The sequence below is a fragment of the Colwellia sp. BRX10-4 genome (assembly GCF_014077465.1).
Classification (GTDB): Bacteria; Pseudomonadota; Gammaproteobacteria; order Enterobacterales; family Alteromonadaceae; genus Colwellia_A.
Window position 1 is genome coordinate 1 of sequence record NZ_JACGVZ010000015.1, and the last position, 57,671, is coordinate 57,671.

The 57,671-nt window shown below is 38.1% G+C and carries 47 protein-coding genes and 1 tRNA gene (1 of these 48 running past the window's edge); 21 read left to right on the plus strand and 27 right to left on the minus strand.

Annotated elements, in window-relative coordinates; translation table 11 throughout:
• Positions 1-296: 296 nt before the first annotated feature.
• Positions 297-381, minus strand: a tRNA-Leu gene (locus H4J67_RS12505).
• A 591-nt stretch (positions 382-972) separates the two neighbouring features.
• Here H4J67_RS12505 and H4J67_RS12510 point away from each other — a divergent pair.
• Positions 973-1,734: an ice-binding family protein gene (locus H4J67_RS12510; protein ID WP_182203914.1), complete on the plus strand. Its 762-nt coding sequence runs from the start codon at positions 973-975 to the stop codon at positions 1,732-1,734.
• A 185-nt stretch (positions 1,735-1,919) separates the two neighbouring features.
• Positions 1,920-2,420 (plus strand): RDD family protein, encoded by a 501-nt coding sequence (locus H4J67_RS12515; protein WP_070375839.1) that lies wholly within the window; start codon positions 1,920-1,922, stop codon positions 2,418-2,420.
• Between the two features lie 94 nt (positions 2,421-2,514).
• Here H4J67_RS12515 and lptG read toward each other — a convergent pair whose 3' ends face one another.
• A complete protein-coding gene (lptG, locus tag H4J67_RS12520; protein WP_197517592.1) occupies positions 2,515-3,582 on the minus strand; it encodes an LPS export ABC transporter permease LptG in 1,068 nt (355 codons plus the stop codon).
• Positions 3,582-4,727, minus strand: a complete 1,146-nt coding sequence (gene lptF / locus H4J67_RS12525; RefSeq protein ID WP_182203916.1) for an LPS export ABC transporter permease LptF — start codon at positions 4,725-4,727, stop codon at positions 3,582-3,584. The genes lptG and lptF overlap by 1 nt, the downstream gene beginning before the upstream one ends.
• A gap of 241 nt (positions 4,728-4,968) precedes the next feature.
• Here lptF and pepA point away from each other — a divergent pair, with 241 nt between their 5' ends.
• From pepA to H4J67_RS12545, 4 genes are all read left to right on the plus strand, one after another.
• Positions 4,969-6,477 carry a leucyl aminopeptidase gene (gene pepA, locus H4J67_RS12530; RefSeq protein ID WP_182172563.1) on the plus strand — a complete coding sequence of 503 codons (1,509 nt, stop codon included), beginning with the start codon at positions 4,969-4,971 and terminating at the stop codon, positions 6,475-6,477.
• A 37-nt stretch (positions 6,478-6,514) separates the two neighbouring features.
• Complete coding sequence (locus tag H4J67_RS12535; RefSeq protein ID WP_182203918.1) at positions 6,515-6,985, plus strand: DNA polymerase III subunit chi; 471 nt, start codon at positions 6,515-6,517, stop codon at positions 6,983-6,985.
• A 21-nt stretch (positions 6,986-7,006) separates the two neighbouring features.
• On the plus strand, positions 7,007-9,889 hold the full coding sequence (locus tag H4J67_RS12540; RefSeq protein ID WP_182203925.1) for a valine--tRNA ligase: 2,883 nt from the start codon (positions 7,007-7,009) through the stop codon (positions 9,887-9,889).
• Positions 9,890-10,262: 373 nt separating this feature from the next.
• On the plus strand, positions 10,263-10,472 hold the full coding sequence (locus H4J67_RS12545) for a cold-shock protein (protein WP_070375833.1): 210 nt from the start codon (positions 10,263-10,265) through the stop codon (positions 10,470-10,472).
• A 424-nt stretch (positions 10,473-10,896) separates the two neighbouring features.
• On the opposite strand, the gene hemH is transcribed toward H4J67_RS12545, so the two are convergent.
• The 5 genes from hemH to H4J67_RS12570 all read right to left on the minus strand — a co-directional run bounded on the left by hemH (position 10,897) and on the right by H4J67_RS12570 (position 16,378).
• On the minus strand, positions 10,897-11,925 hold the full coding sequence (hemH, locus tag H4J67_RS12550; protein WP_182203927.1) for a ferrochelatase: 1,029 nt from the start codon (positions 11,923-11,925) through the stop codon (positions 10,897-10,899).
• A 123-nt stretch (positions 11,926-12,048) separates the two neighbouring features.
• A complete protein-coding gene (gene ccmI / locus H4J67_RS12555) occupies positions 12,049-13,314 on the minus strand; it encodes a c-type cytochrome biogenesis protein CcmI (protein ID WP_182172586.1) in 1,266 nt (421 codons plus the stop codon).
• A gap of 9 nt (positions 13,315-13,323) precedes the next feature.
• On the minus strand, positions 13,324-13,797 hold the full coding sequence (locus H4J67_RS12560; RefSeq protein ID WP_404842795.1) for a cytochrome c-type biogenesis protein CcmH: 474 nt from the start codon (positions 13,795-13,797) through the stop codon (positions 13,324-13,326).
• Entirely contained in the window at positions 13,797-14,363 is a 567-nt protein-coding gene (locus tag H4J67_RS12565; protein ID WP_182203929.1) for a DsbE family thiol:disulfide interchange protein, read from the minus strand. The genes H4J67_RS12560 and H4J67_RS12565 overlap by 1 nt, the downstream gene beginning before the upstream one ends.
• Complete coding sequence (locus H4J67_RS12570) at positions 14,363-16,378, minus strand: heme lyase CcmF/NrfE family subunit (RefSeq protein ID WP_182172756.1); 2,016 nt, start codon at positions 16,376-16,378, stop codon at positions 14,363-14,365. The genes H4J67_RS12565 and H4J67_RS12570 overlap by 1 nt, the downstream gene beginning before the upstream one ends.
• 366 nt (positions 16,379-16,744) lie before the next feature.
• Here H4J67_RS12570 and ccmA point away from each other — a divergent pair, with 366 nt between their 5' ends.
• From ccmA to ccmE, 5 genes are read left to right on the plus strand one after another with little or no spacing between them, the layout of a single operon-like run.
• Positions 16,745-17,419 carry a cytochrome c biogenesis heme-transporting ATPase CcmA gene (gene ccmA / locus H4J67_RS12575; RefSeq protein ID WP_259366814.1) on the plus strand — a complete coding sequence of 225 codons (675 nt, stop codon included), beginning with the start codon at positions 16,745-16,747 and terminating at the stop codon, positions 17,417-17,419.
• Positions 17,420-17,429: 10 nt separating this feature from the next.
• Complete coding sequence (gene ccmB, locus H4J67_RS12580; RefSeq protein ID WP_182203931.1) at positions 17,430-18,122, plus strand: heme exporter protein CcmB; 693 nt, start codon at positions 17,430-17,432, stop codon at positions 18,120-18,122.
• The gene (locus H4J67_RS12585) at positions 18,122-18,868 is read left to right on the plus strand and encodes a heme ABC transporter permease (protein WP_182172595.1); all 747 of its coding nucleotides are present in this window, start codon (positions 18,122-18,124) and stop codon (positions 18,866-18,868) included. The genes ccmB and H4J67_RS12585 overlap by 1 nt, the downstream gene beginning before the upstream one ends.
• Positions 18,868-19,143, plus strand: a complete 276-nt coding sequence (ccmD, locus tag H4J67_RS12590) for a heme exporter protein CcmD (protein WP_182172597.1) — start codon at positions 18,868-18,870, stop codon at positions 19,141-19,143. Before H4J67_RS12585 ends, ccmD begins: the two co-directional genes overlap by 1 nt.
• Complete coding sequence (ccmE, locus tag H4J67_RS12595) at positions 19,140-19,655, plus strand: cytochrome c maturation protein CcmE (RefSeq protein WP_070375826.1); 516 nt, start codon at positions 19,140-19,142, stop codon at positions 19,653-19,655. The genes ccmD and ccmE overlap by 4 nt, the downstream gene beginning before the upstream one ends.
• A 108-nt stretch (positions 19,656-19,763) precedes the next feature.
• Here the strand turns inward: ccmE and H4J67_RS12600 are convergent, their stop codons facing one another.
• The 5 genes from H4J67_RS12600 to H4J67_RS12620 all read right to left on the minus strand — a co-directional run bounded on the left by H4J67_RS12600 (position 19,764) and on the right by H4J67_RS12620 (position 26,644).
• On the minus strand, positions 19,764-19,985 hold the full coding sequence (locus H4J67_RS12600) for a TIGR02922 family protein (RefSeq protein ID WP_070375825.1): 222 nt from the start codon (positions 19,983-19,985) through the stop codon (positions 19,764-19,766).
• A 362-nt stretch (positions 19,986-20,347) separates the two neighbouring features.
• A complete protein-coding gene (gene nagP, locus H4J67_RS12605) occupies positions 20,348-21,640 on the minus strand; it encodes an N-acetylglucosamine MFS transporter NagP (protein WP_182203965.1) in 1,293 nt (430 codons plus the stop codon).
• Positions 21,641-21,704: 64 nt separating this feature from the next.
• Positions 21,705-22,838: an N-acetylglucosamine-6-phosphate deacetylase gene (gene nagA / locus H4J67_RS12610; protein WP_182203933.1), complete on the minus strand. Its 1,134-nt coding sequence runs from the start codon at positions 22,836-22,838 to the stop codon at positions 21,705-21,707.
• 44 nt (positions 22,839-22,882) lie between these two features.
• Positions 22,883-23,776, minus strand: coding sequence for an N-acetylglucosamine kinase (gene nagK / locus H4J67_RS12615; RefSeq protein ID WP_182203935.1), 894 nt, complete (start codon positions 23,774-23,776; stop codon positions 22,883-22,885).
• A 219-nt stretch (positions 23,777-23,995) separates the two neighbouring features.
• Positions 23,996-26,644, minus strand: a complete 2,649-nt coding sequence (locus tag H4J67_RS12620) for a family 20 glycosylhydrolase (protein ID WP_182203936.1) — start codon at positions 26,642-26,644, stop codon at positions 23,996-23,998.
• A 217-nt stretch (positions 26,645-26,861) separates the two neighbouring features.
• Between H4J67_RS12620 and H4J67_RS12625 the strand changes: the two genes are divergently transcribed.
• Complete coding sequence (locus tag H4J67_RS12625; protein WP_182172609.1) at positions 26,862-27,965, plus strand: sulfotransferase family 2 domain-containing protein; 1,104 nt, start codon at positions 26,862-26,864, stop codon at positions 27,963-27,965.
• Between the two features lie 44 nt (positions 27,966-28,009).
• Here the strand turns inward: H4J67_RS12625 and H4J67_RS12630 are convergent, their stop codons facing one another.
• From H4J67_RS12630 to pgi, 6 genes are all read right to left on the minus strand, one after another.
• On the minus strand, positions 28,010-29,557 hold the full coding sequence (locus H4J67_RS12630) for a tryptophan halogenase family protein (RefSeq protein WP_182172612.1): 1,548 nt from the start codon (positions 29,555-29,557) through the stop codon (positions 28,010-28,012).
• Between the two features lie 67 nt (positions 29,558-29,624).
• Positions 29,625-30,644 carry a cupin-like domain-containing protein gene (locus H4J67_RS12635; protein ID WP_182203938.1) on the minus strand — a complete coding sequence of 340 codons (1,020 nt, stop codon included), beginning with the start codon at positions 30,642-30,644 and terminating at the stop codon, positions 29,625-29,627.
• 10 nt (positions 30,645-30,654) lie between these two features.
• Entirely contained in the window at positions 30,655-31,374 is a 720-nt protein-coding gene (locus tag H4J67_RS12640; protein WP_182203940.1) for a SapC family protein, read from the minus strand.
• Between the two features lie 47 nt (positions 31,375-31,421).
• Positions 31,422-32,972, minus strand: coding sequence for a tryptophan halogenase family protein (locus H4J67_RS12645; RefSeq protein ID WP_182172622.1), 1,551 nt, complete (start codon positions 32,970-32,972; stop codon positions 31,422-31,424).
• Between the two features lie 112 nt (positions 32,973-33,084).
• Positions 33,085-35,748, minus strand: coding sequence for a TonB-dependent receptor (locus H4J67_RS12650; RefSeq protein WP_182172625.1), 2,664 nt, complete (start codon positions 35,746-35,748; stop codon positions 33,085-33,087).
• 432 nt (positions 35,749-36,180) lie between these two features.
• Positions 36,181-37,821 (minus strand): glucose-6-phosphate isomerase, encoded by a 1,641-nt coding sequence (gene pgi / locus H4J67_RS12655; RefSeq protein WP_182172628.1) that lies wholly within the window; start codon positions 37,819-37,821, stop codon positions 36,181-36,183.
• A 219-nt stretch (positions 37,822-38,040) separates the two neighbouring features.
• Here pgi and H4J67_RS12660 point away from each other — a divergent pair, with 219 nt between their 5' ends.
• Positions 38,041-39,057: a LacI family DNA-binding transcriptional regulator gene (locus H4J67_RS12660; RefSeq protein WP_182172631.1), complete on the plus strand. Its 1,017-nt coding sequence runs from the start codon at positions 38,041-38,043 to the stop codon at positions 39,055-39,057.
• A 74-nt stretch (positions 39,058-39,131) separates the two neighbouring features.
• Here the strand turns inward: H4J67_RS12660 and H4J67_RS12665 are convergent, their stop codons facing one another.
• Complete coding sequence (locus H4J67_RS12665; RefSeq protein WP_182172634.1) at positions 39,132-40,235, minus strand: oxidoreductase; 1,104 nt, start codon at positions 40,233-40,235, stop codon at positions 39,132-39,134.
• A gap of 203 nt (positions 40,236-40,438) precedes the next feature.
• Here H4J67_RS12665 and H4J67_RS12670 point away from each other — a divergent pair, with 203 nt between their 5' ends.
• The 5 genes from H4J67_RS12670 (at position 40,439) to H4J67_RS12690 (ending at position 45,362) form a co-directional block, all read left to right on the plus strand.
• Positions 40,439-41,290 carry an HDOD domain-containing protein gene (locus tag H4J67_RS12670; protein WP_182172637.1) on the plus strand — a complete coding sequence of 284 codons (852 nt, stop codon included), beginning with the start codon at positions 40,439-40,441 and terminating at the stop codon, positions 41,288-41,290.
• Positions 41,291-41,581: 291 nt separating this feature from the next.
• The gene (locus tag H4J67_RS12675) at positions 41,582-42,178 is read left to right on the plus strand and encodes a GIN domain-containing protein (RefSeq protein ID WP_182172640.1); all 597 of its coding nucleotides are present in this window, start codon (positions 41,582-41,584) and stop codon (positions 42,176-42,178) included.
• Positions 42,179-42,231: 53 nt separating this feature from the next.
• The gene (locus tag H4J67_RS12680) at positions 42,232-43,497 is read left to right on the plus strand and encodes an amidohydrolase family protein (RefSeq protein WP_182203942.1); all 1,266 of its coding nucleotides are present in this window, start codon (positions 42,232-42,234) and stop codon (positions 43,495-43,497) included.
• Between the two features lie 108 nt (positions 43,498-43,605).
• A complete protein-coding gene (locus tag H4J67_RS12685) occupies positions 43,606-44,754 on the plus strand; it encodes a sensor histidine kinase (RefSeq protein WP_182179581.1) in 1,149 nt (382 codons plus the stop codon).
• A 5-nt stretch (positions 44,755-44,759) separates the two neighbouring features.
• Entirely contained in the window at positions 44,760-45,362 is a 603-nt protein-coding gene (locus H4J67_RS12690; protein ID WP_182172649.1) for a response regulator transcription factor, read from the plus strand.
• 57 nt (positions 45,363-45,419) lie between these two features.
• Here H4J67_RS12690 and H4J67_RS12695 read toward each other — a convergent pair whose 3' ends face one another.
• The 7 genes from H4J67_RS12695 to H4J67_RS12725 form a co-directional block, all read right to left on the minus strand.
• Entirely contained in the window at positions 45,420-45,764 is a 345-nt protein-coding gene (locus H4J67_RS12695) for a response regulator transcription factor (RefSeq protein WP_182172652.1), read from the minus strand.
• A gap of 30 nt (positions 45,765-45,794) precedes the next feature.
• On the minus strand, positions 45,795-46,262 hold the full coding sequence (locus H4J67_RS12700) for an efflux RND transporter periplasmic adaptor subunit (RefSeq protein WP_259368596.1): 468 nt from the start codon (positions 46,260-46,262) through the stop codon (positions 45,795-45,797).
• Complete coding sequence (locus H4J67_RS12705) at positions 46,229-46,687, minus strand: biotin/lipoyl-binding protein (protein WP_310650638.1); 459 nt, start codon at positions 46,685-46,687, stop codon at positions 46,229-46,231. Before H4J67_RS12705 ends, H4J67_RS12700 begins: the two co-directional genes overlap by 34 nt.
• Positions 46,688-47,081: 394 nt before the next feature.
• Positions 47,082-47,459: a YacL family protein gene (locus H4J67_RS12710; RefSeq protein ID WP_182172661.1), complete on the minus strand. Its 378-nt coding sequence runs from the start codon at positions 47,457-47,459 to the stop codon at positions 47,082-47,084.
• 110 nt (positions 47,460-47,569) lie between these two features.
• Positions 47,570-50,659, minus strand: coding sequence for an efflux RND transporter permease subunit (locus tag H4J67_RS12715; protein WP_182203943.1), 3,090 nt, complete (start codon positions 50,657-50,659; stop codon positions 47,570-47,572).
• Between the two features lies 1 nt (position 50,660).
• Complete coding sequence (locus H4J67_RS12720) at positions 50,661-53,981, minus strand: efflux RND transporter permease subunit (protein WP_182203945.1); 3,321 nt, start codon at positions 53,979-53,981, stop codon at positions 50,661-50,663.
• Positions 53,982-54,034: 53 nt separating this feature from the next.
• Entirely contained in the window at positions 54,035-55,165 is a 1,131-nt protein-coding gene (locus H4J67_RS12725; protein ID WP_182172670.1) for an efflux RND transporter periplasmic adaptor subunit, read from the minus strand.
• Positions 55,166-55,480: 315 nt separating this feature from the next.
• Between H4J67_RS12725 and H4J67_RS12730 the strand changes: the two genes are divergently transcribed.
• The 3 genes from H4J67_RS12730 to H4J67_RS12740 all read left to right on the plus strand — a co-directional run.
• Positions 55,481-56,380: a MipA/OmpV family protein gene (locus H4J67_RS12730; RefSeq protein WP_182172673.1), complete on the plus strand. Its 900-nt coding sequence runs from the start codon at positions 55,481-55,483 to the stop codon at positions 56,378-56,380.
• A 174-nt stretch (positions 56,381-56,554) separates the two neighbouring features.
• A complete protein-coding gene (locus H4J67_RS12735) occupies positions 56,555-57,055 on the plus strand; it encodes a YSC84-related protein (RefSeq protein ID WP_182172765.1) in 501 nt (166 codons plus the stop codon).
• Between the two features lie 607 nt (positions 57,056-57,662).
• Positions 57,663-57,671, plus strand: the beginning of a protein-coding gene (locus H4J67_RS12740; protein WP_182203947.1) for a bifunctional aconitate hydratase 2/2-methylisocitrate dehydratase. It continues 2,799 nt past the right edge of the window; the window shows 9 of its 2,808 coding nt (coding positions 1-9); the start codon lies at positions 57,663-57,665; the stop codon falls past the right edge of the window.

Below are 57,671 nucleotides of genomic sequence, written 5' to 3' on the forward strand. Positions count from 1 at the left end.
AAGAAACAATTAATATCAAAAATAATAAATTAGTAAAGGAAGTAGGTATCAAAAATAATAAATCAGTCAAGTTAATAGAGAAATAACACAAAAAAGAGGATTATCAAGTTAAAAGTCAAATAACACAAAAAAGAGGATTATCAAGTTAAAAGTCAAGTAACACAAAAGAGTGGATTGTCAAGTTAACAAGAAAGTAACATAAGAAGAGGGTTCGTCAAGTTATAAGAGTAGTAACACAAAGAAGGAAGTTGTCTAGTTAATTTGAAAATAACACAAAAAAGGAGAATTTCACAAAATGGTAGCATCTGCGAGAATCGAACTCGCACTCCCGAAGGAACCAGATTTTGAATCTAGCGTGTCTACCAATTCCACCAAGATGCCACTTCGTGAAAAACTCTGAAAGGTGTCTGAAAGATATTTATAGAGCTTTTCAAAACCTAAGCTCTTGTACTTAAAGTACTTTACACTAGTTAAAGCCTACACACAACGAATTTTGAATCCGGCGTGTCTACCAATTCCACCACTGCGGCTTAAATATTTTTGTAGTAACTACCAAAAATTTAAACTGTTTATCAATAACGCCAGTGCATTAATGAATATGTTCGGCATTATACGAAAATAACTTTATTAAGCAATAGTTTTTATCAATCGTTGGCGTATATGTTTATTATTTGGTCGATTTGGAGGTATTTGAAAGTTTAAATCATTAAACACCGACTTAATTAATGCTTAGGTGACGGTTCCCCTTTCAACAAGGCAATTAAGTATAGCTCGCGACACTAAAATAAACGTTGCCTTCATCAGCTATTTTATCGAAATTAAAATAATTTCAGTCTAAATAAACGGCTCAATATATCAACAAGTCATTTGATGCCAATCTAAAATCATTCTTGTGTGATATAACATAGCCATGGAGTGAGCTTAGTAACAATTTACTTACTGTAAATTGACAATTCCATATGGAGAAATATTATGAAAACCTTAATAAGCAATTCGAAAAAAGTACTTATCCCCTTAATTATGGGAAGTATTTTTGCTGGAAATGTTATGGCCGCAGGCCCCTATGCGGTAGAACTTGGCGAAGCAGGTACTTTCACCATATTGAGTAAATCTGGTATTACTGATGTTTATCCGTCTACTGTTACCGGTAATGTCGGTACTAGCCCAATTACAGGCGCTGCACTTTTACTCAACTGTGATGAAGTAACCGGCGCTATGTATACCGTTGACTCTGCTGGCCCACTGCCCTGCTCGATAAATTCACCTTACCTTTTAGGATTAGCAGTCAGTGATATGGGCATTGCCTACAATGATGCTGCAGGCAGAGTTCCTGCTGATCATACCGAACTTGGTGCGGGTGAAATTGGCGGCCTAACGCTAGAACCTGGTGTTTATAAATGGTCTTCAGACGTCAATATCAGTACAGATGTTACTTTTAATGGCACTATGGATGATGTTTGGATCATGCAAATATCCGGTAATTTAAATCAGGCGAATGCCAAGCGCGTGACTTTAACGGGTGGAGCTTTAGCCAAAAATATTTTCTGGCAAGTCGCAGGTTATACCGCACTGGGCACTTATGCATCTTTTGAAGGTATCGTGCTCAGTAAAACCTTGATTTCTGTTAATACTGGAACCACTGTTAACGGGAGATTATTGGCGCAAACTGCTGTCACATTGCAAAAAAACACGATTAACGCGCCAACTGAGCAATATGAAGAAGCTCCTCTATAACAACGTAGAAACTTCAGTCAAATAGCGTTAACGACATATAAAGATGGCAAGCTTCAATGCTACTGTCATTTTTTTATGTCGTTTTTTAATACTATTTTAGCGATAAAAAACACAAATAATCATCTCTCTTATACTTTAGCTATTGTGTTTGATAAACTGGTGAAAATTTATTATTCACGTGACTTATGACTTTCATTTCATCTCAACATTTTCCCCGTGCTGGTTTTCGCCGCCGCTTAGCTTCATGGGTATATGATCTTTTAATTGCCATTGCGGTTTATATGACTGCCGGTGCAATGTCATTTCTATTGATGTACTTAGGTTTTCACTTTGGTTTATTTGGCTTACAGGGGTACGAACACTTTTCTGATGCTATTGCCAATACGGCTTGGTTAAAGTGGCCAAATGAGTTTTGGAAGCTTGCTTGGGTGTCGTTTTTCTTTATTTGGTTTTGGTCTAAAACCGGTCAAACCTTAGGAATGAAAGCCTGGCGTTTACGTGTGCAAAACCAAGATGGTACTTTGATCAATAAGGTTACTGGCCTAAAAAGATTACTGCCTACGCTATTAGGTTTAGGTAACTTTACGGTGATTTTTGATCGTAAAAACAAATTAAGCTTACAAGACAGGTTAACCGATACAGAAGTGGTGGTTTTAACGTTAGAGGCTAACCGTGGACGTTTGTAGAGCCACTAATACGCTGCAATAAAGTGAGGCATGATAAATGTGATTATCATGCCTTCTAATCACATTTATCGACTAAAAGGCGCACAAGCAAACGTTAACTGGGCCGTTTATTCATTAGGTATAACGCTAATGATACAAAGATAAAGCTGGGCATTAACGCGCCAAAAGCCGCTGGCAACTGATACACTAAGCTTAACGACCCTAGTACTTCGTTAGTAATAAAAAACAATATTCCTGTTGCTACTCCCATCATAATTCTTGCCCCCATCGATACTGAACGCAAAGGTCCAAAAACAAAAGACAAGGCAAGTAGCAGCATCACCGCAACGGTTAGTGGTTGAACTATTTTACGCCAAAAAGCTAAAACGTAACGACTTGAGTCTTGGTTGTTTTCTTCCAAATAACTTAAGTATTCAGATAAGCCCCGTAATGATAAAGCTTCGGGAGTAACCATAACGACGCCAAGTTTTTCAGGCGTCAAACTCGATGTCCACATTTTTACCTGCGATGACTCGGTAACCATTTGGTTTTCACTTAAATGGGTATCGACAACATCACGCAACTGCCAGGCATCTTTTTGATAAATAGCACTATCTGCAGATAACCAACTTGATAGTTTTAATGATTTATCAAAGCGGTATATTTGTACATCGTTTAATTTCCCTTTGTCTTCTACTTCACCAATATGGACAAAATAATCACCGTCTTTCGCCCAAGTTCCATCAGCGGATGAAATTAAGCTTCCGCCCGATATCGCCTGCGCTTTAAGCTGTCTTGCTGCTAATTCACCAACCGGCGCTAACCACTCTCCAACCGCCATGCTGATAAAAACGAGAACAGTCGCTGACTTCATCACTGATTTTATAATGTCTACCCGCGACAAACCTGCCGCTTGCATAACCACAAGCTCACTGTTTGTTGCCAGCATACCCATACCGATTAAACCACCAATTAATGCTGACATCGGGAAAAACATTTCAATATCGGGTGGGATTTTATAAAGCACAAATAAAGCTGCATGCGCAATATCATAGTTACCCTTGCCCACGGTTTTCATTTCTTCAACAAACTTAATGATACCACTTAGGCTGACAAAAACTGATAACGTTAACAGCGTTGTAGATGCAATAATTCGACCAATGTACATGTCTAATATACGCATTATGATGATTTTCCTTTGCGGGTGAAATTGCGAAATAATAGCGGAAGCTTAGCTTTGATTTTCATCCCAAAACTGCGATCCTTTATAAGCAGACTTACACCGAGCACCAGCACAAAAAAGTGTACTGGCCATAAACCTAAGCTTTTAGGTATTGTGCCCGACTCAACGCCAGAGCGCACCGCTGTCAGCATCAAGAAATAACCTAGAAACAGCAATAATGCCGGTAACATTTTAGCAAATTTACCTTGCCTAGGATTAACAACACTTAAAGGTACGGCAATTAATGTCATGATCAAACACGCAATAGGAAAAGCAATGCGCCAATGACTTTCTGCACTAAAAGCAGCGGTATCTTCTTCGAATAAATCTTGGGTTGGAATAGCCCTTAACTTTCTATTTTTGTGCGCCACTTTTTGATCTTGTATTTGGATATAATACTTATCAAAAAAGACTTCTTTGAATTCTTTACTCTTGGTATCGTTTTGATAACGTGTGCCGTCACTCAAAACTAGACGCTGTGAGCCACTTTCTTCCTCAACCACTTGTCCGGTTTGTGCATAAACTAAACTGGCATTAATAATACTTTTATCTGTGGCTTTTTTATCGGGAAGTTGCGCAACAAACACTTTTTCAAAGGTGTTGTCATTACGGTTTTTGTCATGAATAAAAATAACGGCTTTTTCATTACCTGTCGTTTGAAAACGACCAGCAATAAGCGAACTTAACCCCGAGTCTGCGGCTAATTGTTCTTTAACTTGATACTCATATTCTGAGGCCATAGGTGATAGGTACAGCGTAAAAATACCGGTAAATATCGCAGTCACAAAGCTTAAAATCAGTGTAACCCGCACTACGTACCATTCACTGACACCACAGGCATGCAATACTGTCATTTCGCTATCGGCATAAATACGCCCGTAAGCCAATAAAACCCCAAGAAATAAGCTTAAGGGTAAAATCATTCCCGCTAAGTCAGGTATCTTTAAGCCAATAAAGACCATAACCAAGTGTCCGGGGATCCCACCTTCGGCAGCATCATCAAGAATACGAACAAATTTATTACTAATAAAAATGGTCATCAGCACTAAGAAAACCGCTAATTGAGTTTTAGCGACTTCTTTAAGTAAATAACGAAAGATAATCATAAGAATTCCCTATAAAAACATCGTTTTTTTCTGACATCTGCTCTATTTTTAAGTAAACTTGTCGTTTTCATAAGTAATATTAATTTTTGCTCTGAGGGGAATTCGCTTGCACCAAGCTATAATTATAGCCTGTAGCTGAATACTTTTAAAAGTAAGCATAACGATTATTTATAGATTTAAACAAGTTTACTTGTAAATTTCATTTAAAAACAGCTTGTTTTTGTACGAATTAGGAGAGCTCATGGAGTTCAACGTAAAAAGTGGTAGTCCCGAAAAGCAACGTAGCGCCTGTATTGTTGTTGGCGTTTTTGAACCTCGCCGTCTTTCAGCGATTGCTGAACAACTTGACGAAATTAGTGAAGGCTATATCAGTAACTTATTGCGTCGCGGTGATTTAGAAGGTAAATCAGGGCAAATGTTACTGCTTCATCACGTGCCTAATATATTAAGCGAACGTGTTTTACTGGTCGGTTGTGGCAAAGAACGTGAACTTGATGAACGTCAATACCGACAAATTATCAGTAAAACTATTAGTACGTTAAATGAAACGGGCTCGATGGAAGCTGTGTGCTTTTTATCAGAACTTCATGTTAAAGGTCGCGATACCTATTGGAAAGTACGCCAAGCCGTTGAAGCGACTCAAGACTGTTTATACAGCTTTGACGGATTAAAAACACGTAAGGTTGAAGCACGCCGCCCTCTACGTAAAATGGTTTTTAATGTACCAACACGTCGAGAATTACCCATGGGCGAACGCGCTATTTCGCATGCGCTTGCTGTATCTGAAGGTATAACAACCTGTAAAAATGTTGCTAATATGCCGCCAAATATCTGTAACCCAGCATATTTAGCAGAACAAGCTAAGATTTTAGAAAATGATTACGACAATGTCAGCACTAAAATAGTTGGCGAGAAAGAAATGGAAGAATTGGGTATGAATTCATACCTTGCCGTTGGTCGAGCTTCGCGTAATGAATCTATTATGAGTATTATTAAATATAATGGTGCTGGTGATGATGTTAATCCGATAGTTTTGGTCGGTAAAGGTGTGACTTTTGATGCCGGTGGTATTTCTTTAAAGCCTGGCGAAGCCATGGATGAAATGAAATATGATATGGGTGGCGCAGCAGGTGTTTTAGGTGCTATGCACGCCCTAGCAGAATTACAGTTGCCAATTAATGTTATTGGTGTTTTAGCCGGTTGTGAAAATATGCCGGGTGGCGATGCTTATCGCCCTGGTGATATTTTAACGACGATGTCAGGACAAACAGTTGAAGTATTAAATACGGATGCAGAAGGTCGCTTGGTTTTATGTGACGCGCTAACGTACGTTGAACGCTTTGATCCTGAACTCGTTATCGATGTAGCAACCCTAACTGGTGCCTGTGTGGTTGCCTTAGGTAAACATGCATCTGGCCTGTTGAGTACGCACAACCCATTAGCACATGAGTTGTTAAATGCTTCTGAACAAAGTGGTGACCGCGCATGGCGTTTACCGTTATGGGAAGAATATCAAGAACAATTAGAAAGCCCATTTGCTGATTTCACCAATTTAGGTGGCAAAGGCGCAGGTACTATTACGGCTGCCTGTTTCTTAGCGCGTTTCACTAAAAAGTACCACTGGGCACATCTTGATATTGCCGGTACGGCCTGGCGCAGCGGTGGCAAAGACAAAGGCTCTACTGGTCGCCCGGTAAGCTTATTGACTCAATTTTTATTGAATCGCGCTGGCGCAGAGCAAAGCGAATAACTTTAGACTAAAAAGAAATAAAAGGAACAACGCAAACATGCAAACACAAGTAATGTTTTATTTGCTTGAAGAAGATGCAAAGCATGAAGCGGTGGCTGAACAGTCACATGCTCATGCTTGTTTGCAGGCTGCTAATTTTTATCGCCAAAATCAGCGAGTATTTATTTACTGCGCTGATCAGCAAACAGCTCACCAGTTAGATGAACTGCTTTGGGCCTTTGAACCTGACAGCTTTGTTCCTCACAATTTACCGGGCGAAGGCCCTAAAAATGGCGCTGCCGTTGAAATTAGTTGGAAACCACCTACTAACCGACGCGCTATTTTAATAAATTTAACCAGCACAGTGCCTCACTTTGCTAATCAGTTTTCACACATTATTGACTTTGTACCCAGTGATGAAACCCTCAAACAACAAGCTCGAGAGCGCTATAAAGGCTATCGTCAATGGGGGTTTCAAGTGGATAATCAAACCGCGCCACAACCGTCACAGTCAATTAATGCACTTTAATCAAGTTAAGTAGTCATTCCCATGGAAAAAACATTCAATCCTTCAGAAATCGAACAGTCTCTTTATCAAAGTTGGGAAGAGCAAGGTTATTTTAGCCCAACAGGTGAAGGAGATGGCTATAGCATCGCTATACCACCACCAAACGTTACCGGTAGTTTGCATATGGGACACGCGTTCCAACAAACTATTATGGATACCTTAATTCGTTATCAACGTATGCAAGGTAAAAATACTTTATGGCAAACCGGAATGGACCATGCGGGTATTGCCACACAAATGGTGGTAGAACGTAAAATTGCTGCCGAAGAAGATAAAACTCGTCACGATTACGGTCGTGAAGCTTTTATTGATAAAGTATGGGAATGGAAAGACGAGTCGGGTGGCACTATTGGCAAGCAAATGCGCCGTTTAGGTAACTCTATCGATTGGTCTCGCGAACGTTTTACTATGGATGATGGCATGTCTGAAGCGGTGCAAGAAGTTTTTGTTCGCTTATTTGAAGACGACTTAATTTACCGTGGTAAACGCTTAGTTAACTGGGATCCAAAATTCCATACCGCTATTTCTGATTTAGAAGTTGAGAACAAAGATAAAAAAGGTCACATGTGGTACTTACGCTATCCTTTGGCTGATGGCGTTAAAACTGCTGAAGGTAAAGACTACCTAGTGGTAGCGACAACTCGACCAGAAACTGTTTTAGGTGATACTGGTGTCGCAGTAAACCCTAAAGATGACCGTTATAAAGATCTTATCGGCAAACATATTTTATTACCTTTAGTTAATCGTTTAATCCCTATTGTTGGTGATGACCATGCTGATATGACCAAAGGTTCAGGTTGTGTGAAAATCACACCTGCACATGACTTTAACGATAATGAAGTCGGTAAACGTCATAATTTACCATTAATCAATATTTTAGATAAAAATGCTGCTATTTTAGCAAGCGCTGAAGTTTATAAAAATAACGGCGAGCATTCTGATGCCTACAGCACTGAATTACCAAGTGAATTTGCAGGAATGGACCGTTTTGTTGCTCGCAAAGCCATTGTCGCTAAATTTGATGAGTTAGGTTTACTTGTTGAAGTAAAAGATCATGATTTGGTCGCACCCTATGGTGATCGCTCAGGCGTGATTATTGAACCCTTATTAACCGACCAATGGTATGTTCGCACCGCACCTTTAGTAGGCCCTGCCGTTGACGCGGTAGCAACGGGTCAAATTGAATTTGTGCCTAAACAGTATGAAAATATGTACAACGCTTGGATGCGTGACATTCAAGACTGGTGTATTTCTCGTCAGCTTTGGTGGGGACATAGAATTCCAGCCTGGTACGATGAAGATGGTGGTGTTTATGTCGGTAGAACCGAAGCTGAAGTGCGTGCTAAATACACGTTAGCGGCAGATTTTGTTTTAAAGCAAGACGATGATGTACTCGACACTTGGTTTTCATCAGCATTATGGACGTTTTCTACCTTAGGCTGGCCAAGTAATATGGAAGATCTTAAAAAATTCCATTCAACTGATGTGCTTGTTACCGGCTTTGACATTATTTTCTTCTGGGTTGCCCGGATGATCATGATGACCATGCATTTCATTAAAGATGAAAATGGCCAACCACAAGTACCGTTCAAGAAAGTCTATGTTACCGGTCTAATTCGCGATGAAAATGGCGATAAGATGAGTAAATCAAAAGGCAACGTTGTCGATCCTCTTGATATGATTGATGGCATTGCCCTTGATGAGTTATTGGAAAAGCGCACCGGCAACATGATGCAGCCAAAACTGGCGGCAAAAATAGCTAAGCTAACCAAGAAAGAATACCCAGCAGGTATTGAGGCTCATGGTACTGACGCATTACGCTTCACCTTAACCTCAGTTGCATCAACAGGCCGTGACATTACTTGGGACATGAAGCGATTAGACGGTTACCGTAACTTCTGTAATAAATTATGGAATGCGAGTCGTTACGTATTAATGAATACCGAAGAGCAAGACTGCGGTAAAGTCGTTAATGGTCAACAAGGTGAAATGGAGTTTTCATTAGCTGACCGTTGGATATTAGGTCAATTCCAGCAAACTGTAAAAACTGTCCATGAATCTTTTGAAGCTTTTCGTTTCGATTTAGCTTCACAAGCACTATACGAGTTCACTTGGAACCAATTTTGTGATTGGTACTTAGAGTTAACAAAACCAGTATTGTTCAAAGGTAGCGAAGCACAACAACGTGGTACTCGTCATACCTTAGTGACTGTACTCGAAAGCTTATTACGCTTGATGCATCCTATTATGCCATTTATCACTGAAACAATTTGGCAACGTGTTGTGCCATTAAGTAACTTTGTTGCTGATAACAAAGGTAATGAAAACGCCAGTATTATGGTCCAGCGTTTTCCACAGTTTGATGAAAGTCAATGTGACCAGACGGCTATTGATGATTTAGAGTGGGTCAAACAGTTTATTGTTGCTATACGTAATATTCGCGGCGAAATGGATATTTCACCCAGTAAAGAATTACCGGTATTACTTAAAAATGTTAATGCTAATGACCAACGTCGCTTAGATGAAAATCAACAGTTTTTAAGTGCCTTAGCTAAACTTGAAAGTATTACGGTATTAACCGATAACGACAATGCACCACTGTCTGCTACCGCTGTTGTTGGCGATTTATCAGTATTAATTCCAATGGCGGGGTTAATTGATAAAGAAGCGGAGCTAGCCCGTTTAACAAAAGCGGTCGATAAACTAGAGAAAGACGCGGAGAGAACCCGTGGAAAATTGAGCAATGAAAAGTTTGTTGGTAAAGCTCCTGAAGAAGTTATCAACAAAGAAAAGACCAAGTTAGCTGATACCGAATCGGCCTTAGTCAAGCTTGCTGAACAAATAGTACAAATTTCGGCGTTGTAAGCGTTGTTTATCTTATGATTGATAATAATAATGATTCTCAATCATAAATATCTAATAAAGCCAGCATCTTAGCTGGCTTTTTTATGTCATAAAAAAGTCATCAAATCTTAAGATTTTTATAGGATTTCAAGAAAATATTGTGCTAACATACTTTTGCGTTGAGTTTTTGCGTTTCGGGAGAAGGATATTTCAACTATTTACCTTAATTTAACAAGGTCGATTATTGATTAACCTCAGACGCTACTAGTTTGTGTTATTGGAAACCTTTCTCTGTCTGTACTTTTATAGGTAGAGAGCATTTACTCCGTATATTTCATAGTGGATAATCCACTTATTACTATTTTTTAATTAATGACCTACGGGAAATGTTGACATGTCTGATTCAGTAACTGGTAAAGTAAAATTTTTTAACGAATCTAAAGGATTCGGTTTCATCGAACAAGATAACGGACCTGACGTTTTTGTTCACTTCAGCGCTATCTCTGGTGACGGTTTCCGTACACTAACTGACGGCCAAGCTGTTACTTTTACTATCAAGCAAGGACAAAAAGGTCCTGAAGCTGAAAACGTAATTGCTTCTTAATAACGACTTATTGTAGTTATTAAAGGATCTTAGCATCCGAATAAAATGAGCGGAACAATGAAAATTGTTGCGCTTTTTTTTATACTAAAATTCAACCTTCCACGTTCGTTAAAGAGCGCACATACCGTCAAACTTCCCTTTACTATCAAAGCTATTAATAAAGTCATTACTAAAGATCATCAAAAACGCATCAGTAATTAAACAAGAGTATGTATTCTTATTGCTATATGTTTATTTCTAACCACAGGCCCACTGAATTGTGTTTTAAAAGAGCTTATCAGCACAGCCATAGGTTTTATTAATTAATAAAAAGAAGTGAGTTAATGAAGGGAGGTTTACACTTGTGACACCATTATTAAATAGCGCAGCGGAAACACCGGTAAAAGGTATCAGCAAGGCTATAAAATACGGTGTCTTATTTTAGTTAGTGGGTTATCTCTGCAGAAATGATATCTACAATCGCATCAATATGCATTTCATCGGTATTTAAAGCGGGAATATAATGATACGTTTCGCCACCAGCACCAATAAACATATCTCGGTTTTCGTGCACTAACTCTTCTAAAGTTTCTAAACAGTCAGCACTAAATGCAGGGCTAATAATAGCGACATGCTTATTATCAGCGGCGAGATCAACAAGCGTTACATCGGTATAAGGTTGTAACCACTCTGCTTTACCAAAGCGTGACTGAAAGGTCATCACAAAATCATCCTCAGTAAAGGCTAACGCTTCCATTAATAACCGCGTTGTCTTTGCACAACAACAATAATAAGGGTCACCCTGCTCTAAGAAATACTTAGGCATACCATGAAAAGATAATACTAACTTATCCGGCTTACCATGTTCGGCAATATGCTTATTTACACTTTGCGCAAGGGCCGCTATATATTTAGGGTTGTCATGATAACCACTAATAAAACTTAAACTTGGGATCCAACGCCACGATTTAATTTTATTAACGACCGCATCAAAAGTAGAACCAACCGTTGGGCCTGCATATTGAGGATACAGAGGTAAGGTAATTATTTTGCTGACTCCTGCAAGCTGTAATCTGTCTAAAGCCTCGTCGATTGTAGGCTTACCATAACGCATTGCCAGCTCAACTCTGACATCATCACCATATTTCTCAGTGAGCTCTTTAGCGACTGCGTCTTTTTGTTGTTGGCTAATAACCAATAAAGGTGAGCCTGATGGTGTCCAAATACTTTCATAGAGTTTTGCTGATTTTTTAGGTCGAACCCGTAAAATAATACCATGCAAGATCATCAACCAAATAAGTCGAGGTATTTCAACGACCCGAGGATCAGATAAAAACTCACCTAAGTAGCGTCTTAAAGCTGATGCAGTAGGCGCTTCAGGTGTGCCAAGATTGGTGAGTAAAACACCAACTTTAGCCGTTTTATTATGTATTTCTTTGGTACGGCCGTGAAAACGTCCACTAAATTTAGACATGAATTAGATACTCTATTTTTTTAAATGACGAAAAAAACACCACAGATTAGTTTACCCTAACACACCAAACAAGAATCAGTTCAATCTGATGTGTTAAAAGGCTTAAACCCATACTATTTTAAATTATGGAACGATATTACTAATGACTAAATTTAATTGCTCTGTAGTCGTTACAGCTACATTATTAAGTTCAGCTTTGAAATCGCCTGATTTAATACCAGCGCCGCCTGAAGCAGAAACAACGGCATAAATATGTACCGTATCGACATCACTCAACTTAGCTTGTGGCGTCATAGCACTTGCATCGTTAAGTACTATCGTTATGGGCAAATCACTTGCAACTAATTTAACGGCGGCAAGAGGCATACGCCCACGAGAAGTATCTGCAGATATAGCATAAATGAAAACCGTTTTATCATCACCCTGTGACAGCAATGTTTGTATTTCATCACTTAATGTAACGTTAACCGTTAGCTTGGGACCAGGAATACTTGGTTCGATTTGACTGTTAGCATCGTCGGTCATATTGGGTTGGGCGATACGCTTTTTCGCTTCATCAATAACTTCAAGCAATGCTTGCTTATTGACATTCTTTTTATCTGAATCAACAACACGTTGCCAATGAGAAATAGCCACTTGATACTGACCAGCAGTAAAACTATGCATACCTAGTAATATGTTTGTGGAAGGATCACTAGGGTCTATCGCTAAAGCCTGATCAATAAACCCTTGCACCCTTTCATCAATTTGTTGTTCGTTCTTGTAGTAAATCGCTTGGGCTTTAGCACCAAACACATCGGCTTGCGGGCCTTCAATGCGTAAGACTTGGTCATAAGCTTTTACTGCACTGTCAAATTCACCGACGGTGACTAAAGATTGACCTAGAGCGTACCAAGCATCTGAGTTGTCTGGTTCGGTTTTAGTGACATCCATTAAGCGTTTTAATTGATTAATAGTTTGTTGTTCCGCATTAGCCGATTGTTGCATTGGCTCTTGAGGCGTCATTGTTGTCAGTTTTTCATAAGTGCCTATTTCAGCATATAGATAAAAACTAAAAGCTAAAATAAAAACAGACAAACCAATAGGCCAAGCCATAGCCAATACTTTCGTTTCTTGCGGCGTTTTATCTGCAAGGTCTTGATTTTCCATATCTTGCAATAAAGTATTATCTAGCTCTGTTAATAAATATTGGTAATTTTCATCATCAATATTATTTTGCTGAAAGTCTTTTTCTATCTCAGCTTTATGCTCGTGGTATAAGCGCACATTAGTTTCGTCACGCTGAGTGTCATCAATCGAGATGTTGTTTTGGTGTTGTTTAAGAAATGGTGCCCACACTACTGCTAAAACCAGCAATAAAAAGACAATAATGATAAAAATTAATTCCATGAGACAGCCTTATTTATGCTTTAGAATTTGATCAAGTTTATTTTTTTGATCATTGCTTAACGGTTGTTGGGCATTTTTAACCGGCTTTCGACGAATAATAATAACAACGACTATCACACCAATAAATAATAGCCCTGCAGGGCCATACCATAAAAGATAAGTTAAGCTAGAGACCCTAGGGCGATATAAAACAAATTCACCGTAGCGTGACACCATAAAATCAACAATCTCCATATCAGCCTTACCTTGTTGAAGCATGTCATAAACTTCACGGCGAAGATCTTCGGCAATAGGTGAATTAGAATCAGCCAAATTTTGATTTTGGCATTTAGGGCAACGTAATTCTTTATTAAGGGCATTAAAACGAATTTCTGTGACCTTATCTTTAAAGACATAAGTATCAACCGGGCCGGCTAAAACAAATGAACTGAGCAAGGTAACCGTCGTTAAAAATGCGGCAACTAACAATTTATTGAACATCATTACTGGCTTCCTTTGCTCGTTGACGAAACTAAAAATTCTGCTTCTATTTGAGTAATAAGGGGCTCAAATTCATTTTGCCAAACTTGCGGCGTTAATGGACCCGCATATCGCTTGCGAATAATATTACTGTGATCCACCACAAAAGTTTCTGGTGCTGCGTATACCCCTAGATTAACACTTAATTTTCCCTCTTCATCAAAGGCTGAGAATTGATAAGGATTACCTAACTCGGTTAACCACTTTGCGGCATCAACACGTTGATCATCATAATTTAAACCATAAATAGTAAAACGATTTGTTTTAGACAATTCGTTCAAATATTCGTGCTCATAACGACACGATGGACACCAAGTTCCCCAAACATTCACCAGTTTTATACCCGGTTTAAAGTCAGCTGTCGTGACAGTTCGATCAGCGTTTAATACCGAGTGTAAGCTGAACTCAGGGAATTTTTTACCAATCAACGCCGAAGGTAACTCTGTAGGATTAAGCGATAAACCGCGAAATAAAATAGCCCCTAAAGCGATAAACAATATCAGTGGAATTAAACGAATTAACTTACCCATCAAGCATTTCCCTGATTATTTGTTGCTAGTTTATCAGCGCTAGCTGTGTTTATTGACTTGCTCTTAGTGGTGTTACTGACCTTTTTACGACGGTAGCGTTTGTCTAATATCGCTAAAAACCCACCGAACGACATAAATATTGCCCCCAACCATATCCAACGAACAAAGGGTTTGTAATGAACACGAACTGCCCAAGCATTTCCTTCTAAGGGATCACCTAATGCCACATAAATATCACGAAATAAACCTGGGTCAATACCCGCTTCAGTCATTCCCATGGTCTGTACTAAGTATGTGCGACGTTCCGGTTTCAAAAGCGTAACAAAGTCACCATTATTGTAGACTTCTATCTGGCCTTGTTCGGCACTATAGTTAGCACCTTTTACCTGCTTAATACCTTTAAAAACGATTTCATAATCGGTATCAGAAATTTTAACTTTCTCATTGACGTGAATTTTTACGTTAGTTTCACTTTCATAAACAGAGACTATCGTTACACCAACAATAGTGATCGCTATCCCCATGTGAGCACAGGTCATACCCCATTGGCTTAATGTCAACTTAGAGAATTTCCCTTTGTCACTACCCGAGTTTATTTGATTAATTAATTCTTTAAGAACGACCAGAAAAACCCAACAGGCTAAACCTATCCCCATGGTAACCAAAGGTACAAATTCACCACCGTATAAAAATGGGAAAGCAATACCAACAATAACGCTGATCACTAATGGACTCATCATTTGTTTACGCAATTCACCTTGCTTAGCTTTTTTCCAGCGAATTAACGGACCAATTCCCATGACAACAAAAAGCAAACTCATGATCGGCACAAACACCGCATTAAAATACGGAGCCCCAACAGAAATTTTTCCTAAGCCCATAGAATCAACCAACAACGGATACAAGGTGCCCAGCAAGACAGTAACCGTTGCCACTACTAAAATAATGTTACAAATAAGCAGTGCCGTTTCACGAGAATACAAGGCAAAACGACTAAACGTTTGCACTGTACTTGCTCTAAAGGCATAAAGTGTTAATGAACCACCGACCGCAATTGCCAGTAATAATAAAATAAATAAACCACGACCAGGGTCTGCGGCAAACGAATGTACAGAAGTGATAACACCTGAACGTACTAAGAAAGTCCCCAACAGGCTTAAACTAAAGGCAAATATTGCTAATAACACGGTCCAATTCCTGAACGTACCACGTTTTTCAGTTACCGCTAATGAATGGATAAGTGCCGTACCAACCAACCATGGCATAAAGGAAGCATTTTCTACTGGATCCCAGAACCACCATCCGCCCCAGCCAAGTTCGTAATAAGCCCACCAACTACCTAAAGCGATACCTAAAGTTAAAAATATCCATGCGGCAACAGTCCAAGGTCTTGCCCATCGAGCCCAAGCAGCATCTAACTTGCCACACATTAACGCAGCAACAGCAAAAGCAAAAGCAACAGAGAAACCGACGTAACCTAAGTAAAGCATCGGCGGGTGAATAATTAAGCCAATATCTTGTAGTAATGGGTTTAAATCGCGACCTTCTGTGGGGACCATCGGCCATAAGCGTTCAAAGGGGTTAGAGGTTAATAACGTAAACAGCATAAAGCCAACAGCTATCATACCCAATACCGCTAATACCCTAGCAATAAAGGCTTCGTCGATGCCTTTACTGAATTTAGCAACGGCGGCGGTCCAAGCAGTGAGTGAAAAAACCCACAACAACAGCGAACCTTCATGCCCACCCCAGACGGCACTTATTTTAAAATAATAAGGTAAAAAAGAATTTGAATGACCTGCAATATATTTGACGGAAAAATCGTCAACGACAAAGCTCCAACCGAGAATAATAAGACTAATGGTAGTAAAGGCAAACATACCGAAGGTTAAGGGTTTAGCATAGCCGACTAATCGCTCTTGATTACTTGCCAATCCTACTAATGGAATAATGCTTAAACATATTGCAAAAGCTAAACCAATTATAAGGGCGAAATGTCCTAACTCAGGGAGCATTACTTCAGGGATCATTACTTTCTCCGATTCAGCGTATATACTGAATACAAAAATTATCAATTAAAGACACCATTAATATGGCGTTTTAGTGAGTTTGTTGTTCAATTAACGGTAAATAGAAAGTTAAAGAAAAACAATTCAAACTAAAAATTTTGGTAATTCTAGCACTATATGGTGAGTAATTTCATCAATGTAATACGAAAATAAATGATTAATTTTCTCATTGCTAGGGCTAGCCTTTACCGACCGATATAGTATGATAATACCCAACTTGGTATTACGATCTAAATCAACTCTTTATGTAGCAAATTACGTTAATAGTTGTTCCATAAATTTGGTATTTAAATTATTTAAAAAGTGATTCTTTTGGCAAACTCTCAAAATATTCAACCACCGAACGAACGAGCGAATAAACAAGTATTGCTCTGTGCTAACGAATTAACTTGTATTCGTGAAGATAGAATATTATTTGAAGCACTTAATTTTTCAGTATCTAGCGGTGATATTATACAGGTGGAAGGCCCAAATGGATCAGGTAAAACTAGCTTATTACGTATTTTAGCCGGTTTATCTCAACCCTATGACGGTAGCGTGTTATTCCAACAAGAAAATATTGTTGACCATAGCGATACCTTTCATCAAAACTTACTCTATTTAGGACATTTACCGGGCGTCAAAGGTGAAATGACCGCTCAAGAGAACCTAGTGTTTAATCTTGCCTTGCATGGCAATGACATTTCAACAGCAGAAGAAACCTTAGAAAAAGTAAACTTGTTAGGTTTTGAAGATGCCCTTGCCTCACATTTAAGTGCCGGGCAGCATCGGCGTATTGCACTTGCACGTTTATGGCAAAGTACCGCGCCTATTTGGATATTAGACGAACCTTTCACCGCCATCGATAAGCGTGGTGTCAATACATTAGAGCAATTGTTTCTCGCACATGCTCAGCGTGGTGGCTGTGTTATTTTGACCACACACCAAGACTTATCATATCCTGAAGATAAGGTGAAAAAAATCACTTTAGATTACCGATTTTATTAGAGATAATAACATGACAACCGTTAATAATTTATCATATACGTCCGCTTTTAGCTTAATCATCAAAAGAGATCTTACAATTGCCTTTCGTCATCGCGACGATATTATTAATCCACTGTTATTTTTTATTATTGTCGTGACTTTATTCCCACTGGGTATTGGTCCTGAGTCGACAACTTTAGCGCGCATTGCACCGGGAATTATTTGGGTTGCGGCTTTACTTGCGACATTATTATCACTCGACCGCTTATTTAAATCTGATCACGAAGATGGTTCCTTAGAACAAATGATGCTGAGCCCTCATCCCATATTTATATTGGTGCTTGCTAAAATTATTGCACATTGGTTGGTTACTGGCTTACCCCTTATTTTTATTGCGCCGTTACTTGCCGTATTGTTACATTTAGATGAAAATAGCTATGGCGCATTAATGCTCACATTACTTTTAGGTACACCCGTGCTCAGTTTACTCGGTGCTATTGGTGTTGCGCTAACGGTAGGTATTAAAAAAGGTGGCGTATTACTCAGCTTATTAGTCTTACCGCTGTATATTCCAATATTGATTTTTGCGACAAGTGCCATAGATACTGCGGCAATGAACTTACCTTACAGCGGACAACTTGCTATAATTGCCGCATTGTTTTTTGGCTCGTTAACCTTAGCCCCCTTTGCTGTTAGTGCAGCGCTAAAAGTGAGTACCAACTAATGTGGAAATGGTTACATCCTTATGCAAATCCAGAAGTGTCGTATCGCTTTGTCGGTAAACTATTACCTTGGATTGCAAAAATTACGATTACTTTACTCACTATTGGCATTATCTGGGCGTTAGTTTTTGCGCCAGCTGATTACCAACAAGGTGACAGTTTCAGAATTTTTTATATCCATGTGCCAACAGCTATATTATCAATGAGTATATATATGGCTATGGCATCAGCAGCTTTTTGTAGTTTAGTCTGGCAGTTCAGGCTGGCTGATGCATCGGCGGCAGCCATGGCCCCCGTAGGAGCGGTTATTACCGCTATAGCATTATTTACTGGCGCCGCATGGGGTAAACCTATGTGGGGAACTTGGTGGATTTGGGATGCCCGTTTAACATCTGAATTAGTGCTACTTTTTCTCTATTTAGGTGTTATTGCTTTACACAATGCCTTTGAAGATAAAAACCTTGCAGGTAAAGCCGCAGGTATTCTATCACTCGTTGGCGTTGTCAACATTCCTATTATTAAATATTCTGTCGAATGGTGGAATACCCTTCATCAGGGAGCAACCGTAAGTAAAATGAGCGCTCCCTCAATGAGTATGGATATGTTCTGGCCATTTGTTATCTGCTTTTTAGGCATCGCCATGTTGGTAACATTTGTTATTTCTATCCGTTTTCGTACCGAAATATTAGCACGTAATAGCATGCGTCCTTGGGTACGTGAATTGATCACCGCAGAGGGCATTAAATAATGCAGTTTGATAGTATTTCAGCCTTTTTTCATATGGGTGGTTATGCTTTTTTTGTTTGGTTGTCTTATGGCGTTAGTGCTTTTTTATTAGCCGCGTTAATTTATAGCAGTCTTAGCAACCATAAAAAGGTTAAACAAAAAATAGCACTTCGTTTACAGCGCGAGAAGAAGTTACGCAAAGCGGCTCAACAAAATTCAGCGCAAGCAGAGCAAACTGATAGCAATATCGCTGTTTTAAAAAATTTACCCAAAAACTCTAATAAGGTTGTTTCATGAATCCACGTCGTAAGAAACGTTTAACCATCGTTATATCTATTTTAGTCGGCCTAAGTGTCGTTGCTGGATTTGTGCTTTATGCATTAAGCCAAAATATAGATCTTTTCTATAAACCCTCTGAAATATATCAGGGTAAAGATGATACCGGCATAAAGCCTATTGACGGCCAACGTCTTCGCATTGGTGGTTTAGTGGTACCTGGTAGTGTTAAGCGTGACCCATCAAGTTTAGACGTGACTTTTGAACTTGTAGATATGAGAATGCCGATAGTTTTTAATGATTCTGACCCTGTCATCAAGGTGCATTATGACGGCATACTGCCTGATTTATTTCGTGAAGGCCAAGGTATAGTCGCAAATGGTATGTTAGTTAATGGCAATTTTATTGAGGCCTCTGAAGTGTTAGCTAAACATGACGAGAACTACATACCCAAAGAATTAGCTGATGACATGGGTGAAAAGCATCAAAAACCCAGTTACAGTAAAGAACAGTTAGAAAAGAAAACCTACTAGTAAAAAACAAAAAACGCTACACCAAGATAAATATTATATTTGTCTTGGTGTAGCGTTTTTTATTGTAATTGTTTAATTGTTTAATTGTTTAATTGTTTAATTGTTTAATTAAGCAACATCATAAGCCGAAATAATACGATCACCAATTTTATTAAGAATATTAATCTCACCTTCACAAACAGCAATAATCGACTTACCTTTCTTAAAGCTTTCAGGAATAACCACACGCCCTTCTGCAGATTGTAAAAATGATTCAATCTTATGTAGAAGTTCTAGGGAGTCATCACTGTAATAAATCAAGGTTACTATCTTTTCTTGGTAGATTTGCATTATTCACTCTTATTATTGTTGAGCTATAAATTCATCAAGTTAAAGCCACTTATAAACTTTATTGTTCAGCAATAGCTAAAAATAAAAAATCAGTAAGCCTTGTACCCAAACAAAGTAACACAGTAAAAAACACAAAGCTAATTATACAATCAAATCAATAAGTTAAGTTAACACTAAGTTAACTCGGAGTTATCTTTAAGCAATTGTTGTATCTTACTGTAAATTTTAAGTAAAAAAAAACCCTGAGTATAAAACCCAGGGTCGATCAAATCAGATCGTTTAACGCATCCTCAACTAGTGAGATCGGATATCCATATGGATAAATTTTTCAAAATATTTAGAAACTGTCCAGAGAATCTATATTATTTCCAACTTTTCATTTTATGGCCCTTAAGCGCATAAAATAGAATAAATAAATAACAAGGTAACATCACAATATAACCCCCTTGTTGACCGAGTGATGAACCGCTTGCCAAGCCCCAAAATAGTGGACCAAATGCCCCTCCTGAAATACCCATAACTAATAATGCCGAGCCCACACTGGTTAATTTTCCCATTCCAGAGAGTGCTAATGGAAAAACAGCAGGCCAAACAATCGCATTAGCCAAACCAAGCAATGCAATAAGCATCAAGGTATCGGGTAGTTCTGCCCCTCCAAAAGGAACAAGGACTATATTAGCGATAGCGTATGAATTATTGTTACCAAAGACCACACCTAAACTTAGCACCAACCCCAGCAGGGCTGAAACAGTTAAGGCTTTTTGTTGAGAAATAAAACGAGGAATTAAAAAGATCCCTAATATGTAACCTACCACCATACATATCATAGTGTATGAGGTCATTATGCTGTAATTTTCAACGCCTAGAGACAAGGCAAATGTACCTATTGTGTCGCCAGCTATCACTTCAACCGCAACGTAGAAAAAGATAGTTAATACACCTAATGCTAGATTGGGGTGAGATAATGCTTCTTTAATATGTCCTTTGCTATTTGCTCCTTCTTCCTCATCTTCACTGGGTAATTCTGGAAGTGATGATTTTTTCACAGCAAAACCGAGTAAACCAATGAAAATCGCCATACCTAAATAAGGAAGTACCAACGAGTTAGCCATCTCATCAATACTGGCTTGGGTTAGTACTTCGGTTGAATGACCTTCAAAGCCACTCAAAATTAAGGCGGTAAAAACTAAAGGCGCAATAACACCAGCACCTTTGTTTAAAATTCCCATAACACTAATACGTGCTGCAGCAGATTCCTCAGGACCTAAACGGACAACATAAGGATTAACAGCTGTTTGTAATAAAGTAATACCCGAACCCATCACTAACTGAGCAAACAAAAACAAGGCAAAAATTTGGGTTTGAGCAGCAGGAATAAATAATAAGCCTGCTACCATCATGGTGGCCATTCCCAAAGCCATACCATTTTTATAGCCTACTTTACGAATAATCGTTGCTGACGGCAGCGCAGTAAAAGTAACAGCAATATAAAAGGAGAATAATATTAGTGATGCTTGAAAGGGTGTCAGCTGGAGTATTTGTTTTAGGTAGGGCATTAATGACCCATTAAGCCAAGTAGCAAAGCCTAATATAAAAAAGAGTACCGCGACAATTGCCATAGGCAATGCATTACTTTTGGGTTTATCACTTGTTATTATCTGTTCCATATATTCCTCAATGTTTGTCTTGTTATTATTGTTTTATGATAGGTTAAATTAGTTATTTTCTATAAATGGCTTGCCCTGAGATCCAGGTCGATTTCACGGTAAAATTATCGTTAAGCTCAACAAAGTCAGCTTGACTATCTATTGTTAAACTGCCACGAATATCACTTTGCTTAATATAATTGGCCGGGTATTTAGAGGCCATTCTAAGCGCTTCATCTAAAGGTAACCTCAGGCCTAAATGAGTATTTGCTACTGCTTGCGCCATATTCAACACCGACCCTGCCAACTCCCCTGTTGTTGACGTTAACTTGCCATTTTCAAGCCGCACTTTTTTACCAACTAAAGTAAACTCAACATCGCTTGTACCTACCGGTGGCATTGCATCGGTGACTAAGAAAATCGTTCCTGCAGGTTTAGTTTTAAGCGCTAATTTACAGCTCTCGTAATTAACATGATGACCATCAACAATTAAGCCACAACTTGCTTGATCATTGAGCAAAGCACAACCGGTTACACCGGGCTCTCTGCCCTGTATTGCCGACATAGCATTATACAAATGAGTAAAGCCGTCAGCACCCGCCTCTAACGCTTTTTGTGCGGTGTTAAAATCAGCATTGGTGTGGCCTAAGCACACCTTAATACCCAACGAAACCATGCGAGCAATGTCATCAACATTTACTGTTTCAGGGGCAAGTGTCACCAGTATTTGCCCGATATCTTTACGTTCAAGCACTTGCCACTCTTGTGGTGAAATGGCGCGAATGTGCTCCTCAATATGTGCCCCTTTTTTAGCAACAGATAAATGTGGGCCTTCAAAGTGAATACCAATAATACCTGGTGTTTTTTCTGCCATTGCTTCTGCCATTGCTTTTGCAGCCTGTTGCATCACTGATATTTTATCGGTTATAAGGGTAGGTAACATCGCTGTAGTACCAAACTTGGCATGAGCGGCCATGATAGTTTTAATGTTTGTTAATGATGGAGAGTCGTTAAATAGTGCACCTCCGCCTCCGTTGACCTGTAAATCAATAAAGCCTGGGACCACTAAACCATCAAGTACATCATCAACGTCAGAGATATTATTATCAAATGCTGTGATTTTTCCATCGGTGATCGTTAACACTTGGTGGTCAATAAAGTTTTGACCATCAAATAATTTTTTAACGTAAAGACGAAATATAGTCATAGCAATGCTTGTTCCTTAAATTATATCAATTAATTGGCTAGGTTTTACTTTAAAGCAAGTTGTTGTTTAGCATAAATCACTGAACCCACTTCTGGTGGATGTTTTGGCTCAATCAATTGTCGTTTAATATCTTTATCTAACCAAGGTTTTATTCTTGGTGTTAAGCCACCAATTAATGCAATGGCGGGTGGATTTTGCTTTAATAACTGCCTAGCCACATGGCTAATATATTCAGCGCCTTGTGTAACAATATCTAACGCGATTTTGTCACCTTCTTCAGCAGAGTCAAAAACCAAATTAGCCATAAGGGCATAAAAAGCTGCTGGCTTACCAGCAATCACTTCGACTAATTCAACATCATCTTTGACATTTAATAACGCTAATACTTTGTCATTAATGGATGAATGAGGAATGAGACCATCGAGTGATAACAAAGATTGTTTTGCCGCCTGTAACCCAAACCATGCACCGCTACCTTTATCTCCATGAGGAAAACCATGAGCGCCAACAATATATGGATGACCATCAACATATGAAAAGCCACATGAACCAGTCCCCGTTATCATCACTGCACCGTCTTTACCATCGTGAGCTCCAAGACAAGCAATAAGTAAATCAGTGGCAAGATACATCTTTTTAAACGGATGCTGCCAGTTTGACATTTGTTCAAATAAAACCGGTAAATTCACCCCTGCAAGACCAACACCGGCAATGATATTACCAAGCTCACTTTCATCAATCCCAGCATTTTTAAGTGCTAACTTAGCAGACTCAGCAATTGAACTTATAGCCTGTTCATAACCGTGCAACGGGTTAGCAGGCCCTGCAATGCCAGTACCTAATATTTTATTATCATTCGACACTAGGATAGCTTTACATTTGCTGCCACCGCCATCTATGCCTAAGAATATTTCGTTGTTGCCGCTGCTGCTCAGCATGTTGACCTCATGTCTCTATATTTATTATTTTAATCACAATGCTCAATAAACAGCCAGTGCCTAAAATGTAATCTGATTTTATCTTAACGACAAATGACAGCGTTGTCATTTGTTTTTTTAATAAAAAGGCTTTTTTTATTTTTCTATTACAAAATAAATAATGAATAGTCTGATTAAGACGGCTTTGTTAACTAGCCCGCCAAGAGCGTAATCCCTAAATTAGTGGCTATTAATCGTTACTGCCCGACCTTTACGTTGTCCATCAAAGCTAATACTGCGAACGTTTACTGTGCCCTCAATAGCTACTGGCCCTTGGTAACGGGTCCAATTTCCCGCTGGTACTTGATACTCAATAGCGATACCAGGAAAAGCAATGTTGGCATAAAGTTTCCCCTCTTTTACCATGGCACCTACGGTAGGTAATCGATAAAAAATGTTATCATTTTCTAATTTAATTAAGGCTTTTTGACCGATAGTATTCGCAAACAATTGCCACTGTTGATCGCGCTGGGCTTTTTTCTGTGCACTAAAAACTTTAGTTGCCTGATTGTACTTAGCACCTTGATAATTATAAGGAACTGTCCAATCAGCTAAGTGCCATGCACGCTCGGCTAAAGCGAAGAGTCGTGGAAATAATTTATATTGCGCCATATGGTCAGTGCGAGTATTTTCACTCCATAACTGCCCTTGGATACCGAGGAAACGATTACCTAACTTCATCGGGGTTTGGCTATCATCGGCTTGATAAGGGTTGTCTTGACGGTCTAACCAAAACTCCGCATGAATAGGTAAATTGTTGGGTATAAATTGAAAGACTTTTTCGGTGTTAGTGTGGCGGGAGGCCCAATAATAACCATGTTCTTTGGGATCTGCTTCATAAGGGAAATCAAAATATAGTACATCGGGTGATGACAGCACAACTTGCCAATCTCTATTGACCAATTGATGGGTTTTGTTATGACCTCCCCACGCTAATGTATCCCAAGCATTCGACTGAACAATAGCTGGCATATTCTCTTTGCGGGTATGCTCCATACCATCGCTCCAACCTGCAGTTTCTATGTCTAATGCGGATAAAATACCAGCAACACGCTCAATAAAATAAGCACCAAGTTCACTCATTTTTTTGACACCTTTATCGTTATTGGCAATAAAGTCTTTACAGGCTTGAGACTCTATCCAAGCGCCCGCAGTTTCATCTGCGCCAATGTGATAACGCGTTAACGGTTGACCACCATCAGCATGAATTTTCTTAACTTGAGTCATCACTTCAGTAACAAAATCGTAAGAAGACTCTAAACAAACGTTGATGGTATTATCATTGTAAAATTGCACGGATGAATAGACCGTTCGGTCATTAGCATCATGGAGGATAAACTGTTTTGCTTTGTCATCTTGCTCAGCTATAGCGTATTTTTTACTACGCGCTGCCATCGCTTTAATCGCGGCACGCGAATGCCCAGGCATATCTAAAGAGGGGATCACTTGAATATGACGGGCCGTTGCCGCTTTTAATATTTCTTGATAGTCAGCCACAGAATAATAGCCATTGACTTCACTTTTAGGGTCAATACCCGCGCCCAGTTGTGGTAATAAACAATTTTTATCGTTTAAATCAAAACAGCGCCTACTACTCACTTCGGTTAACTCGGGGAGCGAAGGGATTTCTAATCGCCAGCCTTCATCATCACCTAAGTGTAAATGTAGCTTATTAAGTTTATAAGCTGCCATTTGATCAAGCAGCGTTAAAATAAAGGTCTTATCGTGAAAGTTACGCGCAACATCAATTAACAAACCGCGAAACTCATAATGAGGTTCATCATTAATCGTTAGCACAGTTACTTGCGTTGAACCTAAGGTGATTAAGCTTGATAATGATTGCAAGCCATTAAAAACACCAGCGCCGTCAACACCTGTTATCTTAATATCTGTTGTGGTGATGTCTAATTGGTAACTACCAATCATTTTGCTGTTGTCTTCAACCAGTCTTAACGTGACAGGCTTACCTTGAGTATTATTAGCAATACCTAAGGTATCTAAGCGATTAATGGCTACGATAACATCATCTTTTTCGACATTGCCATAATCAACATTAATACCAGAAGTAAGACTAAGCTGAGCATTATTCTTACTATAAATAATCGACTTTGGCGTAGGTATAATCACCTTGCTCACATCGAGCTTTTGCTCACCTAATTGGCTATTTCTTTGATATAAACTTGCCGCATCGAGCCACTGAGTAGAATCTTGGGCGGTGCGTTTAAACTGCTTTTCAACATCAGTGAATGGCACAACATAAGGCAGTACTTCTAATCCTGTTTCACTGTTTGTATATGGCTTGGTACTGGCTATTACACGCGGTTGTAAATTATTTGCACTGACAATATAGTTAGGTAAAGCATCTGTTTCAGACAACGACCAAAACATAGCTCTAAACAATAAGGTTTTGGTTTCACCTGCAGTAAAGCCTTTAAAATTATCATTCAACGATATTTTATGTAAATCGCCATTAATATGAACAACAGAAAATTCATCACTTTCAAAGGATTGAATAGGCGCAATTTGGCTAAAGTGAATATGCCAATCTTTACTAGTTATAGATTGAGTCGTGGTGAAACTTAGCTCAACTTCAAAGCAATTACCGTCGGCGATATTTATATCACACTTATCACTGGGTATATTGGTCAATACTTTATACTTAACATTGAGGGTTTCAGCAATCTTGTCGATATCAATTTGAGTCGCGCTTACTGGGCTGTTATGTGTTGCTATTACAGGTAGAGCATCGGTCATTGAATCCGGTTTCGGTCCACAAGCGATTAATGTCGAGGTTGCAGTAATTAACAGTGCTAAAAGTTTTCTATTCATTATTTATAAGACTCACATGCTGTTGACGTTTGGTGTGAAAAATAATTTTCAACTTTGGATAGGCTTACAATCTCTTATTTTGACAGCGCTGTCAAAATAAATATACTACAAAATATAATAGTTAGTAAAATCGACAATATTTTTGTTATAAATATTGTAGGATACCAATTAGCTTTGATTTAATATTTTGTTAGCCCCGACTTTAGAGAATTATTTTATGAACAGTAAGCAACAACCAATATTTATTCATATTCCCAAAACAGGTGGCACCAGTATTAATTGTGTGATGAAAGGTACAGAGTGGCAAACACCACTTGACTATCACTACCGTCATTTAGATTTCGACACAAAAACATCTACTTGTGGTGATATTTTTGATAATAAAAATAATAAAACCTATCAAGAAGAATTTATTTTTATGATGCTTAGACACCCAGTTGACAGACTGATATCTGAGTATTATTACATTAGAAATAACCATGAATTCATGGACTTCCTAACGACTAAACCTGATAGTTTTTCAGCCTATGTAGACAACGTTCAAACCTCGAATTACATGCTTAAATTTCTTGATGGGCAAAGGATCTATTCTGAAAGTCAATTAACAGAAAAGAGAGCATTAGAAATTATTGAGTTAATTGATACTTTAGATATTCATGTTGGGATTTTTGAAGAGTATGACCGCTCTTTAAGTTACTTTAGCGAAGTAGGTGATTTTGATTGGCCAGAGACAATTGATGTAAAACGAGCAACGATTAATCGTCCAACTGTTAAGCAAATTCCATCAGAGGTTTTAGAAAAAATACTGACTGCCAACAAGCTTGATATTCAACTATACCTGCATTGTAAAGCTAAACTCATAGAGCGAACTCAAAAACTCGCTATTAATAAAATTAAATACCAAGGTGGGAAGTTAGACTTTGTCATTCCCTACACGATGTGGAATTGCATCTTAGATATCGAACTAACGAACAATACCTTCATTGAAGAAAACAAAAAATTCTTTGTGACGCTTAATACTTATCTACATAAAACAAGCGGTTCAGGCAGAGAATACGCTAAAAACTGGATGAAACTATTTAAAAAATCTGTCGCGTTATATTTCAATGCAACAAAGTTTGCCAAACAAATTAAGCAAATTAAGAAGCCTTCCCCTATCGACGAAATAATCGCTGTGGCAAGAGCTATTGATGAAGCGACAATAAAGCCCTCAATGGGTTTAGATATAGGGAAACCACGTATAAAATTGTCACTAACACCTTTGATGGGTGAAGCATTGCAACAAGATGATGTGATCAAAAAAGGGATAATCAAATGGTAATCCCTTTTTGATCATCCCTAAACGTTTATCACTTTATTGCTAACTTAAATTTTTTGTAGCCCATGTAGCTTTATTGTTTCAATAAACTCACGGTGACTTGGTAAGCTACTTTTAATTTTATCGAGCATTTTCAAGTTTTGCTGAAAGTGCTTTTTAGCCAGCATATCATTATTATATAAATAGTCTTGTTTGCTTAAGTCGCTTTTGAAATTCAAGCCATATAAAACATATTGAATACTCGCAATTGGGAAAACATCAAACTGAGCATCAGTATCATTAATATGAGGTGGATGATATTTCCACAACGCTAATAAATCTTGCAAACGATCTGACATTGATTCTTTTTGAATATTATCAAGCCAATATGCTTCATCTGTTCTTTCTGAAAGCACATAGTGCAGTTTCAAAAAGTCTATTATTGCTTCCCACTTTTTAATAAAGCCATTATTAAATTGCTTAGCAATAATTTCCATACTATTAAAGTCAGTCGGTAGCCGTTCACTTATCCACTCGACAGAATTATCGACCAAGATTAATGCTGAAGCTTCTAAGGGCTCTAAGAATCCAGCTGACAAACCAATAGCGACACAGTTTTTATGCCAAAATTTCTCTCGATATCCTGAAGTAAAAGGGATTTTTCTAAAATCCATCCCTTCTGCTTTAGGACCAATATGCTCTGCAAAGGTTTTAATCGCGTCTTCATGGCTCGTATGGTCACTTGAATATACATATCCCATACCTTTACGACTACTTAAGCCAATATCCCAAGTCCAGCCAGCAGTTTGTCCTGTTGCGATTGTATGACAAGCAATATCTTCACCTTCGTCATAAGGTATTTGCGTTGCGATTGCAAAATCATTAAACAAATACTTTTTAGCCGAGATAAACGGGACTTTCATCGTTTTGTCAATGAGGAGTGCGGCAAATCCTGAACAATCTACAAATAAATCACCATTGATTCGTCCACTTTTTTCACAGCCCAGATATTCAATGTAACCATTATCATCTAAATTCACGTCAATAACTTTATCAACCACATGGTTAACGCCCATCTCAATGGCTTTTTCTTTAATAAGTTCAGCCACTTTTTTAGCATCAAAATGATAAGCGTAATTCAGAATCGATTGATATTCAGGAGTCACTATTTTTTTAGGAGCAAGTCCCGCTTCACATATCTGATCCTGAAAATCTACTGCTTCAGCAAATCGACCATATTGTTGTTGGTTTTCTTTCTTCTGCCAATAGGCAGCCATATCAAACTGGCCATAACCACTGGGTACATTGAAAGGATGATAATAAAATTCTTTTTTATCATTCAGGCGCCAGCTAACAAATTTAGCGCCTTGTTTGAAAGTAGCGTCACATCGTCTAATTAATTCAGTTTCAGAAATACCAATAGTGCGTAATGTTTTTCGCATTGTTGGAAAAGTACCTTCACCAACCCCTATTGTAGATATTTGATCTGATTCAATCAATGTGATGCTAACATTCGAATTTTTACCACCACAATGCTGTTTGGCTAACATTGCTGCAGATATCCAACCGGCTGTGCCGCCACCAACAATGACTATGTTTTTTATCGCTTTATTCATTCATAATTCCTTCAGAGTATATTCGCCTGAAACTCATTTATTAACGCCATACTACTTATTTAACAATTTATTTAAGTTGTCCTATTAACCACTTCTTTACCCCTTTTTTGGTTTGCTCATCTAGAGGTTCTAAAATCCCTCTAATTTCTTTGGGGATATGCTCATACTTTTGGTGTTGATCTGAGAAGATGAAATAATCAAATAAAGCTTTCCAAGTATTCTTTTGTACTAAAGGTAAATCACGAATAGAAAGCATTGCCATTAATATCGTATCAGCAGGAACAGGTTTAGTTTTGCCATTAATAGAACCACCTTCCCAATAATTCACTAATACATTGACGCCTCCCTTAGCCCGAACATGATGCCACCAAAGGATCGGAATATAGATAGCGTCACCCGGTTCAAGCTCGGCAACAAGTGCATTATCAAGAGCTTGATGAAATTTAGGATACTTCTCAAAGTCAGGTTCATTAAAGTCAACTAAACTCAACTGAGCCCCTGCGGGGGTAAAATCCATAGGACCTACATAAAGATTTTCGATTTGCTCTGGAGGAAATAAGGTAAAGGTTCGTTGTCCACTTACAACACAAGCAATATTTTCTGAATCATCATAATGAGCAGATACCACAGCATCGTTACCAATCCAAATTCTCGGTGGGACACTTTTATCAAAAAATTGAAAAGGATTATTCTTTTCAAATTCAGGAAAATAATCAGCAACTGGCGCACTTTGTAAGGCAAGAGTGTCCGCTTTGTTATCTTTACTATTGGCTAATACATCACGGAAAAATGCATCTAGTGGACCAACTTCTCTTTTGAAATTAAAATCAGTCATTTCTTTGTTATAAAAGAATCGTCCTTTTTCTTCTGGTGGTATCCGTACAAATTGGATGTCACCACCTATATATAAATCAGAAAAATATTGATATAAACCTTCAACACTATGTTTCGCCTGCTTTACAGCAGGCCAATCATTTACTAGCCCCTTTAAAATTGCAGGTTGATGTAAGGGGAGTATTTCTTCTTTAAATACCTCAGGCGTTACATTATGCCAACAAGCAATTCTTTTTAGGGCTCTTTTATACATATATACTCTCTTACTCTGGGGTAAAATTAGACTTTAACTGTAACAAGCGATCAAATTGACTAAGGGATGCTAAATGAGCATAAATTGCTGCAAAATATTTACGCTTGTAAAGTGTTAATACTAAATCATCTGAAAGTTCGTTTAGTGCTTCTTCATCAACTTTATAAAGCCCGTTAAGCTGTCGTTCTCCTTCTTCACCTAGGGTAAGTGTTACCTCTGCTGGTTGTAATAAGTCATTTTCAACTAAGAAGGTAATAAAAATATCCGTTGCTGCATCTTTCGCTAAAATGTCAGTAAGCATATTTGTAACTTGCTGAGTTGCTTCTGAAGGCTTGCCATCTTCATCAAAAATTTGAACACCTTCTTTTTCATTCAAAAGTGCACTGTTCTCATCGATACATAAGATCATTTCACTTTCATCCGCTACTTTTCCACCTGCAGCAAAAGGATAACGCCTAATATTTAAAGGAATATAGTTGCTACGCACTTTATTATTAGCAAAAACTAAGTTTTCTTTGGCATTAAGACCTAACAAACCCACACTTTTGAATTTTCCTGTTTCTTGTTGTTTAACAAAAACAATAGGGAAATTTGTTGATGCAGGTATAAACTCAGAAGCGAGTAAAGGCGTCATATTTTGATTACTAACGTGTGCATAGTTACGGTCAACATTTACACGTAAGTTTTTATGTTTAACGGAATCTAGTGGAATCATATTTATTGTTGTCATTGTTAAGTCCTCTTAAATTTCTGTTGAGGTATAAGCAAAAAAATACCTTATATTTTGCTTATGCCATACTTTTTTATTTTATTAATAATATCTCGATGCGACGTTAAGCTTTTCTGGGCTTGCAAAGCATGTTGTTTAATTCTCTTTATAGCTTTGTTTGCTTGGTCAATATGAGGATAACGTTCACTTATTTGGCTAAGATCTGTCATAAAATCCATACCATAAAGTACGTACTGGTAATTCTCTAATTGAAACACTTCATATTTACTCGAAAAATCTGATTGGGTGGGTAAGTTAAATCGCCAATATTCCAGCTTTTCTAATAAGCTATCAGGTGCTGTTTTGGGGTTAACATTATCTAACCAAAACTCGTTATCGCGTCGTTTACTTAAAAAGTAATGTAATTTAATAAAATCGATGACTTTATCCCATGCTGTCCGACTAATATCATTAAATGATTTTTCAGCATAGACCATTCCATGGGTAGTTGTTGGGAGTTTCTCGGCGAGTAACTTGGCTGTAGCTTCTACAATAAGTAATGCCGTTGCTTCTAAAGGCTCAACAAAACCTGCAGAAAGACCTATCGCTACACAGTTTTTGTGCCAAAACTTTTCTCGGTACCCTACTTCCATAGGTATGCGTCTGGCTGATAAATCAGCAGACTCATCACCGATATAATTTCTTAAAATTTCTTCTGCTCTATCATGGGATGTGTGATTTGAAGAATAAACATAACCAACACCTCTTCTTTTCGAAAGCCCTATATCCCATGTCCAACCAGCTTCATGAGCTGTTGAAATGGTATAAGGTGGAATTTCTTTTTCTTCATCAGCATACGGAACTTGAATAGCAAGCGCATTATCAACAAGTAACTGATGAGCTTTACTGACAAAACTAACCTTTAATGCTTGCCCCATTAAACGACTAGAGAAACCTGAGCAATCAACAAAAAAGTCTGCATCTACTGTTTGACTATCTTTTGCTCTTAGTTTTTCGATACTTCCGTCAGGGAATAAAACAACCTCCTCAATAGTCAATATTCGATGATTAATGCCTAAGTTTTTACAACCATGTTTCGCTAGGAATTTTGAAAATTTCCCTGCATCTAAGTGATAAGCATACTCTAATGTACCAGCATACTCTTTGTCGGTAATGCGTTTTGGACTTAAATGTAAATCGCATATCGTTTCTTGAAAGCTGACATGACTTGCATAGCTATCATTTCCTTTATTTAATAACCAATAAGGCGTGAGATCGAAGCCAGGAGTTTGAGGGTAATTAAATAAATGATGATAACTGTGGTGATGTGCTGATTTCGGCGTATGTAGCCAATCTACAAACTTAATTGACTGCTTAAACGTAACATCACATTCTTGAATGAATTCAGTTTCATTAACTCCAATCATTCTTAAGGTCTGACGCATGGTAGGCACTGTACCTTCACCTACGCCAACAGGTGGTATATCAGCAGACTCAATAAGGGTAATAGTTGTTGTTACATCATTCGCATTATTTAATTGTTTCGCAAGTATACAAGCAGTTAACCAACCAGCTGTTCCTCCGCCTACGATCGCAATATTTTTTATTGGTGAATTCATGCAACTCTCTGAATCTGATTAAAATTAAATATGTAATATTTATAAGATATTCACTAGAAAAAAAGCCGAGCCTAAGCTCGACTTACTTATCATGTCAATGTTAACTCAATAATTAGAAGTTAAGACGTACACCAGCAACAAAGCGACGACCGTTCGAATATAGTGATACTAAACGTGCTTTATCAACATTGTATTCAAATATTTCTTCATCACCAAGGTTAACAGCTTCAAGCGTAAATGTTACATTTTCACTGAAGTTCCAGTTTGCACTTGCATCCCACTGACCAAAGTCATCGTTATAAACTTCAATACCTGAGAAGTTAATTCCTTTGTACCATGCACTACGATAGTTATACATAATGCGAGCACCAAAAGTATCATTTTCATAGTATGCAGTTAGGTTCAATGAATTTTCAGATGTACCTTCAATTAAACCAGAACCAAGGTTAGCTTCATCACGCTCTTCATCTGCGTCTGAATTTGTATAAGTGTAGTTAATACTTGCACCGTAGCCACCGAAGTCATGCTGAAGACTTAATTCAACACCGTCTAATAATCCACCAAAACCATTACCCGGTTGAGTGAAATCAACATCAACAAACTGATTTTCTCTCTCAAAAAATCTAGGTTGAGTATCGATAGTGCTAGTACGTAATGTATTAAGATCTTTCACAAAGTATGCTGCAGAAAATAAAGATGCGTCTGCATAGTAATACTCATAAGAGATATCAAATTGGTTTGCGATGATAGGTCTTAATTGAGGATTACCACGAGTACCTGTATTTTGGGCCGTTGTTGATAACGCCCCCATAGATTCATTACCTGAAATATCCTGCCAGTTTTGACGAGACATTACACGTGCAGCACCAATACGTAAGATTTGATCTTCAGCAAGGTCCAAAGCGATATTAAAGCTAGGTAAGAACTCAGCATAATCATTATCTTGACTTACCCACTCAATACTAGAAGGGTTTAACCAGCTACCATTTTTAGTACGTAAACCTGAAGAATCATTTGAATATTCATAACCTGAAGATGTCTGCTCAGTAGAAACGTAACGAAGACCTACATTACCGCGGAAACCATCACCAGAAAAATCACCTTGAACATATAAGGCAGTTATATCTTCTTCAACCGACCAAACTTCACCTAAACCTTCATGGTTAGCATATCTAGCATCTGGACCAAAGGCCAATGCTTCCATAACTGAACGATTTTGTACAATTTGATTGGCAATGTTACCACCCGCTGCCGTGTCAACATTTACACTACCTAATGCATCTAAATCACAATCAGCCATTGTTGGACAACTAGCAAAGATAGATTGCATTGTACCATTCCAATCTGAATTAGGATCTGTTGCTTGAGTTGCATGCCAACTATATACTTCACGATCTTGTGAACGTTCAGCGTCTCTTGATTTAACGCCGAATTTAACTATAGAGAATGCACCTACGTTAACAGGCACCTCAAGATCTAGCTGAACCCATGATTCTTTATCTTCAGCAGGCTTAGCACCACCCCAAATCCAACCAGCAGCAAATTCAGAACCGTCAGAAGGATCAACACCAAAGTTAACTGTTGGCTTACCTGTTAGGTCATAATCATAACCTGCTTCTACTGCACTGTATTCCCAAGATGTTTCACGTATCGTTCCGCCTTCACCTTTTGTAGTACCAATTTCAAAGTTAAGAGTATAATCGTCTGTTTCATAATCGATATCTAAATGGTATTGCTCTGTTTCAGTGCTTGAAACACGGTTGATCATATTATAAGACGCTTGCCCTAAAGGATCTGATGTCGCTAAAATAGCGCCATCTTTTACTTTAGTAGCATTGGCAATAGCTGTCGCTCTATTTCTTGCTGGGAAATTAAGCAAGTTAGCATTTTGGTTATCGACATCCATTTTAGATTGAAGTGCATTAAATGTAACTAACAATTCATCACTTGGAGCGTATTGTAACGTAGCAAATACTGTTGAACGTTCACGGTCTTGAAGGAAACGTGGAGCACCTAAATTACCAGGAACAATAAAGTCATCATCGGGTGATTTTTGCCAGCCTAAAACTTCAAAGCCTTGGCGTTCAAGTGTACGGTCTTGTTTTACAGCAGAGACCATAAAACCGAAATTTTCGTCTTCATTTTTCCAAGAATACATCGCAGAAGCTAGCGGATCTGTTTTTTCTGATACATCAGAGTATTGTGCTTCTAACCCAATGCTAACACTGTTAGCATCCATTTCTAGTGGACGTCGTGTATTTAAAACAACAGTACCACCTATTGAACCTTCATCCATTGATGCTGTAGCTGATTTGTGAACCTCTAATCCTTTCACAATTACAGATGGCAACATGGTGTAGTTAAAACTACGGTTAGCTTCATCAAGAATAAACCAATCAGCAGAACCCACTGTTTGACCGTTTAATAATGTACGGTTATATTTTGGACCAGCACCACGGATTGAAATTTTCTCACCTTCACCGAACTCACGACTAACAGCAACACCTGTAATACGTGATAACGACTCAGCAACGTTTTTGTCTGGAAATTTACCGATATCTTCTGCAGTAATAACATCTACAACGCTATCAGCGAAGCGTTTGGCATTGATATTTTCTTTCAAAGAACCACGAATTCCGCGAACTTCAATTACTTCAGTTTCTTGCTCGGCAGCTTTAACTTCTTCAGCAGCCATTGCGAATGGTGTAGCACCGCCCGCTAGCACTAGAGCGATTGAACTCGCTAACATGCCTTTTTTAAATTTTTGAATTGACATCGACTTTCCCTTACACACGTTTTTTTAAATATAATAGTTATGTTTTTATAACCTTATCAAAGACAGCGCTGTCTTTTTAATTCATGACAGCGTTGTCATAGGTTGGTAAAACATTACACAATAAATGACCATCTGGCTACACTTGATTACCATTTAATCAGCACCTTTAATGCAACAAACTGTAAACAATAGAGTTTTATTTTAGTTTTTTTATAAATACACTGTATTTTTCTCGTACATATAAACAGTTTTTATACATTTTTAGTACTATTTTATTCATTTAAAGTAACGTTTAATGAATAAAAAATTACTTTAGCGAATACTAGAATTTAATGTCATTAAAGAAGTCGACACAAGTAATTTTATTGTTTCAAAAATAAAAAACGCTGAAAATTTATCAGCGTTTAAAGTAAACTAAAGTAAAATTAAAGCTTATTTAGCTTTATTATAATAGTTCATTAAGTTAAGCGTAGAGCAATCATGACTGAGCGCAACATTACCGCTTTGCAGCTCTTTATGAATACTTTCTGCTAAGCCTTTACCTAATTCAACGCCCCATTGGTCAAAAGAGCATATTTGCAGCACAATACCCTGCACAAAGATTTTATGTTCATAGAGTGCAATTAAGTTGCCTAACGTTTTAGGATCTATGCGTTTTAAAAGAATCGTGTTGGTTGGACGATTCCCTTTGTGCACTTTATGAGGGGCCACCTTATCGATGTAATCAGCTGTCCGTCCTTTTGCTTTCAAATCAGCACGAACTTGCTTTTCATTGACGCCAGTCATTAATGCTTGTGTCTGTGCAAAAAAATTCGACATTAACGTTTCGTGATGACCAGATACCGGCGTAACACTGGCAACCGAACCAATAAAATCAGCCGGTACCACATTATTACTTTGGTGCAGGTACTGATAAAAAGCATGCTGACCATTAATACCCAGTTCACCCCATATTGAAGGTACGGTGGCATAGTCAACTTCATCACCATTCCACGAAACAGATTTACCATTACTCTCCATTTCAGCTTGTTGTAAATAAGCAGAGAGCATATGTAAGGTTTGATCGTAAGGGAGGATCGCTTGAGATCTAGCTCCTAGAAAGGTGGTATTCCAAACGCTAAGTAAAGCCATTATTGCTGGCATATTTTTTTCTAGTGGTGCACTTTGAAAGTGTTCGTCCATTTCATTAGCGCCATCAAGCAATTCTATAAATTTATCAAAACCTAGATCTAACGCTATTGCTAAACCGATTGCTGACCATAATGAGAAGCGCCCTCCGACCCAATCCCACATCCCGAAAATATTTTCTTCTTTAATGCCAAACCCCATGGCATTTTCTTTATTCGCGGTTACTGCAACAAAGTGTTTACCGACCGCATTATCATCAAACGACGATGCGCTAAGCCACCTTATTGCTGTTTTAGCATTAGTCATAGTTTCGGTCGTGGTAAAGGTTTTACTGGAAACAATAAATAGCACTCTTTCTGGGTCAAGCGGACGAAGTATTTCTACTATTTGCGCGCCATCTACATTAGAAACATAATGAACATTAATGCTTTTATCACTGTAGTGTTTTAACGCCTCGGTGACCATCTGTGGACCAAGGTTGGAACCACCAACACCAATATTAACCACATCAGTAATACGCTTTCCTGAATAACCTAACCACTTACCTTCACGAACATGATTTACAAAAGCTTCCATTTTCTGTAACTGCATTTGAACGCTGGTGGTGACATTCTCACCATCAACAATCAGAGGCTCTTTGCTTTTACGGCGTAAAGCTGTGTGAAGAACAGCACGGTCTTCTGTTTTATTGATTTTTGCGCCAATAAACATTTTTTCGCGCCATTCAACAACTTTACATTCACTAGCCAACTTGAACAGTGTATCCATTGTTTCAGTATCAATGAGGTTCTTTGAATAATCTAACAGTAATCTAGGTAACTCTATAGAAAACTTGTCAAAGCGTTCACTGTCTTGAGCAAACAGATCATTCATGTGCTGAGATTGTTTCTGTTGAGCAAGCTGAGTCAGCTTTTTCCAACTATTGAGTGTTTGACGACTTGACATAAATATTCCTATAGTGCATTAATTTAACCCTTTAATGTTGTACCATATTTGATAATGACAGCGCTGTCAATTTGAATTTTTATCCTTTATTTCTATAGATTAGTATAAAGGTTTGAGTTATTTTAAAATAAGTAGTTGCCGCCGTGCCAAAGAAACAATACTCTGTTGCGCTGCATTAGGGTTACATAACAAGAATAATACACAAGGCCGTTTTAACCGATGAAAGCTACAATAAACGATGTTGCCAAACAAGCGGGCGTTTCGATAAAAACCGTTTCAAGAGTAATGAACAATGAATCATCTGTACGACAATTGACTCGAGATAAAGTCATGGAAGCCGTAAATGATCTACATTATCAGCCCAACTTAGCGGCGCGAAACTTAGCGGGTACTAAGGCATACAGCATTGCTTTTATCTATGATAACCCTAATGCATATTATGTCATTGATATGCAAAATGGTATTTTAGCGGCTTGTAAACAACAAGGTTTTGAATTACTTATTCATCCTTGCCAAGCAAAATCAGTACATGTACTTGATGAAATTGCTGACATGGTTAGAAAGACACGAGTCGCTGGTTTAGTGCTCACCCCACCTTTCTCTGAAATGCCTGAATTTGTCCAAAAAATTATCGACCTAAATGTTGATGTTGTTCGGATAATGTCTGGCGATGTAGCACCCGATGAATTAGCCCCATGCATTATGGTAAATGACCATGCAGCTTCGGTAAGTATTACTCAACATCTCATTGATTTAGGCCATAAACACATTGGTTTTATTGCCGGTGAAGCAGCACATATGTCAACGGTTGAACGTTTAAGAGGTTATAAACAAGCCTTATCTGACAATGGCATTGCACTTGATGAGCGGTTAATTATTAATGGCGAGTATTCTTTTGAATCTGGCGTACTTGGCGCAAAGCAATTAATGTCTGAAGATATTCGCCCAAGCGCTATTTTCTCATGTAACGATGAAATTGCGGCGGGTGCTTTGTTTGCTGCTCGGTTAATGGGGATATCAATACCAGATCAACTTTCTATTGCTGGTTTTGAAAACTCGCCTTTCTCTCGCCAAACATGGCCACGTTTAACGACAGCAAATCAACCGAACCAAAAAATTGCTGAAGATGCAGCGAGCTTATTAATTGCAAAGTCGCGTAAACAAACCGCTCAAAACAGTGTTCATCATTACACGCCACAACTGATTGTTCGTGACTCTACGGGTAAAAGCCACTAACGGCTTATGAATAAAAAATTCAAGCTTTATCTTTGATTTCAATTCTCTAAAGATAAAGCTTTTGTCTCATAAAATTATTTTTGCCTTAACGAATAAACAGCCACTTTCCCCTCAGAGCCCGCGGCTAAAAACATCATTTTACTACTCGCTAAGCTATAGAACCCTTTATCGTCTTTTTCTCCCTCAGGGTTTGCCAATACTTGCCATGTTTCTCCTGAATTATATGAAATATCACTACTGGTTTTTCCGGTTGCAATGCAAACATCGCCTTGGCAGCTCATTGCTGAACGTAATCCATGCTGCCCTGTAGTGACTGAACGCCACTGGTTATTAGTAAATGTTGCTATATTAGAATAACTTGCTGGGCGTTGCTCGTAGTCTCCACCCACGACAAATATTTGTTGCTGTGAATTTAATGCTAAACCATAGCCACCCGCTGTTTGTGTTTCAGAAAATAACGGCACCGCATGTCGTTGCCATGTTTCACCAAAGTCCTCGCTGCTATAAACCGATGCTGAAAATCCGCCAGTTGTTAGCCAAGCCTTGCCTTGCTTGCCAACAATTAGCGTATTACCACTTGCAGCAAAAGCAGCTTCTTTTTCAACTAATGGTGGTATTTTATCAATACTTATTCTCCGCCACGTTTTCCCGCCGTCACTGGTTTTTTTGATCATGTAAAAACCACCAACAGGATCCCCCATCAGCAAACCATTTTCACGATCCCAAAAAGCAATAGCGTCAAAAAAGCCGGTTTCATCTTTATTCTGATAAAGCAACTGCCAGCTATCCCCACCATTAGATGTTTTATACAGCACTGATTGTTCACCACTGCCAACCCCCATCACAATCGCAGTGTGCTTATCGAATAAGGCAATATCACGAAAACCTGTTTTTAATGGGCTATTTACAGATTTATCAAGCCACGTTTTACCCGCATCTTGGCTGACAAAAACAGCATTATTACTGCCACTTACCCACAAAGAATCATCAATAATCGCGCTTCCTCGTAAAGAAGGTGAATGAGGTAAAACACTATGTTGCCATGACGGCAAATCAACCATAGTGGTACTACTGACAATAGCGGAATAAAAGAAAGAGACTACACTGATCGTTTTAATTGCTTTAATTAACGTATAACTTATTTTAGGTGCAGGTAATATTGAGAGAATATACGGCATTATAATTATCATTTTAAGTGAACATAACAATACTATTAAGTATTTCCAAATATTTAACAAGCGATAAACATCAAACACTCACAATAGTACATAGCAATATAATTCTTAGCTATAAAGTTGTAAATACAGTCAATTTCAGCGATAGTAGTTCAATAAAAACACTAGTTATAATATTAACTTAACCAATAAAATGATAAATGCTTATGCTAGAAATTGATGACAAAGTACTTGCTGATATACGCCGTGGATTTTCGATTCCTGCTCAGCCAAGTTTATTACGTAAATTACAAAAAATAATGGCGGAAGATGAGCCTGACTTAAATGTATTAGCTGACATTATTTCACAAGATGTCGCCGTGGCTTCAATTATCTTAAAAACGATAAACTCGCCACATTATGGGTTATCACGTTCCATATCAGATATTCATAAATCAGTGCACTATATCGGTTTAAATGGCATAAACTCATTAGTAACTAACACGCTAATAAAAAGTAGTTTTGACCAAAAAGATTGCAGTATCGCTTTAGAAGATTTTTGGGATAGCGCAACACATATTGCCCATACTTGTGTTCATATTGGCAAAAAGCTCAAAGAAGGCACCTCAAAAGATAAGCTCTTTTCTCTTGGTTTATTTCATGATTGTGGTATCCCCATCATGGCGATGAAATATAGCAATTATACAGAGACTTATGAGCTTGCTTATAACAGAGCCAGTAAAACTTTACCCCTTATTGAAGACGAGTTTTATGGGGTAAACCACGCAACTATTGGCTATTACGTAGCATCATCTTGGCGATTACCCAAAGATATTTGCACATTAATTTTAGTTCATCACGACCGTGATTTTCTCAAGATGAAAAATTCACGTCCACAAGAAATTTACTATGCGATATTAAAGCTGGCAGAAAACCTTGTACACAACCATAGACACAGTCAAAATTCTGCAGACTGGCCTTATGTACAAGAGATGATTTTCACCTTACTCGATATTGATGAAGACAACTATCAAGATTATCTTGAAGACACTGAATCATGCCATTTAGAAGAAGACTAATATTTACCACACCAAGTAAACCCTTGATTTAATAATAAAAAATTGCATTAAGGGTGTTAAGTTTTGGCAGTATATTTGACACATAGATTTCACGGTACCTTCCCATAAAATGCTATGAGTTATTCCTTAATTAGGAGTCCTTTCATCAATCAATCGTAATGTGTTTACCCTATCCCTATTAAGCTTTACTGATATGACATTTGTCATATCAACTCCTGACAAATCTCTCTTACACTTAAACTTTATATTCGGCAAACTAAGCTCATTGTCCAATTAGCCATAAAGTCACTCATGAAACATATTATCAAATCAATCGTTCTGTCTTTCGTACTGATACAAACAGCTTGTTCAGTATTTGAATCTCAAACTGAATCACGCGAAGTAGAAAAATTTACAGCATTAAAAATATCTGGACTTGCTGAAGTTATTATCACCCAAGCTAACGAACAAAAACTGGTCGTTCAAGTATCCGGTATGCCAATAGCTGATGTCGTTACCACCGTAGAAAATGAAACGTTAATTATCACGACTAAAGGTTTTCATCAAGGTGAGTCAGTGCAGGTTTTTGTTCATTACAATCAACTTAATAGCATAAGTACCTCAGGCTCGGCTGAATTAACCAGCACTAATACTCTGAACACCCAACATATGAACATTACGACAAATGGAGCAGGAGACATTAAAGACTTAACGGTCAAGGCTGACAGTTTAAAAGTGAGTATTAACGATTCAGGTAATGCCCACTTGGACGTTGACGTGAACGATATAGAAATTGAGATGAATGATGTGGGCGATTTAAGTATTCAAGGCGTTACCAAGCGACAAAATATTCGTTCAAATGCTTCACGAGGTACATTATCTAACAGTAACTTAGCTTATTCAGAATAATACCGCCCCTTGCTTTTAAGTAACCCAATTAACCATCAAAAATGAGTATTACCATGAAAAAATTCTTTGTCTATTTCACCCTATTAATAATTTTAATCACCGCCAGTTTTATGATTTCATATCAGAATGGCTTGTATGTGTGGGAAAATCCGCAGCAAAACATGTGGATCACTAAAGGACAGCTATTTGATAGCACCAGTGAACAAGCGATTAAAAATACTGGCATTTTAGTTGAAAACGGTAAAATATCTTGTATGGGTAAAACCTGTAAAATCCCCGCAGATGTTATTCAGATTGATGCCACAGGCAAAAGTATTGTTCCTGGGTTAATTGATCTACATGGTCATTTTTTTAGTGGCAAATCAAGGGATAATGAACAAAGTTTACCGGCAATGATCTGGGATCAATTTCGTTTTTTACCCCGTGTTAGACGTGAGCTTATTGCCGCAGGCATTACCAGCTATCGTTCTCTTGGCGATGTTATGCCAGCTATTTTCACACTGAAAGAAGAGCTTAATAAACAAAACATTGCAGGACCAAGGCTGTTCGTTTCGGGACCCATATTTACTATCAAAGGCGGGCATCCAACCCAAAAAAAAGGCATTCCAAACTGGGTGCTTGAAAGCATGACCGTACAGTCTGATGATCCTGTTTATGTAAAACAACAAATTGCTACTTTAGCAAAAGAGGGAATAGATGGCGTAAAGGTTGTCTATCAGAGCCATACTAATAGTGAAGGCGTCGTTACCATGCCACGTATTTCCAATGAAACGTTACAAGCGATAACCAGTGCAGCGCGTGAACACGGCCTTTGGATTGCGGTACATACAGGCACACCTGAAGAAACTGATAAAGCTATTGCAGCGGGTATAACGACTATTGAACATGGCATACGTCATGGAAATATTATTAAAGCAAAGACGATGCAAAAAATTATAGATAATAATATTGTCTACGTGCCAACATTGGGCAGAGAGCCACAAGGTCATTTAAATATTGCGGCATTAAATCAGTCAGGAGTGATGTTTGGAGTCGGTACTGATTCACCTGTCGAAATGAACGACGGTAACAGCTATCGGAATGAGTTATCTCGCATGGTTAATGCCGGTATTTCTGATGTTGAAGCACTCATTGCTGCAACACGAAATGGTGCAATTGCTTTAGGAAAATCAAAAGAATTAGGCACTATTGAAGTGGGTAAGTTCGCAGACATATTATTAATTGATGGGCAGCCTTGGCAAGATATTACCGAACTAAAAAATGTTGAAATGGTTATTTTATCTGGCCGCATAGCAATGAATAAATTAACCGTTCTTTGAGGTCAGAGGTAAATAGGTAACTTCTGCAAAATTAGCTGTACGTTAGCTACATTTTTGAAGATGATATACTACATAATAATTACTGCATAAGATGTAATACGGGGTCAAATGAGCTTATTACTTAAAATACATTATTTCTTACTACCACAAGATGAAGATATTGGTTATGCGGTTTATAGCAACTTACTTTTCTTGAGTTTATTTTTTGGTAACTTGTATTTTAGACCGGTACACGGTTTTGATATGGTAATAATCATTGCCGGACTGATGACCTTCTTAGTCCTTTATTTTCGAGCATTTGCAGCTCATAAAAATGATTTAATTTATTATATCGCTGCTATGTGTTTTATTGGCGTTGCTTTGTCAGAAATTAATATAGGGGCAAATATTTTTTTCATTTATGCCGCTGCATTTAGTGGAGAAATTTATAATAAGAGGAAAGCGTTTATAACGCTTTTATTAGTGTTAGCCTTCATTATTTTTTATTCCGTTATAACGGATAAATCAAGTTACTTTTGGTTGCCCGCAATATTTATGTCTATTACATTAGGGTTATTAAATATCAATCGTACTGAGGTTTTAAAAAAGAATAAAGCGTTAAAACAATCACAGCAAGAAACCAAACACTTAGCGAAAATAGCAGAACGTGAACGCATTAGTCGAGACTTGCATGATTTACTGGGTCATAGTTTGTCAGTCATAACGTTAAAGTCTGAACTGGCTGGTAAAATGATTGATAAAGGACTTCCGTCTGAAAAAATAAAAATAGAAATTAAAGCGGTGGAAGAGTTATCACGTAAAACGTTAGCGCAAGTTAGAGACGCGGTTAAAGGTTATAACATCGCAACGATTAAAGGAGAACTACTGCAAGTAAGAGTTGCCACTGAAGCCGCTAAAATAGAATTGATCGAAAATATTGAGTTGGAGTCATTACCGACAGGTATTGAATCAGAATTAGCATTAATTATTCGTGAAGCCATCACCAATGTCATTCGTCATGCTGAAACAGAAAAAGTCTGGATAGTTTTAAAACAAGTTGCCACACATTTAACATTGACCATAAGTGACCAAGGACAAATAACCGCGATAAAAGAGCAATCGGGTATGCAAAATATGCGCACACGAATTAATAAAATGGGTGGTGAAATGAATGTCGCCAGCGTCCCGAATACACAACTTAAATTTACACTACCCATAACAGCTAAAAGCCAGAATAACAAAGTCATATCAACCCTGCACACTGTAGCTAATGGATAAAATAAATGATTAAAATACTCATTGCAGAAGATCAATCGATGGTGCTTGGTGCCTTATCTGCTTTACTAGATATGGAAGACGATTTTGAAGTCGTCGAAAAAGCTAAAAACGGCAAGGATGCGCTTGCGAAATCTCAGCAGCAACCCATTGACATAATTTTGACCGATATCGAAATGCCATGCATGACAGGTATAGAATTAGCACAAGAATTACAGAAAAAAAACCACCCCGCCAAGGTCATGATTTTAACGACATTCGCTCGAGGTGGATATCTTCGCCGTGCTATGGCTGCTGGTGTAAAAGGCTACTTACTCAAAGATGCGCCTTCTGATTCGCTAGCTGATGCAGTGAGAAAAATTCATGCGGGTAAAGTCATTGTTGCGCCTGAGTTAGTAACTGAAGCTTGGGCTGCAGAGGATCCATTGGGCGACAATGAACGTAAAATATTACGTTTTTCATTAGAAGGTCACTCAACAAAAGAGATCGCTGAATTGATCTGCTTATCTGCTGGGACGGTGCGAAATTATCTCTCTGAAGTGACTTCAAAATTAGGCGCTAAAAATAGAATTGAAGCAGCTCGAATTGCTAAACAGAAAGGTTGGTTATGATTTACCCAATGATCATTAATATTTGTAAATACCAGTCTACCAACACCTTCAATAATACTATATAAGACCCTGATTAAGCGCGATTAATACCGACCGAGTTCTGTCGCGAGTATTAAGTTTTGATAAAATAGTAGAAACATGATTTTTAACTGTCCCCTCTGCAAGAAATATACTACGGGCAATTTCTTTATTAGAAAAGCCCCATGCCACCAACTTTAAAATTTGTTGCTCTTTTTCAGTCAAATTATCAATCATGGGTGCGTCATTGAGACCTTGGTTCAATTGCTTCATAACCACCGGAATCGTTAAGTTAAAGTCGCGGTGCACGACTACCGTGTTTTTACCTTTTTGGTAACTTTTATTAATATTTTTTAATATAATATTATCGCTATTTTTCATCATTTTTTCCTAAAATCTTCAGAGAGGCTTTCATTAAAGTGCAGCTATATCTATGTGATTATTTGAGCTACTAGGGGCTTTCTCTAACGAGCGTTCATCGTTTTTCATAAAGCTGACCTTCACCCCCATATCAGGTAAAATTCGAGGATCTGCTGTTAACAATTTCACCCTGACTTTAATGCTCGCTTTTTGACGATCTGCGGTAGGTATAACAGCAACGACTTCACTACTAATAATCCATTGCGGGTATGCATCTAATTTAGCGAATACTTTTTGTCCGGGATAAACACGATTGATATAGCCCTCACCTACTTCAACCTCTATTTCTAACGAACTCATATCAACAATAGTGCCGACACCTGTACGAATAAAACCACCACCAGAAGATCCTGCTGAAATAAGCTCACCCACTCGGGCATTTTTACTGATCACGACACCATCAAATGGCGCGCGAATTTTATGTTGATTTAACGGATACTGCGCCAATTCAACTCGTTGCATTGCTGAATCAACCATGGCTTGTTTATTACGTATTTGGATGGCGAGTTGTGCATTTCTAAAGCACTGTCTTCAAGTAATTGTTCACTGATCAGCTTTTTGCTAGCCAAGGTCTGATTACGCTTAAATCGCTGAGTTTGCTGTTTGAAAAGTAAAGTGAACTCGTCAAAACCCGCTTGCTTTGCCGATAATTCCGCTAAAGCGAGTTGGTATGAAATCGATGCTTGCTTATCATCAAGCTCGGCGAGTATTTCTGATTTACTTACCGTTTGTCCTTCCTCAATATTCAAGCGGTTTAGCTTGCCCGTTACACGAGAAGATACTGTAGCTATGCGCCTCGCAACTACATGGCCGCTTGCATCAAGTACGCTGTTATTTATGGGCTCTGCTGTATTTACATCATGGATTTTAGGGGGGTGTTGTTGAATATCTACGTTAACTGACTCATTTACTTTTTTTTATCAGTTTCAAGGTGATTAATAATTTCAGCAGCACTTGTTGGAGAAAACAGTGTCTGTCCCACAAAATATAAACTTGTGCTGAGTAACGTAACAATCAACATACCGATATAGTTACCTGATAGCCCCGCAGCTTTAGTTTACGGAGATCTATCAATAGTCAGCTTAGAAAGTTCGAAAGGGGTTTTACGTGTTATCGGCATTTTATTCTCCTACAAAGTTTGTAAAAGAATAAGAAAAAGTGGCGTCAGACAACAATGCCAAAAGTCATTGTTATCAGAAAAGGTATAAATAATAAAAGCGTAAATAGGATAAAACGTTATTCATCTATCAATAACGAATGACTTAAGGTTAACCGAGTGAGTTAATGTGTGGTGAATCTTGCCCAAGACAATAATAATTCACGAAAGTCTTCTAAACCACAACTTGCTGACTCTTGATCGTCAAAGTCTATATCATCTGCACTGAGTGCTTCAGGTAAAGCTTCAACACCATTTAAGCTCGCGTTAGCGGCAATAGAAACATCTTTTTCAATAATCCTAACCGTATACTCACTGCCAACTATTTCATGCTCCTGTGCGCTTGAATGCTCAGCTTTATCAATAACATTTAATAATGCGGTTAATTTTTGAGGATCATTGCCAACTTCTACCTCTAACCATGGTCCAAAAACTTCATGCTCAAAAGAGAATTTTGCTTTCGCGTAGCGTGTGGTGGGGTCATTTATAAATTCGTATTCCATAGGATAACTCGGAAAGTGTTCGATACCTCTATTATAGAATATTTATTGCATAAGGGGGAGTTAACATTTATTGCTCACGCCCCCCTTTATAAAAAGCTATTATCGATAAACTATAGCGGAATCTTTTTATCTGCAAAGGCCTTTGCCATAGCAAAACGATTGCTTGAACGCTCACCTAGTTTTACAAGCATCAGATAACAAAACGGCACCAAAAACAAACTAGTAAACGTTGAAAATAACAAACCACCAATAATCGCTACTGCCATCGGGTAAGCTTGGCTATCACTTGATGCTAAAGCTAAGGGCACCATACCAATAATGGTGGTCGCTACCGTCATAAAAATGGGTCTAATACGGCTGACACATGCTTCGATAATAGGCGTCATTATGTTTTCTGTTTCTATCTTCAACTTGTTAATTTGATCGATGAGCACAATACCGTTATTCACCACAATCCCCATTAAAATTAACATACCTATCATGCCTGTTTCGCCTAAACCCATCCCTAAAATAGCAAAAGTCCAGTACACTCCAATAAACGCTAAACCAATAGAAGACAAGATGGCAATAGGCATAAGTAGCGATTCAAAAAGCGCTGCCATCACAATAAAGATAAGGGCTAACGCAAGAAACATATTCATCATCATGTCTTTCGCAGCTTTTTCATCTTGCGCAAATTGGCGTCCTAAGTTCCAATCATACCCTGAAGGAAAAACAATATTGTCCATTACTTCTTTAACTTTCGTCGATGCTTCAACACGGCTTAAATCAGCTAAATTGATAGAAATACCCAAAGTAGTTCTTCGGTTTGAACGTGTAATTTGTTGCATTATCGGTTGCGTATCAAAAACAACGAGTTGCTGCAGAGTAATGACCCTCCCTTTACTCTCGTAAATAGGTAGCTCTTTGATACGCTCAAGCGGTACGGCTTGTTCTTCGTGATAAACCAAGCGAATATCAATCTCACCTAATTTAGCATCACGAAATGAACGCAGGTTAGTACCACGAAGTGCACTCGAAATACGGCTAGCAATATCTTGTGTGTTTAAACCTAAACGCGACACCTTTTCGCGATCGATACGTAACACTAACTCTCTATTTTTATCTTCGTTATCAATGCCCACTTCAGCAAAACCTTCAATATTGCTTAACTGACTAATCACCGATTCACTCATTTCGATTAAACGTTTAGTCGAACTACCGTTTAACGTAAGTTTGACTAAATCTTGTTTTTGATCTGACCAGTCAAATGACGGTTGAGCGATAGCTGTATCAGGAAAGCCTTTTTTTATTTCTGCTTTGAGGTCGTAAAGTGTTTTTGAATAGTCATCATTAAGTTTTATCCGAGACATGGCAAAATTCGACCAAATTCGGCTGTTCACTTGTTTAAATTCGAAGGCTTGTTGGTTGTCGTATAGGTACTCTTCCATCTCATCAACTAATTTACTGACATCAGCTAATTGTTGTTGCCCTTGAATATGATAAACAATATTAATTTCTTTGACCGTTGTGCCCTTCTCGCCATTAACATTGACCATTTGCTTGGTCAATACGCCACTAATACAGAGTAGTAAAATGCAAAAGCCAGTTATTTTAGGGTGAGTAAGTACTCTTTTCAAATTGGGCCGATACCAGCGATCTAACTTCCCTTGGGTTACCACTGACGATAAAGCCTTTTTGTCGACACGGCTAAGCATTAATGGAATAGCGGTTTTTGAAATAATTAACGACGCCAATAAAGGTAAACAAATCGCCACCGCTATTTGCTCGACTAAAATGGTAATAAAGTTTTTTTCACCCATCAAGAGTGGCATAAAAACAATAGTAGTGGTGAGTGTGCCACTGATAATGGCAATACTGACGTTATCAACACCTTTTAGAATTTTTTCTATCGATGTTAATGCTTTGTCTTGTTGCTGAAGAATGCTTTCACAAATAACGACAGAGTTATCAATTAATAAACCAACCGCAATAAAAAGCCCTGCCAGCGACAGCATGTTTAGGGTGTAGCCCATAAAATACATGCCTGCTAAAGCAAAACTTAACGAAATAGGCACGGAAGCAACAACGACAAAGGTAATATGGCTATTACGCAAGAATATAAATAAAACAATAAAAGACAAGACAATACCTAACGCGCCCGCCTTTAATAAATCACCTAATGACTCTTGAATTTCTTCACCACTATTATCTTTGATACCAATGGTAATCGCTTTAAAGTCATCATCTTGGCGAAGTTCTTCAATTAAATCGACAATACTATTAGTTACATCAACAACATTTGAATCAGATTCTTTAAACACTTCTAGACCGACTGATTTTTTTCTATCTGTTCTTATCTCACTATTTTTTGGTGGAGAGACTAAGCTCACCGTAGCCACTTCACTTAACCTGACACCGGCTTTTACTTGAAAGTTTTTGATGTCAGCTAAACTGTGATATTCACCGTCTGGTGACACTCTGAACTTTCGACCACCATTAAGGATTGAACCTGACTTAACTAAAAAATTACTGTCGCGTAAGTCTTGCAATAACTTAGCTTGATCAACACGGTTCATTGCCAGTTTAATGCTGTCGAGGTGAATTTCTATATTGGGTTGCACAACGCCACGCATTTCAACCTTGCCAACACCTTGAAGACGCTCAAGTGGATTTTTCAGTTTCTTATCGATGAAGTCATAAGCGCTAGAAAGATTTTTATCTCCTGATAACACTAAGCTTATTACTGGTAAGTCTTCGGTGGAAAACTTTTGCACCATAACTCTCTGAACATCATCAGGTAAGAGATGGCGTACCATGTCAACTTTTTCACGCACCTCTAATATTTTACTATCGAGGTCGGTGCCAAGATCCATCATGACCCGAATTGAAGCACTGTCCGCTCGACTGGTAGAGCGTATTTCAGTGATCCCCCCCAAGGTAGAAACGGCTTCTTCTATCGGTCGGGTAATTAAACGTTCAACTTCTTCAGGTGTTGCGCCGTTATACGGAACATTAATGAAAGCCATCGGAATATTCAGAGCAGGCCAGCTTTCTTGTGGCAATAATTTACTCGCAACAAGACCGGTAACAAAAAGCGATAACATCAACATTGCCGTAGTAACGGGTCGCCTTATTGCTAAGGCAGTTAACCAAACAGTTGCGGGTAAGTCGAAAATACTTTGCTTACCTGTTTTCTTTTTAGACGTTAAATTTGTCATCTTACGCCTCGGCTATGTTATTAGACGTTGTGCTATTCGCTTGCTGGTTTTCAAAGCTATCGTTATCAAGATCATCGCTTTCGACAATATAGGTTTTTCGGTCAAACAAGCTATACAAAACAGGAATTAAAAGTAACGTTAGCATTGTTGCAACCAGTAAACCGCTCATTACCGTAATAGCAAGAGGCGCCCTTAATTCAGAGCCTTCTCCGCTGCTAAATGCCAATGGCGCTAAACCTAAAATAGTGGTTAACGATGTCATGATAATTGGGCGAAAACGTGAACGACTCGCGTCCATAATCGCGGCAAGCTTATCAACTCCTTTATGGCGTAGTTGATTAATTCGGTCCACTAAGACAATCGCATTATTCACCACAATACCCGTTAGCATGATAATACCAATGAGTACGATAACGCTGATATTAGTCCCTGTAACATATAAGCCTAATACCGAACCTAGCACTGCTAATGGAATAGAGAATAAAATAATAAACGGATTTAATAACGATTCAAACTGCGAAGCCATCACTAAATAGACTAAAAACACTGCTAACGCTAACGCCATCATTAATGAAGAAAAAGAGCTTTCCATTTCTTCATTTTGCCCTGCCACTCTTGATTTGATGTTAAAGGGTAAATAGAGCTCTTTAACCAATTCTTCTGCTTTAGCTGCTGCTTCAGACAAATCACCATAAGCGAGTGAAGCTGAAATAATAGCAACACGGCTTTGATCAATTCGGTTAATCTCATTCGGACCAATACTTTCTGTAATATCGGCTACCGCAGCCAATGGTAAAGATTTTTCTTGCTGCGAATTAACCGTTAATTGACGAATAGCTTGTGCTGAATTTCTTGAGTTTTCATCAGCGCGCACTAGAATATCGACCTGTCTGTCTTGTAAGTTATATTTACTCGCGACTGAGCCTGCGATTTTAGTCACTAACTGATCGGCTATATCCGACGCTTTTAGCTCTAAACTTGCTAAGCGTTCGTTGTCAAAGCTAATTTTTAATTCAGGTTGACCCGCACGCAAACTATTGTTTAAGTCAATAAACTGGTTATCCATCGACATATTTTGTATAAGCTGGTCGCTGTATTTTTTAAGAGCAACAAGGTCATAACCTGACAAAATTATTTGCAGTGGACGCTCCGTCGTAAACATTTCTGTTTGTGCTATTTCAGCATTTACATCTGCCATTTGGGCAACTTTAGCGCGGACCACAGCTTTGACTGATTCAAGATCGTCACTGCTGTAAAGTGCCACTAAAAGTTGTCCCCAGTTTTCGCCACCTTTACTGGCTGAACTCATCATTAAGCTTCCACTCCCGGCTAATGAGTAGCTGTGTTTTACCCGTTCATCTTTAGCAATAGTGGCCGCAAGCTCTTTTAACCGCATATCGGTGATATTAATGGGCGTGCCTTGTGGCAGAGTTAACTCAATGGTAAATTCTGACTTTGCCACTTCAGGCACTAATTCAACAGCAATTTTGGGTAATAAGCTCATTACTGCAATCGCAAAGAACAAACTAAGACCGACTAAAATCGCTCTGTTTTTTAAAGCCAATTTCAATAAACGACTGTAAGCTGAGGCGAGTTTTTCAAAATAAAAACTAAAGACTCTATGCGCGGGTTTAAAAATAAAAATAAGCACTTTAGTGATTAAATTAGTAATAAGTAACAATACCTTGGTGAAAAACAAAGGTAAGTAATTAAAAATCAATAAGAAGGGGAATCCCAAAATATGAAGCATAACTTTAACGGTTTTCTTTCTTTTAGTCAGTGGCGTTTTAGCTATTTCTTTGACTAATGAGTTATCGTTATTCTCATTTTCTGGTGTCAGTTTATGTTGGCTAAATTGGCGTGATGCCAGCATTGGAATTAACGTTAAGGCAACAACCAAAGAAGCAAGCAAAGCAAAAGTAACGGTCATCGCTTGGTCACTGAATAACTGCCCGGCAAAACCGGTTACAAAAGCTAAAGGAAAAAACACCGCTAACGTGGTTAATGTCGAGGCAATAACGGCACCCGATACTTCATCGGTCCCCTTAATTGCCGCATCAATAATACTCGCGCCTTTTTCGCGGTATCGAGCAATGTTTTCAAGCACAACAATTGCATTATCAACTAATAAGCCAACCGCTAAGGCAATGCCCCCTAATGACATAATATTAAGACTAATGTCATTGGCAAACATTAAATTAAAGGTCGCGATAATTGAAATAGGTATCGCTAGTGAAATAATAATCGTATTGAAAAAATTCCCCAAGAATAAATATAGAATCAGCATGGCAAGTAATCCGCCAATAATCGCCGCACTTTTAACTTCATCTACCGCATTGACAATAAATTCAGATTGGTCATAGATAACCGTAAAAGTGAGTGCTTCGGGTAAGGTCTCTTCAAGCTCGGCTAATTTCTTATTTACCGCTTTTGCTACGGTTACTGTATTTGCATCACCTTCTTTATAAATGGCCAGTTCTATCGCTTCATTATTATTGATACGAGTAATATCGGTACGTTCTTTTTCGCCATCAATAACTTGGGCAATATCTTTAAGGTAAATGGTTTTGCCATCAGCTTGTTTAACAATCATATTGCCGAGTTGTTCTAGTGAAACAAATTGATTAACGGTACGTACTAAATACTCTTGCTGACCGTCGTAAACACGACCCGCCGACATGTTAATATTTTCACTTTGAATACGTGAAACAATACTTTGTGCCGTTATACCTCGGCGTGCTGCTTTTTCTTGATCAAAAACAACTTGTATTTCTTGCTGTAAACCGCCGCCTAGTTGAACAGCGGCAACGCCTGAAATAGTTTCAAGCTGCCGTTTTATTTCTTGTTCTGCAAAGGTACGTATCTTTTTTAATGCGCGAGGATGGGTATTTTCAGTTGACAGTCCTAAACGGATAATAGGGTCAAGTGCGGGATTAAAACGCAGAATAATGGGTTTATTAACGTCTTTAGGCAGAGCAATAATATCAAGTTTTTCACGGACATTTTGTGTGGCAAAATTCATCGCTACGCCCCATTCAAACTCAATAACCACATCAGACTGTCCAGCTTTTGAGATGGAATGTACTTTACGTATGCCTTTAACAACACCGACAGATTCTTCAATAGGTTTGCTGATCAATTGCTCTATTTCAGCAGGAGCGGCACCGGCATTATCCGTTCTTACGGTTAACGTCGGATAAGATAGGTCGGGTAACAATGAAACAGAGAGGCGTGAAAAACCCACCAGTCCAAATAACATTACAGCGAGTGTAAACATCGCTACCGTTACCGGGCGTTTGACCACCGTACTAACAATACTCATGAATAATAATTCCTTTAAATTTAACGATTAGGTAAAAACAAGTTCACAAATTATTAGTCTTGCGTTGCTTGATTATCAGCATTTTCCTTAACGGCATTATTATCAGTAGTTAGTTCAACGTTCTTATTTTGGGTTTCTTCTTCACCTATTATTTTTACAGCACTATCAATTTTCAAACCTTGCTGACCGACAATCACGACCGGTTCAAGGGCATTTAGTGGCGTCAATATTTCAACAAAACCATCTTGTTCAAAACCGGTAACCACTGTAACTTTCTTAGCTATATTATCTTGAATAACGAATAAGCTGGTTTCAGTGTCGGTAACCAGCAAGGCTTTTTGTGGCACAATTTGCGCATTATCATGAACATCAAGGGTCAGTGACACTTTAGCAAACATCCCGGGTTTTAAGACATGGTTATCATTATTAACTTTTAAGGTCACTTTAAAAGTCCCCGATTCGGTATCAATGATTGGTGAGATTAAGTCAACCGTTGCAGAAAGTTCTTTTGCGTTTGCCGGAAAGTTTAAATACGCTTGTTGACCAACATGAACATTATTCATTTCAGATTCGGGCAAATAAACAACCCCTTGTAAGGTATCGAGGGCAACAATGGTAAACATTTCACCACCAACATTAGCGGTCATATTGCCTTCTTTTACCATTCTTGAAGCAATAACACCTGATATTGGCGCTCTTACTTTTGAATCACGTACTTGTATCGCCGCCACTTTTTGTTGGTTTTTTCTTGTTTTCACTAAAAACTCAAGCTTCTCTAGATCTTTAACCGATATCAGTTGTTCACCATCTATTGGTCTACTGCGGTTAAATTCTGCAACCGCAGAGTCAACATCTATGGTGGTACGTTCAAGTTCTAATAAATAGTTTTCAGAATCAATTTCAGCTAAGGTTTGTCCTTTGGTAACCGACATTCCCTCTTCAACTAATATTGTGTTAATCATGCCTGTGACTTTATTAGTAACTTTGCTTTCAGCTTTTGCTTCAAGCACAGCGGTTGTTTGATAAGTATTAGTGATCGTTCTATTGTCAACGAGAGTTGTTTCTACGGGCACCTGATAAACTTTCTTTTCTTTGTCTGCTACTTTTTCTTCATTACAAGCGCTTAACACTGTGACTAAGAATAGTGATAATAATAATGAAGTTGCTAGTGAATTGAGGCGCATAACGGTCCGTTGTTTTATAATTATAATTATGGTTATTTTATCCGGATCGGCAAGTAAGATACAAATAGCTTTTGACGGTTATTAAACATTCAATTGTAACGAGTTATGATTACTAGTAAGTATAAGAATTTTACCTATAAAAAATATTTTGAATTATTTATGAAGTCGCCACTAAAACGTTATCTATCAAACGCACATTTATTTTTCAGTCTCGACATTAGGCACCTATCATTAAAATGAATAAAAGAGTTTTAATCACCGCGCACTATGGTTTACGATTAATATATAAAAATTTTTTTCTAACAAGGTTGTTGAATGTATTGCATAAAACTGTATTTTTTAGCTATTTTTACTACTGCTCTCTTCGTATCACCCGTTATGGCTAACGACAAAGACGAATCCCCTGTTCGCGGGCTAACTGGCTTTGAAAACATCGACGAAAGTCAGCCTTTATGGGAATTTGGACTTGGTGGTGGCGCTATAGAAGTCGCTAATTACCCGGCATCAGGCGAGCGAAATTTTATTGCATTAGCCGCGCCCTATGTCGTTTATCGGGGCGATGTGTTTCGGGTTGGTGGTGGTGATGGCATGCGTGCAGTTGTGGTTGAAACAAGTAATTTTGAATTAGACCTTTCCTTTGGCGGTGCATTCTCTGCCGACAGTGATGACAATACATCTCGCGCTAGTATGCCTGAATTAGACTTCTTATTTGAAATAGGGCCACAATTAATTTATCGCGTTAAAGACTATAAATTTTCACAAGGTGGAGATGCAAGACTCAAAGCTCGCTTGCAAGCAAGAGCGGTATTTTCTACTGATTTTGATCGCATCGACGATCGTGGTTTTGTTATAGAGCCAACCATTTCATACCAACAGCGTGGTGCAATTTTTAAAGAAGTCGGCTTAAATATCGCTTTTAGCTTAACTTTTGCGACTGAAAAATTACAAGATTACTTTTATCAGGTTGATCGCAAATTCGCCAATAGCAATCGCCAACAATATAGTGCCAAAGGAGGCTATTTGGGCGCTGAACTTTCTATGGGTCTGTCATTACCCATACGAAAAAATATCCGCGCATTTGTCACTGGCTCAGCACAATTTCATCAAGGTGCAGCCAACCAAGATAGCCCTCTTTATGAAGAAGACATTACTTACAGCGTCGGTATTGGCTTTGTTTGGCGCTTGTACGAAAGTGATAAAAAAGCAAGTTGGTAACAATCCTTTCAAAGACACTAAAACAAATAGCTACTATTGATTAAATTGACTTATAAAAAAGTTAACACTGCTCTAAACTTTAGATAATTAATTATAAAAGGAAAAAAACGATGTTCTCAATTAAAAAAATTGTTCTCTTTAGTGCTTAGCTTAACCTTGGTTGCTTGTGCTTCAATGGGAGATGGTAGTAAAGCAGAACAACAACAAGAAATTCTCACCATGAAAGATACGGTGCTTAACCAACTTTTTGCTAATAAACCAGATACCCGTAGCCAAATTAATTCAGCGGCTGGTTATGCTGTCTTTTCGAATGCTAATATCAATTTAATATTTATGGCAGCTGGCACAGGCTATGGTGTGGTTAAAAGTAATAATTCAGCTAAATATACTTATATGAATATGGCTGAAGGTGTTATAGGCCTTGGTCTTGGTGTTAAAGATTACCGTATTGTTATGGTATTTCATACGTCACAAGCAATGAATGATTTTGTTAATCAAGGTTGGAGCTTTGGTGGTAATGTTGATGCCGCAGCAAAAGCGGGTAATAAAGGCGGCTCAGTTGAAGGAGAAATGTATTACGGTGATGTAACTGTCTACACTTTTACTGAAAGTGGCTTAACCCTGCAGGCAACAATGAAAGGCACTAAGTTTTGGCAGAACAGTAAGCTTAATTAACAGCCCAACTCGGTAGTCATTATCCTTAGTTAAATCTGTTATTGCTGTAAAGCGCACAATATATAAATACCCCCTGTGCGCTTTAAGGGAAAAATTGTGTACTTTAAGGGAAAAATCAACTTCGGCTGATTAACACCTTAAAGCGTAAAACATATAAATAACTCCTGTGCGCTTTAAGGGAAAAATTAACTTCGGCTGATTAACACCTTAAGCTTCTCCTTGTAAAATTACAGTATTCGCTTTACTAGTATAACTTTCAATCTTATGAAAATTCAAATACCACTAAGTATCAGGCCTTTGCATCTTATGCTAATAGGAATAATTTATTGATCTTTTTGCTTCAATATAAGCGATTATCGAGATATAAAAAATTAGACCTTTCTACTAGTATCATAAAATTTACGGGATTATTTCTTACTATTATCCTCTGATACCCTACCTACATAACCATTACGACTAAAACTTACATTAGTTATCACTGCGATGAATAGTACTTATTTAATCAAATGATTCGTAGTAGCTCAAAAATCAGGTAAACTATAAGCAAAATTTTTACTTGCTAATGATGACAATGTTATTAGCACATTAGAACTAGAGAGAGTTTTAAATGAGTCTA

What these genes read in the sequence shown, in the direction of transcription:
- H4J67_RS12510 (WP_182203914.1), top strand. Translation starts at nt 973, where the DNA reads ATGAAAACCTTAATAAGCAATTCGAAAAAAGTACTTATCCCCTTAATT.
- H4J67_RS12515 (WP_070375839.1), top strand. Translation starts at nt 1,920, where the DNA reads ATGACTTTCATTTCATCTCAACATTTTCCCCGTGCTGGTTTTCGCCGC.
- lptG (WP_197517592.1), bottom strand. Translation starts at nt 3,582, where the DNA reads ATGCGTATATTAGACATGTACATTGGTCGAATTATTGCATCTACAACG.
- lptF (WP_182203916.1), bottom strand. Translation starts at nt 4,727, where the DNA reads ATGATTATCTTTCGTTATTTACTTAAAGAAGTCGCTAAAACTCAATTA.
- pepA (WP_182172563.1), top strand. Translation starts at nt 4,969, where the DNA reads ATGGAGTTCAACGTAAAAAGTGGTAGTCCCGAAAAGCAACGTAGCGCC.
- H4J67_RS12535 (WP_182203918.1), top strand. Translation starts at nt 6,515, where the DNA reads ATGCAAACACAAGTAATGTTTTATTTGCTTGAAGAAGATGCAAAGCAT.
- H4J67_RS12540 (WP_182203925.1), top strand. Translation starts at nt 7,007, where the DNA reads ATGGAAAAAACATTCAATCCTTCAGAAATCGAACAGTCTCTTTATCAA.
- H4J67_RS12545 (WP_070375833.1), top strand. Translation starts at nt 10,263, where the DNA reads ATGTCTGATTCAGTAACTGGTAAAGTAAAATTTTTTAACGAATCTAAA.
- hemH (WP_182203927.1), bottom strand. Translation starts at nt 11,925, where the DNA reads ATGTCTAAATTTAGTGGACGTTTTCACGGCCGTACCAAAGAAATACAT.
- ccmI (WP_182172586.1), bottom strand. Translation starts at nt 13,314, where the DNA reads ATGGAATTAATTTTTATCATTATTGTCTTTTTATTGCTGGTTTTAGCA.
- H4J67_RS12560 (WP_404842795.1), bottom strand. Translation starts at nt 13,797, where the DNA reads ATGATGTTCAATAAATTGTTAGTTGCCGCATTTTTAACGACGGTTACC.
- H4J67_RS12565 (WP_182203929.1), bottom strand. Translation starts at nt 14,363, where the DNA reads ATGGGTAAGTTAATTCGTTTAATTCCACTGATATTGTTTATCGCTTTA.
- H4J67_RS12570 (WP_182172756.1), bottom strand. Translation starts at nt 16,378, where the DNA reads ATGCTCCCTGAGTTAGGACATTTCGCCCTTATAATTGGTTTAGCTTTT.
- ccmB (WP_182203931.1), top strand. Translation starts at nt 17,430, where the DNA reads ATGACAACCGTTAATAATTTATCATATACGTCCGCTTTTAGCTTAATC.
- H4J67_RS12585 (WP_182172595.1), top strand. Translation starts at nt 18,122, where the DNA reads ATGTGGAAATGGTTACATCCTTATGCAAATCCAGAAGTGTCGTATCGC.
- ccmD (WP_182172597.1), top strand. Translation starts at nt 18,868, where the DNA reads ATGCAGTTTGATAGTATTTCAGCCTTTTTTCATATGGGTGGTTATGCT.
- ccmE (WP_070375826.1), top strand. Translation starts at nt 19,140, where the DNA reads ATGAATCCACGTCGTAAGAAACGTTTAACCATCGTTATATCTATTTTA.
- H4J67_RS12600 (WP_070375825.1), bottom strand. Translation starts at nt 19,985, where the DNA reads ATGCAAATCTACCAAGAAAAGATAGTAACCTTGATTTATTACAGTGAT.
- nagA (WP_182203933.1), bottom strand. Translation starts at nt 22,838, where the DNA reads ATGACTATATTTCGTCTTTACGTTAAAAAATTATTTGATGGTCAAAAC.
- nagK (WP_182203935.1), bottom strand. Translation starts at nt 23,776, where the DNA reads ATGCTGAGCAGCAGCGGCAACAACGAAATATTCTTAGGCATAGATGGC.
- H4J67_RS12620 (WP_182203936.1), bottom strand. Translation starts at nt 26,644, where the DNA reads ATGAATAGAAAACTTTTAGCACTGTTAATTACTGCAACCTCGACATTA.
- H4J67_RS12625 (WP_182172609.1), top strand. Translation starts at nt 26,862, where the DNA reads ATGAACAGTAAGCAACAACCAATATTTATTCATATTCCCAAAACAGGT.
- H4J67_RS12630 (WP_182172612.1), bottom strand. Translation starts at nt 29,557, where the DNA reads ATGAATAAAGCGATAAAAAACATAGTCATTGTTGGTGGCGGCACAGCC.
- H4J67_RS12635 (WP_182203938.1), bottom strand. Translation starts at nt 30,644, where the DNA reads ATGTATAAAAGAGCCCTAAAAAGAATTGCTTGTTGGCATAATGTAACG.
- H4J67_RS12640 (WP_182203940.1), bottom strand. Translation starts at nt 31,374, where the DNA reads ATGACAACAATAAATATGATTCCACTAGATTCCGTTAAACATAAAAAC.
- H4J67_RS12645 (WP_182172622.1), bottom strand. Translation starts at nt 32,972, where the DNA reads ATGAATTCACCAATAAAAAATATTGCGATCGTAGGCGGAGGAACAGCT.
- H4J67_RS12650 (WP_182172625.1), bottom strand. Translation starts at nt 35,748, where the DNA reads ATGTCAATTCAAAAATTTAAAAAAGGCATGTTAGCGAGTTCAATCGCT.
- pgi (WP_182172628.1), bottom strand. Translation starts at nt 37,821, where the DNA reads ATGTCAAGTCGTCAAACACTCAATAGTTGGAAAAAGCTGACTCAGCTT.
- H4J67_RS12660 (WP_182172631.1), top strand. Translation starts at nt 38,041, where the DNA reads ATGAAAGCTACAATAAACGATGTTGCCAAACAAGCGGGCGTTTCGATA.
- H4J67_RS12665 (WP_182172634.1), bottom strand. Translation starts at nt 40,235, where the DNA reads ATGCCGTATATTCTCTCAATATTACCTGCACCTAAAATAAGTTATACG.
- H4J67_RS12670 (WP_182172637.1), top strand. Translation starts at nt 40,439, where the DNA reads ATGCTAGAAATTGATGACAAAGTACTTGCTGATATACGCCGTGGATTT.
- H4J67_RS12675 (WP_182172640.1), top strand. Translation starts at nt 41,582, where the DNA reads ATGAAACATATTATCAAATCAATCGTTCTGTCTTTCGTACTGATACAA.
- H4J67_RS12680 (WP_182203942.1), top strand. Translation starts at nt 42,232, where the DNA reads ATGAAAAAATTCTTTGTCTATTTCACCCTATTAATAATTTTAATCACC.
- H4J67_RS12685 (WP_182179581.1), top strand. Translation starts at nt 43,606, where the DNA reads ATGAGCTTATTACTTAAAATACATTATTTCTTACTACCACAAGATGAA.
- H4J67_RS12690 (WP_182172649.1), top strand. Translation starts at nt 44,760, where the DNA reads ATGATTAAAATACTCATTGCAGAAGATCAATCGATGGTGCTTGGTGCC.
- H4J67_RS12695 (WP_182172652.1), bottom strand. Translation starts at nt 45,764, where the DNA reads ATGATGAAAAATAGCGATAATATTATATTAAAAAATATTAATAAAAGT.
- H4J67_RS12700 (WP_259368596.1), bottom strand. Translation starts at nt 46,262, where the DNA reads ATGCAACGAGTTGAATTGGCGCAGTATCCGTTAAATCAACATAAAATT.
- H4J67_RS12710 (WP_182172661.1), bottom strand. Translation starts at nt 47,459, where the DNA reads ATGGAATACGAATTTATAAATGACCCCACCACACGCTACGCGAAAGCA.
- H4J67_RS12715 (WP_182203943.1), bottom strand. Translation starts at nt 50,659, where the DNA reads ATGACAAATTTAACGTCTAAAAAGAAAACAGGTAAGCAAAGTATTTTC.
- H4J67_RS12720 (WP_182203945.1), bottom strand. Translation starts at nt 53,981, where the DNA reads ATGAGTATTGTTAGTACGGTGGTCAAACGCCCGGTAACGGTAGCGATG.
- H4J67_RS12725 (WP_182172670.1), bottom strand. Translation starts at nt 55,165, where the DNA reads ATGCGCCTCAATTCACTAGCAACTTCATTATTATTATCACTATTCTTA.
- H4J67_RS12730 (WP_182172673.1), top strand. Translation starts at nt 55,481, where the DNA reads ATGTATTGCATAAAACTGTATTTTTTAGCTATTTTTACTACTGCTCTC.
- H4J67_RS12735 (WP_182172765.1), top strand. Translation starts at nt 56,555, where the DNA reads ATGGGAGATGGTAGTAAAGCAGAACAACAACAAGAAATTCTCACCATG.